Raw genomic sequence first — 55,386 nt, 5'->3', positions numbered from 1 at the left:
TGGCACCGCGTCACCGTCTTTGCCCCCGCCATCATCGCCCGTATCGAGACGATGGTCTAAAAGGGCACCCGGGTTCGCCTCCTCGGTCGCATCCGCCCCAGCTCCTACGACGACGATCAAGGCCGCACCCGCTACGTCATCGAGTTCGTGCTTGGCCCCTTCAGCGAACTTGAAGTCCTCGCCCGCGGCAAAGCAAAAGCCGAAGGCTCTGACACCGAAGCAGACCTGCCGATGGAGACAGCTGCCTAGCGACTTCATCCAACCAAATTAGCCCAAGGGCGGAGCCTAACAGCTCCGCCCTTTTCGCGTGCTCAGGTCTAGGCTGGGCTTCGATTGCTTGTTTTATTGGCCTTCAGAAGCTTTGCGCTTTTGAGATGCCTGTTCGGGTCGGCCTGTTCAGAGTGGGACAGGTGTTTGCGAAAGTGGGACACAGTGAGTTGGATTTAGGGGAGATTTGCCGCGGTAATTGGCGGTGCCTCACTCGGGTTAGTATTGGAGGAATTGGTTGCGATAGAGGGGGTGAAGGTCTCCAATCGTGAGGCGGCAAAAGGAATGCCGCGACAGCGCGGGAGACCGAGAATGGAACATTTTGTTGGACTAGATGTTGCGACCCTCAAAACAGCGGTGTGTGTGGTAGACCGCGAAGGCGAAATTGTTTTTGAAACCGAGGTCGAGACCGACCCCTTAATCATAGCAGAAATCCTCAAACCCTGGGCGCGTACGCTACGCGGCTTGGGCCACGAAGCAGGAGCTCTAGCGCCCTGGCTGCATACTGGCTTACTGGAGGCAGGTCTGCCTACGTCCTGTCTGGAGACCCGCCATGTGCGTGCAAGCCTTGGTGCTCAACGCAACAAGACCGACCGTAATGATGCCCGTGGCATTGCCCAGCTCATGCGAACCGGCTGGTTTAGCGCCATTCATATGAAAAGCCGCGATTGCTACCGGATCCGCTTGATCCTGGTGCACCGACGGACCCTCAAGCGCAAATTTCTCGATATCGAGAACACCATACGTCATTCATTGAAGGTGTTCGGCATCAAGCTGGGGCTTGTCTCACGGGGAAAGCTAGGAGATGCGGTCATGGCCGCCGTGGCCGGAGACACTTTGCTGGAAGGCTTGTGCGGGGCGATGCTCGCCGCACGCGAGGCTTTATGGGCCCAAGTCGAGCGATTGGACCGCTTGGTTGGGGAGCTGGCCGGCGGAGATGAAGTCTGTCGCCGCTTCATGGGGATACCTGGTGTTGGCCCCATCACAGCACTAACCTTCAAAACCGCAATCGAGACCCCGGGGCGGTTCACCAAAAGCCGCGATGTCGGTGCCTATCTGGGTCTCACTCCCCGCCGCTGGCAATCAGGCGATAGCGATGGTCACAACGGCGCGATCTCGCGGCGGGGTGATGGGGAAGTACGAACCCTCCTCTATGAGGCAGCCCAATCCATGCTGACGCGCTCTGGCACATGGTCAACACTCAAAGCTTGGGGCATGGCACAGGCCAAGCGCAGCGGTCACAAGAAAGCTGTCACCGCAATGGCGCGCCGACTTGCCAGCATCATGCATGCCATGTGGCGCGATGGCACCGTCTTCGAGTTCGCTCCAGGAAAATGGGCACCAGACTGGGAACCCAGTCCATCAAATCCGGGTAAACCCAAACGCGATCGCTCCAAGCCGCAAAAAAATGATGACCTATCCGCTGATGAGAAGCCTCCCAAGGCTCCAAGACAAAGACCGCCGCAAGGCGTGACACCTCAGATCATCGCCCTAGTGCAAAGCTCCAAGCGCACCTTGCCAGCGCGCCAACTCGGGAAAATCAAGGCAGCACTTGCTGCTCTTGATCCCAAGCTTCGCGACGAAGCCATCGCGGCGGCCAGCAAACCCATGACGCTTAAGCGACGTGGTAAGCCGCCAAAAGCTGGCCCCGCAATAACCGCCCCGACCGCCTAGAGCCTTGCTCTATCACCAGGCTGGCGCACAACTTCGATCCATGTGGATCGAAACGCGCTCCGTGCCATCAACCCTTACCTTCAAGCCGGATCCCGATCGATCCGATCCCTCTTGAAGCCACCAGTTCCCAAAAGGCCAAAGCCTAAGGGAGTTCCGCGAGGAAGACAGCGACGATGACCAAGGATAGTGGGTGAGCACGATATCTTGTCTGCGAAGGAAGACCGCCAAAGGACAAACTACCGTCCCCAAAGCACTGCCGAACGCGCGTATGTGCCTGTGTAGCTTCATGCCCCCACAAATCCCAGCCGACCCGCATCTGTGCCGAACCGACCGCCTGACGCCCACGATCCATCCAAGATCCTGCGCATAGGTCGATAAGAGCCCGAAAACGTGCATGACGCGCCGCTATCACCCCTCTCGAAACAACCCATACAGCCCACCCTTCAAGAACACCGCTCCAAATAATCCCAAATAACCAAATCCCACGCTTGTCCCAATCTAAATCATATGCAAATACAAAATCACCAAGGAGATGATTATGAAAGAAAAAATGCGCGTAGTTGGAGAAATGCCAATTAAACGTGCAAGATATAAGAGGGCGACTTGCCGCGGCTTCCATTGTCATGTTTTGATTGATGTTTTTGCAAGTCATGTTTGTGGGGCCATGACTTGCAGTGTGTCGTGGCATGTAAGTCGGCATAAGTCTTGCGGTTTTGGGTGTCTGGAGGCACCAAATGGCGGGTTCGCATAAGACTTCTGGACACGGATCTGACGCAGGCAGTTCAGGCGGCGTAACGGATTTAATTGCCACGCGCCTTGTTGCGCCACGTGAACGCGTTTCCCCCGAGATGCCCAAAAGTGGAGGCAATGACCCCGGCTCAGTCAAAGCTAGTCTGGCAAAACGGCTATCGGGTTCGCGTCTATTTGGGCGAGGGGCGCAGGCTGGCGGTGGTGGCGGTCCGGCCAAATCCGGTGGCGTCACTCTTTATGTTCCAGCTGGTCAGCGCGCCATGGTGAAGGTGTTTATTGGACGTCACTCAGGACCCCGTGGTGTTGCCAATCCGGGTAAAGCGCTTGCCCAACATGTCAGTTATCTGGCCCGCGAAGGGGCAGGACAGGACGGCGTGGATGCTGGCTTTTATGATCTGGATGGTTCGCGCAATGCCGAAGAAGTCGGAGCCCAATGTGCAGGTTGGGAGCAGGATCGACATCACTTTCGGCTAATCATCAGTGCCGAACATGGCGACAAGATTGATGACATGGATGCCTATGTGAGAGGCGTCATGGAGAGGGTCAGCCTCGATCTCAAAGAGCCGAATTTGGAGTGGGTGGCCGTCAACCACTACGACACCGATCAGCCTCATTCTCACGTCATGATGCGGGGCAAAAGGGCCAATGGCAAAGACCTTGTGATCCCTCGGTCGTATGTCAGTCATGGCCTACGAGAACGCGCCCAGGAGCAGGCTCAAGCTATACTGGGGGACAGTAGCCGCAGCGATGCCGAGCGGGGCCTATTCACCCGCAGCACGGCCAATCGCTGGACCGATATCGATATTCGGTTGTCGGCGCTTGCTAGGAGCCATGACGGGCTTCTGCCTAAGGCAGAGCTTTCCCGTCGCGACACTGTGGGCGCGCTCGTGCGGGCGCGTGTAGGGCATTTGGAAAGCCTTGGGCTGGCAACTAAGTCCAAGCAGGGGGTTGCCTTTGCAGCTGATCTGAAAGCTCGCTTAGACGCCCTGCAGAAGTCGCAAGATATCATGCGCTCGCATTGGGAAGAGAAGCGCATTGGCGGGCACTTAGAAAAGGCACGGTCAACAGAAGTCTCGATCGGTGGTCGGCCGGGCAGATCCGATGCTACGCGCGACGATATGACTGCCCATCGCCTTTTGCCGCTGGATGTGGAGTTGGCGCGTTTGGGCCAATCGGATGGTGGAAGGCAAGGCGATGGAGGCCAACGCGATCCTAGCCTTGATGCACGCGCTGAATTCCTCGTTAGCAAGGGTTATGGTGTCCGGCAGGCCGAGGGCTTAGGCTTCAAGCCGGAGGCTTGGGCAAAGCTTCGCGACGCTGATGCCGCTTATGCGCTCGAGAAGGAGCTTGGCATTTCGGGTCGAGCAGTCTCGCATGGTTTGAGCGAAGGTGTTGTGATTGGCAGCATTACGACGTCCTTGGGCAAGCAAACTGTCATTGATCGCGGGGTCGGAATTGCGATTGCACCTGCCAGCAGCGGCCAGGAGCTGTCTATAGGCCATGTGATAGGGGCAGGGCTTGAGCGCTAAATCAAAACAAAAAGCAGTAAAACTGCATATCAAAGAGGCGCAAAACTGTTGCCAACTGATGCCCGCGAATTGCGTTTAGTTGGTATCGATACGGTATCGGCAACTTTTTTCTGGGGCGCTTCGATCTGCTAACCCCTTGTTTTAATGGTGGAGCCAAGGGGAGTCGAACCCCTGACCTCTTGAATGCCATTCAAGCGCTCTACCAACTGAGCTATGGCCCCATCTGATTTGGTCATGACGGACCAAATGGATCGAGTTGTGGGCTCCACCGAACCCACAAGAGCGCCGCGTATAGACGTCTCAGACGAGGGGATCAAGACGGGCGTCGCAGCATTGCTGCAGCGCACTGCTCTGGTCGGGCAGCCAGACAGGCATTTCCCGCAAACGCTGGGCCTGAAACGCAAAAGGCCTGCGCTGACCCTATGAAACGGTCAGCGCAGGCCTCTTACAATCACGACGCGCCGACAGGCAGCGCGGACTTTAATCCTTAGCGTGGGTCGACGTCATCATCGTCTGGACCGGGGATATCGCCCAGATCGTCATCGATAAGGTCTTCGTCATCTTCTAAGAAGGGCACTTCATCGTCACCAGCAGTTGGGTCATCATCGTCCAATTCCTGCTCAGAGAAGCCTTCGGGCACATCTGCGCCGCCGGTGCCTTGGTTGATGGGGTCGGATTCTTCATCATCATCGAGTTCGAGTGGCGCTTGGTCCACGGCGGCTGCATCGAGCTCTGCCGTGACTTCTTCATGCTCCATTTCGTCCTCGTCCATATCCGGGTCGATGACTTTTGCAGGCGCGTCTTCGTCATCCTCTTCGGCGGCCGCAGCCAGCTTAGGATCAAAGGCGGTCAGACGTGCTTTGGCGCGACGGGCTTTGACGGCCTCATCATCGGGGTCAAACACATTGCCACATTTGGGGCATTCTGCAGGCCGCTTGTGTAGGTCATAGAATTTTGCGCCGCAGGCGGGGCACAATTGTTTTTCGCCAAGGTCAATTTTAGGCACTGTTGGGGCTCCACTGGCCGATCGCCACATTGGGAAGGTAATCTAAGGGCGCAGCGCTTGCCACGTAAGTGTGACGCTGTCAAAACCTATGCTGCAGTCCAATGCAATTAGGTGCAATTACGCCGCCGATCGACTGCGCAACTGGCCCAAAACGTCGAAGAAGGTCGGGAAGGTTTTCGATGTGCAGGCTGGGTCCTCTATCGTCACCCCGTCATTGGCTAAGCCCGCAATAGCAAGCGACATCGCCATGCGGTGGTCGTCATAGGTCGCGACTTGAGCGGGCCTCAATTTGGCCGGGCGGATCAGAAGACCGTCTTGACGTTCATCTAAGTCGGCCCCCATGGCCCGCAATTGGGTGGCCATGGCGTTTACCCGGTCGGTCTCTTTCCAGCGCATATGCTCTACCCCGGTAATCAGGACGGGGCTTGAGGCATTGGACGCGATGGCGGCAAGGGTCGGCGCAGTATCGGAAATCGCATTCATATTGATTTCAAGACCATGGAGCTGGGCTGGGCCCGTCACGGTGAGGCCATCGGCACTTTCTTCCACACGGGCACCCATGCCGGCCAGGGCATCCACGAAGAGGGCATCGCCTTGCAAGGCTTTACGTGAGAGGCCGGGAATGGTCACACGTCCGCCGGTCACGGCTGCGGCAGCAAAGAAATATGATGCGCTCGAGGCATCCGGTTCTACGTGATAGGGTGCTTTGGCTTGATAATGTTGACCGGTCGCTACGCGCAAAACGTGTGGTTCTGGCCGCTTTACCCGCACGCCCCAATCGGCCATCATATCAATCGTCATGGCGATATAGGGTTCCGAGACAATCGGCCCCGTCAAAAGAAGCTCGGTATCGGCCTTGGCAAAGGGAGCAACCATGAGGGCCGCGCTAACTTGTTGGCTAGAGCGCTGTGGATCCAGCTCTAAGCGGCCACCGGGGAGGCCAGAGCCCGTGAGCACCAGAGGGAAATGACCCGGCGCGCTTTCGAAGCTGACTTGTGCGCCTTGCGCGGCAAGAACCTCGAGAAGATCGCCCATCGGCCGCTTACGCATGGCAGCGACGCCATCAAAGCGCACGGGGGCAAGGCCAAGCGCGCTTAAGGCCAAGAGGAAACGGGCGGCTGTGCCTGCATTGCCGACAAACAAGTCTGCGGTGCCGCCTGTGGGCGCTGGCAATTGGCCTCCACATCCCGCCACTTTAAACACAGAGGCGGCAGGGTCGTGGGCAACCTCAAAGCCTAAGGCGTTCAAGCAACTCGCGAAGATGCGGGTGTCGTCGCTGTCGAGTGCCCCAGTCAGGACAGATTGGCCCTCTGCCAAAGCGGCTAGCAATAAAGCCCGATTATTGATGCTCTTAGAGCCTGGCACCGTCACGGTGCCACGGGCGGGGGCTTTGAAACGAGGGATGAATAGGGTTTCCATAAGCGCTCCTTAAAGTCGTGGGCACACAAAATAAAGTCGCAATGTGGCATGTGTGCTTTGCTAAAGCGGGCTTTTGGAGGGCTGGTTGTAATTGCTGTTTGGCAGCGGCGGGCAAGCTTGGTAGGACCTCGCCCGAACGCACACGTCGCAAATCCTAGCCAATGGGCACCCAATTCATGATTATCGCTGTCGATGGCCCCCTCGCTGCTGGAAAGGGCACGATTTCGAAAGCCTTGGCTGAGTTCTATGGTCTGCCCCATATGGACACGGGCAAGCTATACCGGGGTGTGGCCTATCGGCTTCTGTCGACCGGACTTTCACCCCAAGATGCAGAGACAGCAGCCAAGGTAGCGCGAAGCTTGTCGATGGATGGGATTGAGGATGCCGACTTGCGTACGGCTCAAGTCGGCGCGGCGGCATCTGTGGTGGCGGCCAACCAAGCCGTGCGGCAAGCCTTGTTCGACCTGCAACGTAACTTTGCCCTGCAAGCAGGGGGCGCGGTTCTCGATGGCCGGGATATTGGGACAGTGGTTTGCCCTGAGGCCGATGTGAAGCTGTATGTTTCGGCTAGTCCGGAAGAGCGGGCCCGTCGCCGCCAGACGGAACTGGAAGCTTTGGGCGAGGTCATTTCTTTTGAGGCGATGCTGGCACAAACACTGGAGCGAGATGCCCGAGATTCCGGGCGCGCAGACGCCCCTTTAAGGCCTGCTGAAGACTCCCACTTGCTCGATACCACTGGGCTGAGTATAGAGGCCGCTGTGGATAAAGCCCGATTGATCGTGGAACAGGTGCGTTTGGCCAAAAGCTAAGCCGGCTTTCTTCGAAATTCCAACAATCGTTTCATTCACTCACATGCAAAAATGATGCGTTGTAAGACGTGAGGCCCGAAGGCCGCAGGACCTTTCGGGCAAGACCGCCGGAGCCAACCGGCAGGCCTGCTTTCATCTATTCGGAGACTGATACACACATGAGCGACACGCTCCTTAACCCGAGCCGGGACGATTTCTCGGCATTGCTAGAAGAATCCTTTGGTGCCCGTGGTGGCTTGACCGAAGGCAAAGTCATTTCCGCAACCGTTGTTTCGATCGAGAACGATTTCGTTCTGGTTGACATTGGTTTGAAGACCGAAGGCCGCATTCCATTGCGCGAGTTTGGTCTTGAAGGTTCTTCCTTGAAGGTCAATGACACCGTAGAAGTTTACCTCGACCGGATTGAGAACGCGCTCGGTGAAGCCGTTGTCAGCCGCGAGAAGGCCCGCCGCGAAGAGGCTTGGGGCCGCCTTGAGAAGCTGTTCGCAACCGGTGAGTCGGTTGATGGTGCGATTGTTGGCCGCGTGAAGGGCGGCTTCACCGTTGACCTCGGCGGCGCAAACGCCTTCTTGCCAGGTTCGCAAGTTGACATTCGCCCCGTGCGCGACGTCGGCCCATTGATGAACATCGTCCAGCCATTCTGCATCCTGAAAATGGATCGCCCACGTGGCAATATCGTGGTTTCGCGTCGCTCGATCCTCGAACTCGACCGCGCAGAAGCCCGTACCGAAATCGTTGCAGGTCTGGCCGAAGGCGAAATTCGCGATGGCGTTGTCAAGAACATTACCGATTATGGTGCGTTCGTGGACTTGGGCGGCGTCGATGGTCTGTTGCATGTCACCGACATGAGTTGGAAGCGTATCAGCCACCCAAGCCAAGTGCTGAACGTCGGCGACACGGTTCAGGTTCAGATCGTCAAGATCAACCCAGACACCCAGCGTATCTCCTTGGGCATGAAGCAATTGCTGTCGGATCCTTGGGATGGGGCAGAAGCCAAATATCCAGTTGGCGCACGTTATTCGGGCGTCATCACCAACATCACCGATTATGGTGCGTTCGTAGAGCTGGAATCGGGCGTTGAAGGTCTGGTTCACGTGTCCGAAATGTCTTGGACCAAGAAGACCTTGCATCCTTCGAAAATCGTCAACCCTGGCGATCCCGTCGATGTGATCGTGATCGATGTGGATGGCGACAAGCGCCGCATCTCGCTGGGCATGAAGCAAGCTCAACCCAATCCTTGGGACGCGTTTGTCACTGAATTCCCCGTTGGCTCCACCATCAATGGCGAAATCAAGAACATCACCGAATTTGGTCTGTTCGTTGGCGTCAATGACGAGCTGGACGGCATGGTCCACATGTCGGACATCGATTGGAACCAGCCTGGCGAAGAAGCCATCAAGAATTACAAGCGCGGCGACATGGTCGAAGCCAAGGTTCTTGATGTCGACGTTGAAAAAGAGCGTATTTCGCTCGGTATCAAGCAAGTCTCGTCTGACCCATTCGCAACCGAGACCTTGAAGCGCGGCCAAACCGTGACCTGCACCGTGACCGAAATTGCTTCGGGCGGTATCGAAGTCTCGATCGGTCCAGACAACATCATGAAGGCTTTTGTTCGCAAGTCGGACATCTCGCGCGATCGTGCAGAGCAGCGCCCAGAGCGCTATGCCGTTGGTGACCGCGTAGATGCCGTCGTTACCGCGATAGACAAGGCAACGCGTAAAGTCTCGGTTTCGATCAAGGCGCTTGAAATGGCTGAAGAAAAAGAAGCCATTAGCCAGTTTGGATCGTCCGATTCCGGCGCATCCTTGGGCGACATCCTTGGTGCAGCCCTGCGTCAAAAGGAACAAAACGACTAAGTTTGGTGGAGGTGATCCAAGATCACCCCAAGAAACCAAATCTTTGCAGAAAGGCCAGAGCGTTGCTCTGGCCTTTTTATTTTTCGGTCAAAGACAAATTTCCTTGCGAAGGCTTGCGCATAAGTGGTTTTTTGCTGTTATATGTGCGTGATAAAGTTTAACTGGGGGACAGACCCATATGTTGCGATCTGAACTTGTTGCTAAATTAGCTACCGAGAATCCGCATCTATTTCATGGGGATGTCGAACGCGTTGTCGATACCGTACTGGAAGAGATCACCAAGGCATTGGAAAGAGGCGACCGCGTTGAATTGCGCGGGTTTGGAGCATTTTCGGTGCGCTCGCGCGGGGCTCGTCAGGGGCGCAACCCACGTACGGGGGAAGGGGTGGCAGTAGAAGCCAAGCACGCCCCCTTCTTCAAAGCTGGCAAGGAATTGCGCGCCCGCCTGAATGGTGGCGTCGATCCTGGCGAATAAGCCTGTGGCGCACCCTCAGCGGCGCATCTTCTCTTTTTTCATCCCCATTTTTCCAAGCGCGCGATGGACCCTGAAAACGGGTGCGCCGCGTTGTGCTAATCGTGCGTAGAAGGATAGCAGCATGAGCCTCGCTGATGAGTTCAAAGCCTTTATCTCGGGCGGCAATGTCGTCGACCTTGCCGTCGGTGTGGTCATCGGCGCCGCATTCGGCAAAATTGTATCGGCTTTTGTTGACAAGGTGATTATGCCGGTCGTGGGCCTTTTGACCGGCGGTGTTGATCTGGCGGGCATGAAGATCGTGTTGCAAGCCGCAGACGAAGCCGCCAAAAAGGCAGAAGTAGCCATAGGTTATGGCGATGTTCTGGCGGCGGGCTTGAATTTTATCATTGTCGGGTTTGTGCTGTTCTTAGTGGTTAAGTCCTATAATCGCGTGCGCGCGCCTGCGCCTGCCCCCGCGGCCTCGGCAGGTCCAACCCAAGAAGAGCTTTTGGCCGAGATTCGTGATCTGCTTAAAAAGCAAAGCTGAGGTCGAACGCCCATTTGCCGCAGTGCGCGCTTTTGCTTTGGGGCTGAACGCTCTACATGAGCAAGCATGCGCCTTGCCGAAGCCAAAATCTGTGGATTGTCTGACCGCCAAACGGTGGCCGAAGCTTTGGCTCATGGCGCTGCTTTCATCGGCTTTGTGACCTTTCCGAAAAGCCCGCGCCATATCCTGCCAGCTGAGGCTAAACCTCTGGCGAAAATGGCGGCCGGTATGGCGCGTACGGTATCGGTTGTTGTGGACCCTGATGATGCCTTGGTAAATCAGATACTGGCAGAGCTTGGCCCAGATTTTCTGCAAGTGCAGGGCAAAGAGAGCCCAGAGCGTTGTGCGGCCATTAAGGCGCGTGGCGTTGGCATCATTCGGGCGTTTGGCATTTCTGAGCGCCAGGACCTAGAGCAGATTAAGCCCTATCTTGGTGTCGTCGATTATGTCCTGTTTGACGCCAAGGCCCCGAAAGGTTCCGATCGCCCCGGGGGCCTAGGCCATGTCTTTGACTGGAGGATTTTACAGGGCTTCCAATGTCCTGTGCCTTGGTTTTTGTCGGGCGGCTTAAATCCAGAGAATGTCGCAGCGGCGGTACGGCAAACCGGTGCACCTTTGGTGGATGTCTCCTCTGGTGTTGAGGCCGCACCCGGCCTAAAGGATATCACGCGGATCGCGAGCTTTATGCAAGCTTTGAACGACTGAGAATGGATCACTAAACAAGATGGACGCACGTAATTCCTGGGGTTCTTATCCCGACGCGCAAGGCCGCTTTGGCCAATTTGGCGGTCGCTTTGTCGCTGAAACCCTGATGCCCAACATCTTGGCGCTACAGCAGGCCTATGAAGAGGCCAAAGCCGATCCAAGCTTTCAGGAAACCTTAGACATTTTCTTGCGCGACTATGTCGGCCGACCAAGCCCACTTTATTTCGCTGAGCGTTTGACCGAGCATTTCGGTGGCGCAAAAATCTATTTCAAGCGCGATGAGCTGAATCATACTGGTGCCCACAAGATCAATAATTGTATGGGCCAGATTTTCTTGGCCATGCGTATGGGTAAGACGCGTATCATTGCCGAAACCGGTGCGGGCCAACATGGCGTAGCCACAGCGACGGTTTGCGCCCGCTTTGGTCTGCCTTGTATCGTCTATATGGGCGCGACGGACGTTGAGCGGCAAAGCCCCAATGTGTTCCGAATGAAGCTGTTGGGGGCAGAAGTCCGCCCCGTGGATGCTGGAACGGCGACGCTTAAGGACGCCATGAACGAAGCCCTGCGCGATTGGGTCACCAATGTGAAGGATACCTTCTACATCATCGGCACGGTCGCAGGCCCACATCCCTATCCCCAATTGGTGCGTGACTTCCAATCGGTTATTGGCCGGGAAACCAAGCAGCAAATGCTGGAACGCGAAGGTCGTCTGCCCGATGCTTTGGTGGCTTGCATTGGTGGGGGCTCGAACGCGATTGGTCTATTCCACCCCTTCCTCGAAGACGAAAGTGTGAAGATTTATGGTGTGGAAGCGGCAGGCCATGGCATTGAAACAGGCCTCCATGCGGCCGCTTTGACAGGCGGCCGCCCCGGCGTTTTGCATGGGAATCGTACCTATCTGTTGCAAAATGACGATGGCCAAATCATCGACGCGCACTCCATCTCGGCAGGCCTCGACTATCCAGGTGTTGGGCCCGAGCATGCGTTTTTGAAAGACACGGGCCGGGCGACCTATTTGTCGGCCACGGACGATGAGGCGCTGGAAGCCTTCCAACTCTGCGCCCGCTTGGAGGGCATTCTGCCCGCTTTGGAGCCATCGCATGCTTTGGCCCGGGTGGGTGAGATCGCCAAGGATGTTGGGAAAGGCGGGATTGTCGTGATGAACCTCTGTGGCCGTGGCGACAAAGACATTTTCACCATTGCCAATGCTTTAGGGGCGAAAATCTAATGCCAGTCGGACGTCTTTCGAACGCTTTTGCCCGCGCCAAAGCCGAAAATCGGGCCGCATTGGTTGCCTATGTGATGGCCGGTGATCCCTCGCTAGAAGTTTGTGCTGCCATTCTCGACGCCTTGCCAAAGGCGGGTGTGGATGTGATTGAGCTGGGCTTTCCCTTTACCGACCCGATGGCCGATGGCCCTTCGATCCAGCGTGCTGGGATTCGCGCTTTGAAAAATGGCACCACTTTGCGCAAGACCATGGCCTTGGTTGCCCAATTTCGCCAGAAGCATCCTGAAACGCCTCTGATCGTGATGGGTTATCTCAATCCCGTTGAGACCATGGGCTATGATGCTTTTGCACGCCATGCTGCCGACGTGGGCATTGATGGTGCGATCATCGTCGACGCCCCGCCTGAGGAGGATGCAGAGCTGCGCGCCGCCATGCAGGCTAGCGATCTTGCCTTGATCCGTTTGGCGACACCGACAACCGACGCCAAGCGCTTACCGGCGGTCGTCGCGGGCGTCAGCGGCTTTGTCTATTATGTCTCCGTTGCGGGCATTACGGGTGACAAGGCGATCGAGACTGCTGATATTGCTGAAGCCGTCGCGGAAGTGCGTCAGGCTTCAGGCCTGCCGGTTGCCGTCGGCTTTGGGATCAAGACGCCTGAGGCTGCCGCACGCACCGCCAAAATCGCAGATGGCGTGGTGGTTGGCTCTGCGCTGGTTGACGTGATCGCCAGTGCACACGAAACTGGTGGCGATGCTGCTATGGCTGCAGCTTTGTTTTGTCAGTCCTTGTCGCAAGCCATTGCGCAAGCCCGCTAGGAGCCACATGCATGAATAGCTGGATCGACCGTATCCGTCCGGGCATCAATAAGCTTCTGCAAAAGCGGGAAACGCCCGACAATTTGTGGGTCAAGGACCCCGATAGTGGCGAAATGCTCTATCGGGTTGATCTGGAAAACAGCCAATGGGTGACGCCTTCGGGCCGTCACATGCGGATTGGGCCCGAGCTCCGCTTCCGTTATTTGTTTGACGGCGAAAGCTGGCTGGCAGTCGACACGCCCAAAGTGGTGGAAGACCCGCTGAAATTCAAAGACGACAAGCGCTATGTCGATCGCCTGAAAGACGCACGCGCCAAGACAGGCCGCGATGATGCCATGGCCATAGGCTATGGCAAGGTTGGTGGCAATTACACCGTGGCCTTGGTGCAAGACTTCAACTTCATGGGGGGCTCGCTGGGGATGGCCGCGGGCGAAGCCTTTATCAAAGCTGCTCAAGAAGCACTCGACCGCAAATGCCCGTTGATCTGCTTTACCGCAGCAGGGGGTGCCCGCATGCAAGAGGGGATTTTGTCCCTGATGCAGATGCCGCGCACCACTCTGGCCATCGACCAATTGCGCCGGGCTGGCCTGCCTTACATCGTGGTTTTGACCGACCCCACCACTGGGGGCGTGACCGCCAGCTATGCGATGTTGGGCGATATTCATATCGCAGAGCCCGGAGCCTTGATCGGCTTTGCCGGACAACGCGTTATCGAACAAACCATCCGCCAGAAATTGCCACCGGGCTTCCAGCGCTCTGAATATCTGCTTGAGCATGGCATGGTCGACATCGTCGTGGATCGGCGCGAGCTGAAATCGACTTTGGCGCGCATCTTGGGCCTCTTGCGGGCTTAATTCGCTTGCGAACGCATCCAATTAATTGATATAGAAATATATCATTTGAACGGATCGGCACTGAAGTGGACTTAGCCCTTTTCACGCTCTTGCATCTTCTCGTCTTCGTCTATTGGCTCGGCGGCGACTTGGGCGTGTTTTATAGTTCCACCATTCTAACCAATCCCAAGCAATCGGCAGCAGCACGCATCGCGGCGGCACAAGTTTTGGCGCAGGTCGATATGGCCCCGCGCACGGCGATGATCTTGACCCTGCCAACAGGGCTGACCTTGGCCTCGCTCAAGGGTTGGTTGATCTTGGGGCCGCTCAGCCTTGCTTTGATTTGGACCTTTGGCCTGATCTGGCTCGTTCTCGCATGGGTGCTGCACGTGCGACACCTCGGGCCAACGTCGCTCGCGCGCCAAGCCGACCTTGCCATTCGCTGGGCTGTGATCGTCGTCTTAGCCATTCTCGCTTTGAACCTCTGGCCACAAGCACCAGCCTTACCACTTTTTCTGAAGGCCAAATGCGCCATCCTTGCTGCCACCATCCTGTGCGGCTTGTTGATCCGTCGGGCATTGGTTCGCTTTGGTCCCGCCTTTGGACGTCTTGTGCAAGAAGGCGCGAGCCCTGAGGTCGATCAAGAGATTGCGCGCGCTTTGGATGAAAGTCGCCCGCTGGTCGTCACCATTTGGCTTCTATTGCTCGGTGCGGCGTTTTTGGGCTTAGCTAAACCGCTTTAAAGGATCTTGATCATGGTTGAACCAGCTCCAACAATCTTGGCTCTTGCCAACCGTCTGGCTCAGCTGATTGGGGCAGAACATGTCTCATGCGACGAGGATACCCGCCGCGCGATGAGTGAGGATGTTTTCAGCCAAGGTGGTGTCGCAGGCATGGTTGTCGCGCCTGCCACCACCGAGGAATTGTCGCAAGTTTTGGAAGCTGCCCATCAAGCCGGGGCCATCATCGTGCCGCGTGGCGGCGGCATGAGCTATACCTCTGGCTATGTCACCGATCAGGCCGGAGCCGTCGTCATCGATATGCGGCGCATGGATCAGGTCATCTCGGTCAGTCCTGAAGACATGTTGGTGACAGTGCAGGCAGGGGCAACTTGGGCATCCGTGCAAGCCGCCCTAGCCCCACACGGGCTGCGCACCCCGTTTTGGGGGCCACTGTCGGGCATCAGTTCAACGATTGGTGGCGGCCTGTCGCAATTGAACGCCTTTTTTGGGGCGGGCATTTGGGGCACAACTTCAGAAAGCGTTACCTGTCTGACCGTGGTCTTGGCCGATGGCAGCATCTTGCGGACCGGCAGTGCAGGGACGACTGGTGGCAGCCCGTTCTTCAAACATTATGGGCCGGACTTAACCGGCCTGTTCTGCGGCGATTGCGGTGCGCTAGGCATTAAGGCCGAAGTCACCTTACGGCTGATCCCTTCGCCTGCCCACGAAGCGCACTTAAGCTTTGCAATGCCGGATTTAGCTGCAACAGCACGCGCCACAGCTGCAGTTGCGCGCACCAATTTAGCCAGCGAAGTCTGTGCCTTTGACCCCAATCTCGCGAAAATCCGTATGCGTCGCGCCAGTTTATTGCAGGACGTAAAAACCCTTGCCGCAGTCATTGGCGCGCAGAAAAATATGTTTGAAGGGGTCAAGCAAGGCGCGCGAATGGCCCTCGCAGGCCGTGGCTTTATGGATGATGCGGGCTTTACCTTGCATCTGATCACCGAAGGCGCATCGGCTGCCCAAGTCGAGGATGCAGCCCGCGCTTTGCGCGAGCTCGTGAAAAACCATGGCGGGCGGGAAATCGAAAACACCATCCCCAAAGCGATGCGCGCTGCACCCTTTACCCCGCTCAATAATGTTCTGGGTCCAGACGGCGAACGCTGGGTGCCGATCCATGGCATTGTGCCGCTGTCACAGGGTGAGCCTTGCTGGCAGGCTTTGGATGATTTGTTTGCTTCTTACGGCAAGGATTTTGAAGCACGCGGCATGACAAGTGGCTATTTGGTGACGACCATTAGCACCAATGGCTTTTTGATTGAGCCCGTCTTCTTCTGGCCAGATGCGCGCTATGGCATTCATGAGACGACGCTCGAACCGTCCTACTTGGCCAAAGTGCCCAAGCTGCCCGCCAATGCCACTAACGCGGCCTTGGTAGATGAAGTGCGGGGCAAAATACTCGATATCTTTGAGCGTTTCGGGGCAGCCCACTTCCAAATCGGGCGCACCTATCGCTATGCCCAAACCCGTGAGCCAGTCGCCTGGGCGCTTCTTAAGGCGATCAAGACCCATCTTGATCCAGATCATCGCATGAATCCCGGGGTATTAGGCCTATGAGCAGACGCGCCCTAGACGTCAAAAATCCACGCACAGGCCAAGTCGACTTTAGGATTGAGGCGGCAGACGTTGCGGCCGTCCAAGCGCTCGCGTCCCGCGCGCGCGGGGCACAGACGGCTTGGCAGGCTTTGGGTCTTGAGGGGCGCGCGCAAGCACTTTTGGCGTTTCAAGCAGCCGTTTCCCGCCATTTTGAGGCCATCCATACGGCGCTTGCCGAGGATACAGGGCGGGGCAAGATTGCGCGGCGCGAGATTGAAGGGGCTTTGGCAAGTCTGGGCGGTTGGGCTGCCCAAGCGCCCCATCTTCTGCCGACAGCTTGGACTGATGGACGCCTTGATCCACGCATGGCTCATGCCCCGCAATGGGTGCCCTATGCGCTGGTGGGCGTGATCAGCCCGTGGAATTTCCCGCTGACCCTGTCCATGATCGACACCATCCCGGCGCTTTTGGCTGGGTGCAGCGTGATCATCAAACCATCGGAAGTCACGCCGCGCTTTGTCTCGCCCTTACGCGCAGCGATTGCCGAAGTGCCCGCCTTAGAAGGCGTTCTGCAACTGATGTTGGGGGATGGGGGAACGGGCATAGCTTTGATCGATGCGGTGGACGCGATTTGCTTTACGGGTTCAGTTGCCACAGGCAAAAAAGTGGCTGTCCAAGCCGCAGGAAGGCTGATCCCCGCCTTCTTAGAACTGGGTGGCAAGGACCCATTAATCATCACAGAAACCGCAGATCTCGACCGAGCCGTTGCGGCCGCCTTACGCGGTTCGGTTTTGTCGACTGGCCAAGCGTGCCAGTCGATTGAGCGGATTTATGTCGCCCGCCCGCTTTATGAGGATTTTGTCGCAGGTTTGGTGACGGCGGCGAAAGCGGCACGCCTCAATCAGCCTGACCGAAATGTGGGCGAGATTGGGCCTATGATTTTTGGCAAGCAAGCACACATCATCGCAGCCCAATTGGCTGATGCAGTTGCCAAGGGCGCGAAAATCCTGACCGGTGGCGTTGTGGAGCATCATTTGGGCGGGGACTGGCTTGCGCCGACCGTCGTGGTCAATGTTGACCACAACATGGCCTTGATGCGCGAAGAAACCTTTGGGCCCGTTATGCCCGTCATGGCGTTTGATACGGTTGAAGAGGCGATCCAACTGGCCAATGATACCGAGTATGGCCTATCGGCGGCCGTGATTGCTGGCACTTTGGACGAGGCCGAAGCCATTGGTCGCCAGATTGAAGCCGGTGCCATCAGCTTGAATGATGCAGCTTTGACCAGCCAATTCTACGAAGCCGAAAAGCAGAGCTTCAAGGCCAGCGGCTTGGGCGGTTCACGTATGGGGCCTGCTGGCTTCCAGCGCTTCTGCCGTCGGAAAGCTTTGATCGCCAATAGGGGTGACGTGACGCCCTTAAGTGCTTATTCTGAAGAGACGTGATTTCGCTCTCGCTTAACTAAGGAAATCTTCATGCAGGACCCCGTCGTCATCGTTGGTTTGGCCCGTACACCCATGGGTGGGCTGTTGGGGGAATTGAGCAGCTTCAGCGCGAATGAATTGGGGGCTGTCGCCGTTAAGGCCGCCATGGCCGAAGCTGGCGTTGCGGGCGAAGATGTGGATTGGATCTTGATGGGCAATGTTCTGCCTGCTGGCCAAGGCCAAGCCCCTGCGCGGCAGGCGGCCCTCAAGGCGGGTCTGCCGATAGGTGTTGAAGCCACTACGCTGAACAAGATGTGCGGCTCGGGCATGCAAGCCACGATCATGGCCGCCAATGCCATAAAGGCGGGCGAAGCCAAAATTGTGATCGCGGGTGGGATGGAGAGCATGTCGAACGCGCCCCATCTGATGAAGACCCACCGCGGCGGCATGAAATATGGCCATGATCGGATCTTTGACCATATGGCACTCGATGGTCTGGAAGATGCCTATGAAGGCAAGCCGATGGGCTTTTATGCCGACCAAGTGGCCGGCGAGTATCAATTCACCCGTGAGGCCCAAGATGCCTATGCATTGGAGACGTTGAAACGGGCGCAAGCCGCGACTGCCTCTGGGGCATTTGCGCGCGAAATCGCCCCCGTCACCATTAGCGGCCGAGGCGGGGAAAGTGTGGTGGATCGCGACGAACTGCCCGCAAAGGCACGCCCAGAGAAAATCCCCAGTCTGAAACCCGCTTTCACCAAGGATGGTACCGTAACCGCGGCCAATGCTTCTGCCATTTCCGATGGTGCCTCCGCCCTTGTTCTGATGGCAAAATCGGAGGCCGAGGCGCGTGGGCTTAAAATCCTGGCCGAAATAGTCTCAAGTGCCGCCCATGCGCACGAGCCTGCTTATTTCACCACCGCCCCCGTCAAAGCCATGCAAAAGGCGCTGACCAAAGCGGGCTGGTCGGTTGAGGATGTTGATCTGGTTGAGATCAATGAGGCTTTCGCCATTGTGCCAATGATTGCCATGAAAGATTTGGGCATCCCGCATGAGAAGGTGAATGTGAATGGTGGGGCCTGTGCCTTGGGCCATCCAATTGGCTCGTCGGGCTCTCGCATCATCGCGACCTTGATCGCTGCAATGGAGGCGCGTGGGGCTAAGCGTGGTCTCGCTAGCCTGTGTATTGGCGGGGGTGAAGCCACTGCCATCTGCCTTCAACGCGCCTAAATCCTCGAAATTCGCGCGCCGTGGCTGGACAGAGCCGCAAATGCGCGCTGATATTTAGCGATGATTACGCCGTTTCGTTATGGGCTTTGCATTGGCTTTGCCCTGCTTCTTTGCCTCGCCCCGCCTTTGGTCTTGCCTGAGTCTGCAAGCGCGCAATCCTATGGCTATCCGATCGCTAATCCGCGCGTCCTTCAAGAAAGGCGCGAGCGTGAGGCGGCGCAAAGGGGTTCGATCTTCGACAATCAACCCCATGGCCCAATTGAGGCGTTACGCCAGGCGCGGGCGATGACCGGCGCGCTCGCGGCGATCAAGCCACAGCGCAAAGGCAATATCGACGTCTATGTGATCGCCGTTGCGATGGATAGTGATGCCGTTTTTGGTCGCGAAGCGGCAGAAGCCGCGCGCGTGCTGGCCAATCGCTATGATGCCGTTGGCCGTACCATCGTTCTCGCCAATGGGACGGGGGCTGCGGGGTCTGCGAAAGACCCTGTCGTGCCGGAAGGGAGCCCTGAACATCTTGCGCAGGCGTTGGGTCATATTGGTGAGGTGATGGATAAAGAGGAGGATGTCCTAGCTCTATTCATCACCACGCATGGGCATTGGAATACAGGTTTGTCGTACCGAGATGGCGACCGCGCGGGAGGTAATATTGCGCCCGAACGCTTAGGGGGTATGTTGAATGAAGTGGGGATTAAGAACCGCCTTGTCATCTTGTCGGCCTGCTTCTCTGGCGTGTTTGCGCCTGTTTTGCAGAACCAGTCGACGATCACCATGTCTGCAGCAACCGCCGAGAAGCCGTCCTTTGGGTGTCGAGCGGAAAATGATTGGACCTTCTTCGGTGACGCTTTCGTCAATCACGCGTTACGCAAGCCCATCGCCCTCAATGAAGCCTTTGCAGAAGCTCGAGGCATGATCACACGATGGGAAGTGGCTTCGCGGCTGGATTCGTCTAGTCCCCAGATCGATATTGGGCCACAAGCTCTTGTTTGGATGGACAAAATTGATGCCAAAATTCCAAAGGTGGCAGGTCAGCCGAAAGGTATGCCAGCGTTTGGCGTCGCGCCCCCGCCGCAGGAACGACCCAAGCCTGCCCCGCTATTGCCTAAGCCCTAGGTGCGCGCGACTGGGCCAATGACCCAGTGATCGCCGTCCACCCGCACTGGCACCGGTGTGAGTCCGCGGCCTTGGCCTGGGCCTCCCAGACAAGCGCCCGTCTTTGGGTCAAAGATTGCCATATGCGCGGCACAGATAAGGCCACCGGTTTCTGTGGTCAAAAACCTGCCATCAAATGTATCCAGTGGCCAACCGGCGTGAGGGCAGCGGTTCTCAAAGGCCGTGACCTCCTCCCCGCGCCGTACCACGAGGATTCGCCTTTGCGTGCACCCTTCAGTCACATCTAAGCCCAGAATTTGGCCATCGGAAAGATCGGATTGTCGCACGGACGCTAACGGCGGATTAAGTGTCTCTGGGCTAAGGGTTTGGTGTGGCATCCCTAGGCCTAATTGGCCCGTGCCAGAGGAAGCGTTATGTTGAACGACATCATGAACTTGCCCTTCGTCCATTCGGCCGTTTGGCTGTTGATCTGCGCCTGTTTGTTCGGCTTCCTGCAAAGTCTCTTCCCTCTCGACCCAACCCCGCGCCCGGTCCGTCGCGATATTTGGATGGATATTGGCTATTGGATGATCGGCCCTGTCGTCTACGGGGCGATCGGCACGTCTCTGATTGCGGGCGGCTATTACGTCCTGTTTGGCGGCAATATGGACGCCGCGGTTGAATGGAGCAAGACGGGCGCTTCATGGTTGGCGGACTGGCCCTTGTGGCTGCAGGCTTTGGGCGTGCTGATCGTCACCGATATCTCGCTCTATTGGACCCACCGCCTCTTTCACAGCCATGCGCTTTGGCGCTTTCACGCCATTCATCATGCGCCAGAAACTTTGGACTGGCTGCACTCGGTTCGCTTCCATCCGATTAATTTGATTTTCCACAGTCTCCTCGCCAATGCGATTGCTCTGTGGATTGGCTTCCCGCCCTTGGCTGTAGCGGTTCTGGCCCCCTTCAATATTCTTTACTCAACTATGGTGCACGCCAATTTGAACTGGACGTTCGGACCCCTGCGCCATGTGTTTGCAAGCCCGGTCTTCCATCGTTGGCATCACACGGGGGCTGATGAAGGTGGCTCGAAAAATTTCGCCGCAACCTTCTCCTTCTTGGACCACCTGTTTGGCACCTTCTATATGCCAAAGGATGAGAAGCCGATGAATTTAGGCCTGACAGAACGGGATATGCCTCCTAACTTGCTAGGGCAGTGGCTCTATCCCTTCATGCCGTCAGAACCACAACAGGCCGAAGCCGCGCCTGCGAAGCCTAAGACCGTCCAATAAGGCGTTGCGCCATCCGGTCGGCGACCACATCGGGTGTCAGACCTTCATCGGCGGCTTCTTCGAAGATTTGTTCCAAGGTCTTTGGGATGCGCTGAATATGCTCAACCACTTTGGTGGCGTCATATTCGCCTGACACCTCGTAGGACACATTGATGATGCCACCCGCATTGACGACATAGTCAGGCCCATAGAGAATTCCGCGCTCGGCCAAAGCTTGGCCATGGCGGGGCTCTGCCAATTGATTATTCGCTGCACCGCACACGATCTTGCTGCGCAATTTCGGGATGGTTACGTCGTTTAAAATGGCCCCTAGTGCGCAGGGTGCCAAAACGTCCACATCGGCACACAGAATGTCATCAACGCTAAGAACTTGTCCACCCGCCGCATCCGCTGCCGCTTGGGCGCGGGCGGAGTCCATATCGGCAATCAAGACTTCTGCGCCGTCTTGACCCAATTGCCGGGCAAGGTCCGCCCCCACCGCACCAGCCCCTTGGACGGCCACCCGTACGCCACGCAGATCATCGCGCCCCATAAAGCGTCGCACGCAGGTCTTGATGGAGAGAAGCACGCCAAGCGCCGTCATAGGCGAGGGCTCACCACCAAAACCTGCCTTAGGATCGCGGCCAAATACATGGTTGGTTTCCAGCGCGATTTCTTCCATGTCGGCCAAAGTCATGCCGACATCTTCTGCCGCCAGATAGCGCCCCGCGAGGCCTTGGATGGCTCGACCCAGAGCCTGCATCAATTGCGGCGTCTTATCGGCTTTCGGATTGCCAATCAAAACCGCCTTGCCGCCGCCGAGTGGAATACCAGCGAGGGCATTCTTGTAACTCATCCCGCGAGACAGCCGCAGCACATCGGTCAGTGCATCGTCCATATTAGCATAATTGGCCATGCGCACCCCACCGGCTGCCGGGCCCAAAAAAGTATTGTGGATACCGATAATCGCCCGCAGCCCTGTTTGATGGTCATGGGCAAAGACAACCTGCTCATGATGGTCGAACTCAACATGGTCAAATACTGCGGACATCACTTCTCGCCTTTTCAAGATGCGCTTACTTCTATCGTGCGCCCCCGGACCTGATTGCCGCCTCAGCGCGCGACACAGATAGAGCAGGGCAAGGGCGTGGCGCTGCGCGCGGCTTTCGACTACATCTGAATCTTGGAAGCAACCTTAGTCTGCACTTCCGGCGGTATTTTTGTGAAGGAAGATCAAGATGATCGCAAATCTGATTTTTGATCGCGATATGCAAATGGCGCTGGATTCGGTTGAGACCGATCGCACTGTCTGGAAAGCCAGACTGGAAGATTGGTGCCACATTAATACGGGCTCTCGCAATCTTGAGGGGCTGCAAGCCTTTCTTTTGAAGCTGGAAGACGCCTTCAGAATTTTGCCCGGCACTTGTGTTCGCAGACCTTTACAGCCCGAAGCAAGTGTCGATGCCCAAGGTCAGGCCGTCGAACTGGCCTTAAGCGATTCTCTGCATATTACGGTCCGACCAGAAGCTCCGATCAAGCTTGTGCTGACAGGCCATTATGACACGGTCTTCCCGGCCCATTCGACCTTTCAGAAAGTGCGCGAGATCGAGCCTGGTGTGGTCAACGGGCCGGGTGTAGCGGATATGAAGGGCGGTCTTTGGGTGATGTTGGAAGCGCTAAAGGTGTTTGAAACCCTGCCGTGCGCGTCCCAAATTGGTTATGAAGTCCTGCTCAGCCCAGATGAAGAAATCGGCTCCCCGGGCTCAGCCGCGCTCTTACAGGAGATAGGATCGCGCAGCGATGTGGGCCTGACTTACGAGCCGGCACTCGCCGATGGTTCCATGTCTGGGGCACGCAAGGGCTCTGGCAATTTCTCGCTGACTATCCATGGCAGAGCAGCTCATGTCGGGCGCGCCCATCATGAGGGACGCTCGGCCATTGCGGCGGCGGCGCGCTTTGTCGCGGGCCTTGAAGCGCTCAATGGCAAAGCGTCGGGTGTTACCTTTAATACGGGCCGGATAGACGGGGGCGGGCCAAACAATGTGGTGCCTGATCTTGCCGTAGTTCGGTTTAACGTCCGGGTGCCCGATGCCGAAGCGGCAGCTTGGGCGCAAGGCGAAGTGGAAGCCTTAATCGGCCAGTACGTGCAGGGCGCAGGCATCCACGCCCATCTCCATGGCGGCTTCAGCAGGCCGCCAAAGCCGCGAACCCCCGCCCAAGAATTGGTTTTCGCCCAAGTTGCGGCGGCGGGAAAAGCGGTCGGTCTAGAGATTGTCTATAAGGATACCGGTGGGGTGTGCGAGGGCAATAATCTTGCCGCCTCCGGTTGCGCCAATGTCGATACCTTGGGCCCACGTGGCGGATTGATTCATTCTGATCAGGAATTTGCCATTCTTGACAGTTTTCCAGAGCGCATCAGGCTGTCTTTGGCGATATTGGTAGGCTATGCCACGGGGCAATTGGATGCCAAAGCCCCTCGTCGCTTGCTGGCACAGGAATTGGGAACAAGTCCATGCTTGTAGTACGCCCCGCGCGGCTTGATGATTTTGATGCCTTTATGGGCTTTGCCCGCCGATCTGGTCCGGGCTTTACCAGCCTGCCCGAAGATGAGGCCCTATTGGCCAAGCGGCTGGAGAAAAGCCTCACCACCTTCTCCACCGAGGCCCCTAAAGCAGATAGCGACGGTGGCATCTATCTCTTGATGATTGAAAGCGCCAAGGGCGGAAAGCCGTTTGGCTGCGCCGCGGTAAAGACCAATATCGGCCGCGATGTTCCTTTCTTCAATTATCGCATCGTCACTTATGGGCAGGCCTCAAAAGCCGCCAATCGCCGCTTTGAGATGCGGGCTTTGACCATGGTCAATGACTATACAGGCTGCACTGAAGTGGGAACCTTGTTCTTAGAACCTGAACGACGCGGCGATGGTGCCGGGAAGCTCTTGAGCCTCTCGCGCTTTATGTTGATGGCCAGTTCCCCCACCCGCTTTCATGGCACGGTGGTGAGTGAGTTGCGCGGAATTGTGCATTTGGATGGCCGTTCGCCTTTCTGGGAAGTTGTGGGCCGCCCCTTCTATCGGATGGATTTTGATGAGGCGGACAAATTGTCGGCAACCAGCGACAATCAATTCATCATTGATCTCTCGCCTAAGCATGCGATTTATGTCGACCTTTTGCCTGATAGTGCGCGTGGGGCTATTGGCGAAACCCATCCCGACGGCGCACCCGCGCGGCGTTTGTTGGAGCGTGAGGGTCTACGCTTTGAAGGGGTGATTGATATTTTTGACGGCGGCCCACTTTTGGCCACACGGATCGAAGATACACGCACCGTGCGCGATTCCCGAATTCTTCCGTTTGTTGCGGGAGATGCCCATGGCGAGGATCGTGCCATGGTCTCGAACAACCGGGTTGAAGGGTTTCGCTGTAGCTTGGTGCCGGCCCGCCTTACGCCTGATGCGGTCATTGTGGCCCCGCAGGTTTTAGAAGCTTTAGAAATGGAAGACGGCCAAATGGGCCGTGTGCGGAGTTTTGATGTCTAACCAGTCTCACGGTGGTCTGTATCTCAACGGAGCTTGGCAGGCCGGGCTCGGCCCTCATTTTACCTCGATCGATCCTGCTAGCGAAGAAGTCGTATTCGCTGCCCACGCCGCGAGGGGTGTCCAGGTAGAACAGGCAGTCGCCGCTGCTCGCGCCGCTTTCCCAGCGTGGTCGAAAACACCACGCGCGGCACGCATCGCCATTTTGGAGGCTTATGGCCGCGCCCTTCAATCTAAAGGCCCCGCGATTGCCGAAGCCATTTCGCGAGACATGGGCAAAGCCTTGTGGGAATCGACGGCCGAAGTTGGGGCCATGGTTGGGAAGATCGCGATTTCAGTGCGTGCCTATGACGAGCGGACAGGCGTCAAGAGCGAAACAGCCGCCTTTGGTCGCACCGCTTTGGACCATCGCCCGTGGGGCGTGATGGCCGTGCTCGGCCCCTTTAACTTCCCTGGCCATTTGCCAAATGGACACATTGTTCCCGCTCTTCTGGCGGGCAATACGGTTGTTTTCAAACCTTCAGAACTGGCACCCTCTGTTGCGGGCTTAATGGTGGCGGCCTTTGAAGAAGCAGGTCTTCCCCCCGGCGTTCTCAATGTCGTCATGGGTGCGCGCGATACAGGGGCTGCGCTTCTCAGCGCTTCGGGCATTGATGGGGTGTTGTTTACCGGCTCTGCCACAACCGGCACAGCCATTCACCGCATGTTTGGTGGCCGCCCTGAAGTCATTCTCGCCCTCGAGATGGGCGGCAATAATCCTCTGATCATTTGGGACCCAGCCGATCGTGAAGCCGCTGCAGACCTGATTGTACATTCTGCATTTATCACGAGCGGTCAGCGTTGTTCGTGTGCGCGGCGCTTAATTCTGCCTGAGGGCCGCTTTGGCGACGAGGTATTGGAAGCCACGATAGCCAGGATCGAGCGTATGGTACTGGCACCCTGGAATGCTGAGACGGCGCCCTTTATGGGGCCAGTTATCCATGCAGGCCAAGCTGCGCGGGTTGGCCATTTTGAAGCCGAACTTATCGCCTTGGGCGGTAAGCCGTTGGTTAAGGCAAAGATTGGCGCTGAAGGTCCTGCCTTTGTGCGCCCGGGCATGATCGACATGACCCACGCCCAAGAGGCCGAGGATGAGGAATTGTTCGCCCCCTTTGCGCAAGTGTTCCGGGTAAAGACGTTTGAACAAGCTATCGAGCGCGCGAATGCGACGCGCTTTGGCCTTTCTTCGGGTCTTGTCAGCGACGATGCGGCATTGTGGGAGCAAGCGACGCTGAACCTGCGGGCGGGTCTGATCAATTGGAATCGACCAACGACAGGTGCCTCTTCGGCTCTGCCTTTTGGCGGGCCGGGACTTTCAGGGGATGGGCGCCCTAGCGCCTATTATGCAGCAGATTATTGCGCCTTCCCTGTGGCGAAGCAGGAAGCCGACCGGGCAGAGCGTCTCAGTGCGCCGGGCCTTTAAGTGAAACGGAATTCTAAGATGACTGCTTTAAGATTACTCGCTGCTTGCGCGCTTTCAGTTTGCGCGCTCGCGGGTTCAGCAAACGCGCAATCAACGGAGGCCGCCCCATCCGGCGCGGCCGTGTCTGTCGTTGAGCGCTATAGTATGGAAGACGTTTCGCAAGAACTCGCTCGCCGTCTATCGGCTTTGCCTGGTGTGCGAGGGGTGGAGCGTATTGACGGCATGGCCAATAATTTGCGCATAGTGACCCATTCTGATGTCACCGTCAGGCTTGATACATTGCACGCCCGCGTCAATCTGGCTGACGCCAATCCTGATGCTGAATATAGCCGGTTTGAAACCAATGTCCGAAAGCTGTTGGAGCAGCAAGACCCTTTTAAACTGGAGCAATTGCGCGTTGTCATCCGCACCACACAGGCCATTGACGCCTTTGAGGAGCAGACAGCAGCCCTCGGCGAACGCAATCTCGTTGTTCGCCGTCCTTTCTTGGAGGGGCTTGAGGAAGTTGTTGTGGGGGATACCCCGACGACCATTGCGCTGATGCCAGTTGGGCGTCTGGTGGATTTACAATTAGGTGCCACACAGGCCTTTGATCGGGCACGAGCGAACACGCTCAAAGAGTTATCTGGTGTCAAATGGACGGTGAATGAAGGGCTTTTAGAAGTCGATCAAACCCAACCCTATGCGACCAGCCTTTTGGCGCTCGATAGCGTGTGGACGACAATTCAGAAGCAATTGGGTGGTCCACTTGCTGTCGCGGCACCAACACGGGACACTCTAGTCGTTGGCCGGGCAGATCGTGCGCGCGACATGACCCGCCTTTCAGCCATTGCTGCGAGCGGTGTCGGCAGTAATGGTCGTTTGTCAGACAAAGTGCTGGTTCGCCAAGGTGCTGCTTGGATCGCACGCTAGCGCTTTTCGCGCGATTGGTGTGAAGTTTGCTTGTTTCCTCAGAGTAGCAAACACCTTCCCACTTTGGGACGGCTTGTACTTCTGTGTGGGGCGTATACGGGCATGGATCACTCCAAAGCTCAATCGGGTGAGCGGTTGCAATGGGAAGTCGGCAATCTGGCTTTAACTTGGCTGCAATTGAACCTGCGTCCCGGCATGCATACCTTAGAGACCGGTTGTGGTCAGTCTACTTTGGCTTGCCTCCAAGCTGGCTGCATTCACGAGGCCATCACGCCATCCGCCGATGAAATCGCCTCGATTCAAAACGTCGCTGAACAACGTGGTTTGGACTTGAGTTTGGTGCGGTTTCACCACGGCTTCAGCCAAGACATTCTCCCCCATTTGAAGGGTCATGAGGATTTGGACGTGGCGATCATCGATGGCGGTCATGGCTTTCCCCTACCCGGTATTGACTGGCTTTATATGGCCCCGCGCCTGAAAATCGGCGGAAAGATGTTGATTGATGATGTTGATCTTTGGACCGGCAAAATTTTGTTAGATGTATTAAAGCGCGAGCCCGGTTGGCGCGTGAACAAAATTCTGCATGGGCGGACGGCGATTGTCACCAAGCTCGCTCCTTTTGTGGCGCGCGACTGGCGGCAGCAACCGACTGTCGTGGCGCGTAGCTGGTTGCCGCAAGCGTGGCGTAAATTCACCGCAAGCGTCCAAATGTTGGTTGATCCGATGGAAGTGACTGCCGCCAATGAACAAGGTTGGTCGAAGCGCTAGACTTTTGTCACCAACATAAGCCCATCGCCAATCGCTACCATGGCGGCGCGCACGCGCGGGTCGGCTTTCGCGAAAGCGGCGAGGTCTCGCAAGGCGACGGTATCGGGGCTGTGGTCATGGGGGTCGGCAACCGCGCCGCTCCACAACATATTGTCAAACAACATAAGCCCACCGGTGCGAAGAAGCACTAGGCCCTTTTCGTAGTAATCGCGGTATCCGGGCTTATCGGCGTCGACAAACATAAAATCAATTTTGCCAGCATAGCCTTCGTTAGCCAAGGCGGTGAGGCTGTCGCCAGCAGGCGCAATGCGCAAGTCAATCGTGCTTTCAACGCCGGCCTGTCGCCAATAGGTTTGCGCCAGATTGGTGAATTCCTCGGAAATGTCAAAAGCAAATAGTTTGCCGCCGGGGCCCGCATTTTGGCGTAAGGCGAGCGCACTGACCAAAGCCGAATAGCCTGTAAAAACGCCAACTTCGACGGCTAGGCGTGCGTCGATCTGGCGGATTAAAAATCCCATAAAGGCGCCTTGTTCGGCGCTGATCTGCATCATGGCTTTGGGGTGACTGGCCGTTTCGGTGCGACAGGCTTTTAGGGCGGTGTGCTCGGCTGGATTGACCTCGGCAAGATAGTCGATGATCGGAGCGCTTAAGGTGAAGGAAGATGACATAATTGCCCTTATTGCTTTTCTTTGTTGGCTTGCAAAGCCCAGCGAACGCCCATTAAGGCCAAAATGACGAGGAGGACCGCGGTGAAGACGGGCGAGCCATAGGAATCCGGGCCAGTTCCAGCCAAAAAGCTTCCATCCTTCTGAAAGGTCATCGCATCGCCAATCCAGCTGGTTTCCAGCCAGGTCCAACCCGCATGGCCTCCGACAGCCGCCAAAATACCGCCACGACTAAGGGCAAGAAACCCCAAGGCTGCGCCAAAAAGGGCGGAATTGGCGATGTGCCACATCGATTGATAGCCTTGGAGCGTTTGCAAGACACAAAAGGCGAGCGCGGCCCCACCAATCCCTAGCCAAGGGCCAAATGCTGCGGTTCCAGCCCGCTGGGCAATGCCACGAATGATAACTTCTTCTGACAGTGCGTGGATCAGAATGAAGGGTACGGGAATTATCAGGGCAGCAACCGAAAAATCGCGTGCCTCAAAGCGGCCGGCTTGGAGCAACATAAGGCCCAACAAGGCGAAACCGGGTAAGGCACATCCGACCACCCATCCCCAGCCCAATCCCATAGCGGGCGAACCCCAGAGTGGCGGGGATTTTGATGTTTGGCTAAGGCCCTGCCAGATCAGAAAGCCAAGGAGGGCCAACCCCAAATTGATTGGCTCGCGAAAAAAATCAGGGGCGCCCGCTTCGCTCAATGAAAACGACAGAAGATGCGAAAGCTCTCCCGCCCCATAAGCAAGCGTCACGGTGGCAAAGATTGCCAAACCGACGGCCATTGCCCGCCTTGACCGGGTTTGGTGTTGACTGGGTGAAGGGTCGGTCATGCCAACTCTCTAGGATGTGCCTTAGCCTCGAGGCAAGAAGATGCTGTACCGCGAGCGCAGGTCACCAAGGGTTCCAATAGTTGCTTGCTTAACCAAGCGACAACTGGGACGGCTACACCATCGCCCGCAATTTTTAATCCAGCCAAGCTTGCTTTAGGCAAGACATAGGTGTCTGCCACGCCCATCAGGCGCATCGCTTCGCGTGGATTGATTGGCCGTATCTTAAGGTTCCCATGCTCGACCACCAGCCAGAATTGGCGGGAAGAGCCGCCTGCGGGTGTGCGCAAGCAGCCAACTTTTCCATCAAACCGGATTTCGGCGCGTTGCTGTTTTGCCCCATTCTCAAGGCGAATGCGACGATACATCGTGCCAATATGTCGGCCTGGGGTGGTTAAGAGTGCCTCGAGGCGCGCGCGATGGCTTTCGCTCAATTGGTTTTGAAATTTAGCCAACTTAGTGGCATTCCACCAACTTCTATCTGTGGGGTCCAGAACATCGCCTAGGTCTCGTGACGCGCCCGGCGGTGGTGGCAAATACCAGTCAATGGCGGGGGTGTTCAGGGCCGCATGCGCTTTCTGAACGGCCGGGGTTAGGAAGACACAGGGCCGATCCCGATGGGACAAAAGCGCGGTTGGGATCTCAAGGCTCTGCCGGACGGCAATGATGAAGATACGCGGTCGCGATTGGGGCACGAACCCAGCAGCGTCCATTTCCAGGCAACCCGCGCTATAGCCGAGTTCATTCAAAGCAAGGAAAATCGCCGCTAAATCTTGCCCCCCGCGTGAGCTCAAGAGGCCTTTGACATTTTCGAGGACAACAACTTCCGGCGGGTCGCCACGATCACACAAGGCGGCTAGTCCCGCTAGAAAGGCAAAGAGGGTGCTGGACCGGCCTCCCTTCAATCCCGCCCGATCTCCGGCCAGTGACAGGTCCTGACAAGGAAAACTAGCCCAAGCTAATGCCGGGTTAGGGGGTAAGTCTTCGATTTGAACAGCAGCGATGTCGCCTTCCACCAATCCCGTAGCGCCGAAGTTATCGCGCCAAGCCCGGCACTTCATTGCGTCTATATCATTCGCCCAAGCCACGTCGAATTGGGCACTTAGGCCGAGCCGTGCGAGGCCACCGCCGGCAAAGAATTCAAGTGCAATGGGCTTGGCGTGAAGGGACAAAATGGCTCTTTCCATGAAGACTTTGGTTGATCTCAGCATGATTTGATCGTGATTTCTGCTTCCTGCCCCAGCGTCACTGCGAAATTAGGGCTTTCCATCCCTGAGACAGGCGTTAAGAGACCTAAGAAAGCCGGATGAACCGGCGTCATAGGAAGTAAAGGGAGCCGCCACCATGCGTGAAGCCGTAATCGTATCCACCGCCCGTACGGGCCTTGCCAAGTCTTTACGTGGCGGGTTCAACATGACCCATGGTGCTGCCATGACCGGTCACGCCATTAAGCACGCGATTGCACGCGCAGGCATTGAGCCTGGCTTGGTGGAAGATGTCTATATTGGGGCAGGCCAACCCGAAGGCGCGACCGGTGCCAACGTCGCCCGCAACGCCGCAATCTGGGCAGGTTGCCCTGTGACGACTTCGGGCACCACGGTAAACCGCTTCTGCTCGTCAGGTCTGCAGACCATTGCGATGGCGGCCAATTACATCACCCAAAGCGGCGCAGATTGCGCCATCGGCGGCGGCGTAGAGTCGATTTCGTTGGTTCAAATGGGTGGCTCGATGAATTTGTCGCATTATCAGGAAGAGCACTTACTCAATATCAAGCCAGCCTTGTGGATGCCGATGATTGAGACCGCCGACATCGTGGCAGAGCGTTACAATGTGAGCCGCGAATATCAGGACGAATATGCGCTTCGCAGCCAGCAGCGCATCGCGGCAGCCCAAGCAGCAGGCCTGTTCAAGGACGAAATCGTTCCCATGACCACCAAGATGAAAGTCGTGGACAAAGCAACTGGCGAGACCACGATCAAGGAAGTCACGGTCGACCGGGATGAGTGCAACCGCGCCGACACGACTTTAGAAGGCCTTGCCTCTTTGAAGCCTGTTCGCGGGCCAGATAAATACATCACCGCTGGCAATGCTTCGCAATTGTCGGACGGGGCTGCAGCGGTTGTCCTTATGGAAGCAAAAGCGGCTCAAGCGCGCGGCGTGGAAGCCCTTGGCCGCTTTGCGGGCTTTGCGGTTGCTGGCTGTGAGCCAGATGAAATGGGCATTGGTCCTGTTTTCGCTGTGCCACGCTTGCTGGAACGTCACGGCCTGAAAATCGACGACATTGATCTGTGGGAACTGAACGAAGCCTTCGCCAGCCAGTGCCTCTATTCGCGTGATCGTCTGGGCATCGACCCAGAAAAATACAATGTGAACGGCGGCTCCATCGCCATTGGTCACCCATTCGGCATGACGGGCACGCGCTGCGCCGGCCACATTTTGTTGGAAGGCCGTCGCCGCAAGGCCGCGGGCCAGAATGTGAAATGGGGCGTTGTCACCATGTGTATCGGTGGCGGCATGGGTGCGGCTGGCCTGTTCGAAATCTACTAAGCGTAGCCCCGTTGGGGCGGGCGATGTCGGGCGGCGGCATGGTTTGGACCATGCCGCCGTTTTCATGTCTATTTAAACATAGGCCGCTACACCTGCGCGGATGAAAAGGTATTTTCGTAGATGGATCGGCGCACATTTGTTCTTTCAACGGTCGGCACCCTAACCCTGGCGGGCTGCCGACAGGATCCGGCAAGCGCCCTTCATGGGCAGCATGTGGCATCCGTCCCCGCCAGCTTAGTAGATGGAACTGGGATCAATCTCGCCAGTCTGGGTCGTCCGTCCGTCCTTCGGTTCTGGGGCCTTTGGTGTGGGCCGTGCCGAATGGATGAACCGCATTGGGATGAAGCGGTTCGGGCTTTGAGACCTCTGCAGGGACAACAGCCCCGTTTCGAGCTTATGAGCGTTCATACTGGATTGCCACCTCGCGATGGTCCCAGCCTCGCCGAGTGGTCGGCCAAACGTCCGACGGATGTGGCGATCCCGATTGTTGATGACCGCACCCAGCGCTTAACCCAATCCATTGGTGTTCCAGGTACACCACTCACCCTCTTGGTCGACGCAACCGGCCAAATCATGGATCACGCATGGGCCTTCAAATCTGCGCGCGGCGCTGCAAGATTTGTAGGCAAAGTGCGCAAACTTGTCGGAAGCGCCTAGATATGAGCCTTGGCAAAGAGGCTCGGATCGACCAAATGAGGGGCATGACCCAGATGACACGCAGAGACACCCTAACAGGCCTTGCCGCTGGCACCCTTGCCACCACAGTCGCGCTGGAGGCTGAAGCCCAAACGGCACCAGCTACCCCCAGTGATCGTCGGCCACGTAGCTATGATCTGATCGGCCAAGCCGCCCCCGCGACCGACCTAGCCCGCTTTGGCGGTGGCCGTCTGACCCAAGCAGATTTTTTGGGTAAGACCACCATTGTTCAATTCTGGGGGATCTGGTGCCCAGATTGCTTAGCCGATGTGGATGATGTGGCAGAGCTTAATCGCCTCATTGCCCGGGACCGTAACCTCCAATTCATTGGCATTCATACACGCGGGCGATATGGCCGGTGGGGCGGTTTAGCGCCTTTCTTTGCCGAAAAGGGCTATCGCTTCCCCGTGGCGATTGATGACGACAGTGCGGCCTACAAGGCGTGGGCCATTAAGTGGGTGCCGAGTTTTGTGATTGTTGGTAAAGACGGGATCATTCGCGACTTTACTACGGATTTGAAAGCTGGCTCTGGGATCGGTGTTCAAGGCCTGCTTGCCAAAGCTAAAGCCGTGTCAAAAATCAAAGGACGTTCTTAACTACGATTGCTAACGCAAACGTGAAGCCTTAACTCTATAATCCGGACGTATGTCCGAGAGTTTGTACAGGCCTAGCCCTTGTTCTGCCCAAATTGCGCCCGACATAGCGGGTCAACCGTCACGCGGGCTGCCTATTGGATTGAAGAACGTGCGAGCTGCGCTGCCGCCCAAGACCTCTGAACTTCTCAAGGAATTGCATGATGCGTTTCCGGGCGAAGAACAAATCGCAGTGCGCGATGTTTTGGCCCGTCTGGATGGGCGCGCATTTGGCTTGCTTCTCTTGATTTTGGCTTTGCCAAATTGCATCCCCAATGTACCTGGTATTTCAACGGTTTTTGGAATCCTGCTCGTCGCACCAGCCCTCCAAATGATTTTTGGTGCCGGTACCCCTTGGATTCCTAAGCGGATTGGCGACTTAAAGATTGAACCGGCAACCTTCCGCAAATGCATCGACGTTTCGATGCCGACCCTGTTGAAGATTGAGAAACTTGTACAGCCACGCTTCCAGTTTTTAACTCAAAAGCCCGTCACCATTTGGTTTGGTATTCAGACGCTGATTTTGGCGGGAATCCTGACCTTGCCGATTCCGTTCGGCAACTGGCCGCCGGGCATGAGTATCGCGGCCCTTGCCATTGCCATGTTGCAACGCGATGGCTTGATGGCGCTTATTTCGTTTGGCTTCTTCTTGCTGAGCTTAGCGGTAGCCCCTTTGGGCATTGGTATGGCGATTGCGGGTTTAGATTGGTTGGTTGGCGTTGTGTCCAATACGATTCATGGGATTCATTTCTGAGGCTTGGTAAGCACGGCCAACACGATCCCGACGCCAATAACGGCTAATCCAAACAATGCACCGATTTTAACATAATTCAAAGAAGACCACAGCATCAGTGCACTGCTGGCCGCAAACGCCAGTGGTAGGACGGGATAGAGCGGCACCTTAAAAGGCCGTGGTTGGTTCGGCATTTTCTGCCGCAGCACAATGACGGCCAACCCACTGGCTGTCAGGAACGCCCAATAGACAGGGGCGGTATAATCCACCAAGGTCGAAAACCCTTCATACAGAGCGCCTAAAACCACCAGTCCAACCGAGACAATTCCTTGGGCGATGATGGCATTGGAGGGAATCCCGCGCTTTCCATCCCACGAGCCGATCCAGCCAAGGCCGGTGCGGTCGCGCGCGGCGGCATAAGTCGTGCGCGCACCCACGATGACGGTTCCGTTGATCGAGGTAATAGCGGCCGCAGCGACAGCGATGGCAAGAACGATCCCTGCTTGTGGACCGAAGGCGCGCGCCATCAAGTCTGCTGCTGGGGCCTTGGATTGCGCCAAACCCTCAATTCCTAGGCCGCGCAACAAGGCCCAATTGGCCATCAGGTATAATAGGGTGATGATGACGACGGATCCAAGCAGTGCGTGCACCATGCCGCGTTCACGATTTTTGATCTCGGCTGATAGAGTCGACATCTCACTCCAACCGCCAAATGCCAGCAGTACAAAGACAAGAGCATAGCCGAGACCCGCTGGATGCGGTGTGTGGCCTGCTCCGCTCGTCGCAGGCGGGATGGCTTGGATAACCAACCAAGCCGCAGCCGTTGCCAGTGCAAGAAGCCCGATCACTTCAAGGCTGGTTATCGCATAATCTGCACCCTTGCCCCCATTTGTGCCGCGTAAGTTGAAGAGGGTCATGATCACTACACTGGCCAGCGCAAACAGGGCGGGGCCATGTGGGCCTAAATTCCATACCAGATTGAGATAGTCGCCGATCACAAACCCTAACAAGGCGATCGAGCCCGTATTGATGATGGAGAAGCGGGCCCATGCAAAGGAAAATCCGAAACTCGGCCCATAGGCTTTGGTCAGGAAGTGATAATCGCCACCGGGGCTCGGATAGGCGGTGGAAAGTTCGCCATAGCATAGGGCACCCATAAGCGAGATCAGGCCGCCAATCACCCACACGCCATAGACTGCCCACACATTGCCGGCATTCTCGGCTACCAATGCAGGGGACTTAAAGATCCCCGCACCGACCACCATGCCGACCGCGATGAAAATCACGTAAGCGACCGACAAATGGCGCGTGGGTGCGGCCTGATCCGTCATTGGGCTGCCCCCAGAAGGGTCGGATCAGCCCTCATTTGCCGTGTGAGGCGCGGCCAAAGCCGGTATGATAGGCACCCAGATAGCCCCCGACGCTTTGTGTCATTAACACGCCGACCTCTCCGGTTTGCGGATTGGCCCAGAATTGCGTCCCTGCTGCCCCGCCCCACAGCATCGTCCCGACCGGTGCGCGGGTCATATAGAGGTTGGAGTCCAGCACGACGCCAAAGCCCAGACCATAGCTAAAGCCTTGCTTGGTCAGAACAGTGCTCGCCTTGGCGTCCAATTGGTCGCGGCCCATTTCCGCAATCGAGGCCTCTGATAACAGGCGCACACCATCGACTTGGCCTTTGCCCGCAACCATGCGGGCAAAGCGCACATAATCTTCCAGCGTGCTGACCAGACCAGCACCACCGAGTTCAAGAAGTGGTGGGCTCAGAAACGGGCTTTTGGCCGGGGGATCGGCTGGCCGCAGCGCATCATGCTTGGGCACTTCTTTCAGGTCCACAAGATGGCTGGTCATGGTTGGTGGCTTGCTCGACACCGAGGCGTAATAGGCATTGGCCAAATTGGCCTCATCACCGGGCTGAACCTGGAAGCCCGTATGGGTCATGCCCAGAGGTGTGAAGATGCGGTTCTTGAAGAAAGTGCCCAAGCTTTGGCCCGAGGCAACTTCCACAATGCGGCCCAGCACATCAATGGCAACCCCATAAGTCCAGGCTTCGCCGGGTTGGTTGGTCAAGGGCGTTGCAGCCACCCGGTCCGCCCATTCTTGTAGATTGGCCGCGCGCGGGCCGGTATAGCCGGGGACAAGCTCGGCGGGTGCCCGTTCGATCCCATTAAGCGCATAGAGTTTCTCAACCGGGGTTTTGTTCCCCCACCAGGCAATCCCAGCCGATTGACGCATCAGGTCGCGGACGGTGAGGGGGCGATTGACCGGAACCGTCTTCAACGTCTCCAAGCTGTCACCACTTTCATAGACCTTCGCACCGGCAAAAGAGGGAATATAGGTTGATACCGGGGCATCCAAATTCACCTTGCCTTCCTCAACCAGCATCATGATGGCCACGGCGGTGATTGGCTTGGTCATGGAATAGATGCGGAAGACCGTATCCTTGGTGATGGGCTTACCAGTTTCAATATCGGCCAGACCAACAAAGGTGGTTTCCATACGGCCTTGGGAATCCACCAAGGCGGCGGAGAAACCTGAGGCGACTTGTTTGTCCACGCCATCCTGCAGCACAGTGCGGATGGCCGCGATCCGCTCTGGCAAAACAGAGGGTGTGGGGCTGGTGGCAGTTGCCTTGGCTGTCTCTTTGGCAGCAATCAAGCCAGGAGACATCAAGGCCGTTGAGACGATCAGTGCCGCGAAAATATGCTTTATTTTGACCATGAACCAACAACTCCCAAAATCGTGTCTGTTTTGCCTGATGGCAGGCCTTGTTTTGTTTTGCCAATCATCGGTTTAATCTGACCCAAAGGTCAAGGGCAAGCGGATCACTTGCGGGGATATTCAGCATACGATTCAAGGTCAGGAAAAGTGCCCTTTTTGCGTAGGAAGTTTCACATGAATCGTCGCAAGGTTCTACAATCTGTCACGGCAGGTGCCGCATCTCTCTTACTTCCTGGCTGCGCGGGAAGTGTGGCATTACGCCAACGCTATCCCAGTCGTCCGCGTGTTCGGCTTGGCATTGATCAATTGGTGGCATCAGATTTTGCGGTTCTGGCAAATAAGCGGGTGGGCTTTATCACCAACCAAACCAGTGTCGACCAATCTGGGACGATGTCACGTGTTGTTCTGCAGCGTGGTTTAGGCAACCGGCTCACGGCCTTGTTTGGGCCCGAGCATGGACTGGATACGCGCGCGAAGGCCGGAGACCATGTCGCCAATGCCGTGGACCCGATTACGGGCCTAAAGGCCTATTCCCTCTATGGCGAACATCGCAAGCCGACCTCTGCGATGTTAGAGAATGTCGATGTGATGGTGTTTGACATTCAAGACATCGGCATCCGCAGCTACACGTATATTTCAACCATGATCTTGGCGATGGAGGCTTGTGGCGAAGCGGGGAAAGCTTTTGTTGTGCTCGACCGACCCAATCCATTGGGTGGCTTACGGATGCAGGGTCCGCCCCTATTGCCAGGCTTTGAATCCTTTGTGAGCCAAGTGCCTGTGCCGTATCTCCATGGTTTAACGATTGGCGAATTGGCAAGAATGGCCATCGCCAAAGGCTGGGTCGCCAAAGCCCCAGAATTGACCGTCGTCCAAATGGCGGGCTGGGCGCGGCGGATGAATTGGGCGGACACTGGCCTGAACTGGGTTGCCACCAGCCCCAACATCCCAAACTGGGAGTCGCCCTTCTATTGCGCCGCTACCGGCATTTTGGGAGAGCTGAAGCAAGTCGACATTGGTATAGGCACGGCCAAACCGTTTCACTATGCCGCAGGTCCCGGCATTGACGGCGTGGCCTTAGCCAAGCGTTTGAGCGAGCAAGGATTCCGCGACATTGCGTTCAAGCCCTACCAAAGCCAAGTAAAGCCGGGTTTTGGCGGTGTTGAGCTCATCATTAATCCAAAAGGACAGACCGATCTGATGGCTGTCGCCATGGCCCTGTGCGCAGAGGTCGTGGCCCGTTCGGGCAAAGCGCCTCTGAGCGGCAGCAATCCTGCGACCCGTAGCTTGTTTAATAAAGTCTATGGCAGTGAGGCGCTGTGGACCGCGTTGGAGACGGGTGGCCCATGGCAGGCGCTGGTAGCCGATTGGCAAGGGCCCCTAAAGCAATTCGCAGCCGATCGGACGGCGCATCTGCTTTATCGATGAGGTCCTCTGCTAGCGCGAAAGTCCTGATGGGTCCCAAGAGGACCCATCAGGCCAGTAGGTGGGAAAGTTAGGCGGCCTTGCCAGACTTGGCTTCGCCTTCAATCAGCGGGGCATCATTGGCGCTTGCACTGGCCGAGCCAACATTGATGGCGATTTTTCGCGGTTTCAGTGCCTCAGGCACTTCACGCACCAAGAGCAAGCTCAACATGCCATGCTCTAGATTGGCCCCGGTCACACGGACATGGTCGGCCAATTGGAACCGGCGTTCAAAACCACGTTCAGCGATACCGCGATGCAAGAAGTTGCGCCCTTCTTCGGTCGCAGCCTTTTTGCCGGTTACGGTCAAAAGGCCCTCTTTCAACTCAATCGACAAATCCTCTGGGCCAAAGCCTGCAACCGCCAATTCAATGCGATAGGCGTCTTCGCCCGTCTGCTCGATATTGTAAGGGGGCCAGCCAGTTGCCGTGTCCAAACGGGCACCGGTTTCGATTAAATGCGCCATGCGGTCAAAGCCAACAATGGTGCGGTAGAGGGGGGTTAGATCAATCGTACGCATTTTGTCCTCCTAGAAGCGACAGGTTCAACACGCGGAAAAAGGGCCGCGCACCCGGTAAATTTCCACTGTCTCACGTAATCCTCCTTTGCCCTGAAAGGCGCATCCGGAGGGCCACGTCTGAAAGCCCAGTGGCGATTTATGCGACCCGTTTTTCGGCGCCGCACCCAGTAGTTGGGAACGCCTTTTTCGCTGTGCAAGAGGTGGCTGTCCAATTTCTGACAGGATTTTCATGTCCTTGAGGCTTGAGCCTGAAACAGAAACTGGGATAGGTTAAACATCGAGAGTTTCGCTTTGGCTCACTTCAAAGCTTGCTGCCGGTAGTCAAAGGGAGAAAGAGGCGCATGACATTTCGCGCTTGGGCACTCGCCGGAACCGCCAGCTTGATGGCTCTCAGCGGCGTTGTTTCGGTTCACGCGCAAGTTGCCGATCCGCAGATGTCCGAAAGCCAGCCAACGGCAGCCCCCACTTCTGTTTTTATGCCACCCATACCTGCTGTTCCGCCGTTGGATGAGCGCGCGCGTGAAGCGTTAAGTCGGGCGGTCAAGGGGGAGCAACGTATTGATGCCCAACGCGATCGTTGGCGTAATCCAGAGGCAACCCTACAGTTTTTTGGTGTCCGTCCCAGCGATACAGTTGTCGAGATTTGGCCAGGGCAGGGCTGGTACACCTCCATTCTGGGCCCCTATTTAAAGCAGGGCGACGGGAGGCTGATTGTCGGTCACTTTGATGCGGCGTCCTCCAACTCACAAGTGGTCCGCCAAATCGTAGACGCTTATCGCGCCCGCTTTGCGACAGATACTGCCGTTTATGGCAATGTGAATGTGGTGGCGTTTGGTCCACGTTCGATGCCGATGGCACCGCCCAATAGCGTCGACAAGGTCTTGACCTTCCGCAATATCCACAATTGGATGGCGCAGGGCTGGGCAGAAAAAGCCTTTGCAGACTTTTATACCGTCCTGAAGCCCGGCGGCATTTTGGGCATTGAAGAACATCGCGGTCGCACCGATGAGCCGCAAGATCCCTTGGCGCGCGATGGTTATGTGCGCGAGGATTATGTGATCCAAATGGCGCGCGAAGCTGGATTTGAGTTTATTGGCGGGGCAGAGATCAATGCCAATCCAGCGGATACCAAGGATCATCCCTTTGGCGTATGGACCTTGCCGCCTGTTTCGCGAACGTCCCCCATTGGCCAGATGGACGATCCGGGTTTCGACCGAAGCCGGTATGACGAGATTGGCGAGAGTGATCGGATGACGCTGCGCTTCCGTAAGCCGTTGGATGCAACAGGGGTGGGCTTGGCTTCGTCGCGGCCGACGGCGGATCAAATTCCCGTCACCATTATTCCTGGGCCGCCGCCGCCGCCGCCAGCGCCGCGTCGGGGCCGTCGCGGCGCACCGCCCCCGCCTCCGCCAGCCCCCGTGCCCACCCCCGCACCCGGAGTGGCAGCTACAGAGTCACGACCCGCTGTTGTGGGTGCTGCGCCCGTTGTGGACGCAAAAGAAGGCGGTACGACGGCGTCGGCCTCTGGACTGCGTCCCGCAACCGGTGAGCCGCAAGCCAAAGCGCCTCCGGCTCCGCCACCACCTGCACCTGCAGCGACAGGTCGTCGCGGGGGTGCCACCAAAGCCCGCGCCCCAGCCACCGCTACTGCGCCTGCGGCCGCGCCTGTGGCGGGTGAGCCAGCGAGGCCAGTTGCTGATGCGACGTCGCAACCCTCACCTGCGCCCGACCCCAAACCAAAAGCAGAGCCTCCCGCCGCCGGAACGGCGACAACACCCCTTCGTCCCCGTCAACGCGGAACAAGTGCTGCGGCTCCAAAGGCTGGGGAGCCCGCAGAAGCTGCGTCAAAGACCAAAGCACCCGCGGCTTCTGGACGCGCGGGTTTGCGCGAGACTGAGCCTGCCGCAGCCGCTGGTGCAGCCACCAAGTCACGGTCTCGTCCCGCTAGTGCCTCTGCCGCTGGCGAGGAGCCAAAGACCAAGTCTGGAGCAGCGGCGTCACGTAGCCGGACGCCAGAGGAGCCCGCCGCTCCATCGCGCCGTAACGGGCGTCGGCCCGCCGCTGAAACCGACGCCCCGGCCAGCAAGTCGAAGTCTAAAGCCAAGGCTCCTGAGACGGAGACCGCCCGTCCAGCTTCAAGCCGTAATCGAAATCGCCAAGAGCCCAAAGCAGAGCCTAAGAAAAAGGCGGAAAGCAAAAATGCCACTTCCAGCAGTAAGGCAAAGGCGAGCCCCAAGGCAGCACCAAAGGCCAGTTCTAGCAAGAAATCGCCACCCCCAGCCAAGGCCAATCCAAACAAGCCTGACTGGGTTGTGCCGCCGAAGAAGAAAAAGGAATAGGCGCTGCCTCTCACAAGGATGTGAATCCTTTCATGCGGCCTCGACATTTCGCGCTGCTTAGGCGACATGGCTGCCTTACGATAAGCCCGACTCATGATGGGGCGCAGGTCCCTGCGTCTGTAGTCGGTCGAAGGAGATAGATTATGCGTAATGCACGAAATTCCTTGCTTGCGGTCGGCGCGATCGTCCTTGGCGCTCTCGGTGCCACAACCGGTTTCGTCGGTCCTGCAACGGCCAAATCCAAGGCTGAAGCCCCAGCTAAAGGTCTAACGCCTCAAGCGGTCGTGGATGGGGCGTGGCGCTCGCCAGAGGATCGGGCCCGCGACAGCGTTCGTCATCCCGTCGCCTCTTTCGAGTTCTGGGGCATCAAACCAAACATGACCGTGGCCGAAATTCGTCCAGGCGCTGGTTATTGGACCGATCTGTTGGCGCCCTATTTGGCCGCAGGCGGCGGTAAACTTATCGTCACCTCTGGCGACCCAGACAAAATGACAGACGCTCAAAAAGCCAACCGCGATCGCTTCTTGAAGCGCTATCAAGACAATCCCGCGCTCTATGGCACTCTAGAAGTGGGTGTATTTGCTGCTAATTCCGATAAGCCATTGGCGGCACCTGGAACCGTCGATCTGATCATCAGTTCACGGAACTTCCATGGCTTTGTCCTCCAAAACATCAAGGATTACGCTCTCAAGTCGATGTATGATGCTTTGAAGCCAGGTGGTTTGGTGGCAATCGAGCAACATCGCGGTGACGCCCGTCGTCCCCAAAACGCCGCAACGGGATATATACGTCAGGATTGGGTGATTGCGCAGATGCGTCAGGCTGGCTTTGAGTTTGTTGCCGCCTCTGAGCTGAATGCAAACCCAAAGGATACGAAGGATCATCCCTTCGGCGTATGGACCTTGCCACCCACCTTGCAGACTGCACCGAGCGGCCAGCCTGCCAATCCGAATTTCGATAATTCGAAGTATAAGGCCATAGGTGAAAGCGATCGGATGACGCTCTTGTTCCGCAAACCAGCGAGATAGGCAACAAGTCGTTGCGGAGAAGGGCCCCAGTCTTAGGATGGGGCCCTTTTTCTTTTCGTGCGACTTTTTTGTGCCAATCTGCAAGAAGATGGGGCCTTACCGAAATTTAAGGTGACAGAATCCTTGAGGCTGCGCAGGCTCGTGTGATGATGACGCCACGTGCCACAGCCCTTCTCGCTACAGCGCTCGCCGCACTTTGCTCCGTTCCCACCGCACACGCCCAAACAGCGTCGAATGGCGGCGTACGCCAGATTCCGGTCAAAAAGCTCTTCCCCTATTACGACCTTTACCTCAGTCTGCCAGCTCAAGATCGTGATGGCTTCTCGCTGGAGTATTTGCTTAAGTCAGAAGGGACCAATGTTCACCCGCGTCTGGTCTATGCCTTGGGGTCTGTTCGCACCCCAATACAGCTCGATTCTAGGGGCAAGATCCTGACGATGCCAGACATGACCATGCTGCGTCAGGGCAAGGTGGAAGTGCCCATTGCATCCCCGCCGGGTGGAATTGTTCTGAATTTGGAACCCGTTGTTCCGCTAGCGCGCACGATTCCGGCTAGTGCGGTCGCAAACCCCGTAGTCGATTATTCGAAAGCCATTGGACGGGCAGGGCCATTATCGCTCGCAATCCCAAAACTAACTGGCATTGCCTTTAAGGGTGTTTCTTCGGGACAGGCTGTCTTTGCTGACGGCCGAAAGATCGCTTTGCCTGTGGAAAGCGGTACCCCGGTATTTCGTCCCAATCAAACCGCCATGCGCGGCGCGATCAGCCTAGAGTTTCCCTCGGTTCCAAGTCAGGCCGAATTTGCCCGCTGATCGGCGTGGCGAAGCAATCTAAATTGAACTACGGCAGAATTTGCAAAAAATAGGTATTTTTCAGGTATTGGTAACATCGATTTAACTATCTTGGGCCAGAACTCGGTCAGTTTTTACCGTGGGTGGATATCCGGAACCCGATTGAATGCCAGGCCTAAACTCTCTCCACGTGCTGGTAGTCGATGACAATCCCCATATGAGGTCGATTGTTGTTGCCATTCTGCGTGGTGTCGGCATCGGTACCGTGAAAGAGGCCAGCGATGGTGCCGACGCCATGGAAGTGATGCGAGCCGGGGTACCGGACATCGTCATTGTCGACCTCAACATGTTCCCAATCGACGGTCTCGAATTCACCCAGATGATCCGGACAGCTGTCGATAGCCCGTTTCCCTTTGTGCCCATCATTATGATGACGGGCCATACAGAGCGCACGAAGGTGACTGCCGCTCGCGACTCGGGGGTGAACGAGCTGGTTGCAAAGCCGATTTCGGCAAAGACGCTGCTGGATCGGATTGTCGCCGTCATCGACCGGCCCCGCGCCTTTGTGAAGACAGCTACTTATACAGGCCCATGTCGCCGCCGAGGCGGCAACGCCAAGGATTATGTCGGCAAATTGCGTCGCAAGTCTGATAACCAAGCTAAAAGCGACCAACCTAATGAACCGAAGGAAGAAACGGCATGAGCGCTGAGAACCCCGTCGAGCTGATCGCGCCTAGTTTCCGCTTGCAGCGAAAAATGGGTGGTCCAGCCTCGCGCATGCTGACGCCAGAGGCCTATCGCAAGGGAAATGCAGCCCTTGAAGAAGTCATCCCACCAATCGATGATGAAGTGCGCCGTTTGCTGCAGGAATTGCAAGATGCCCTGCAGGCCAAAACACCCGGTGGACGCGATATCATGTGGAATAACGCCCATGAGATTCGTGGTTTAGCTGGAACGGTGCGCAAGGTAACCCTAGGCCAAGCCGCCAATTTGATCTGCCACTATTTGAACGATACGGCTTCGGACTTTGAACCGGATCAGGGTGTCATGCAAACCATCGTGGTTGTAGCGCACCAAGCTTTACGCGATGAAGCAGACACCGATCCGATGATCAAAGTGCTGGTGCAAGATGGCGCGCGCGCGGTCCTTGCGCAGCGCCACCGCGAAGGTCGCGATTGAGGTCTTGTGCCTTGAGTGATTAGCGCAAAGCCGCGTTAAGAGCGGCCTCTACATCCCTTACCAAATCGCCGCTATCTTCGATGCCGACCGAAAGGCGGATGAGGCCTGCCGTCACGCCCAATTCGGCCTGAACTTCTGGCGCAAACGAATAGTGTGTCGTTGTTGCTGGATGGGTCGCAAGGCTCTTTGAGTCGCCCAGATTATTGGAAATATCCACGATCTGAAGGGCATCGAGAAATGCAAAAGCTGCTTGTTTCCCCCCTTTGAGGTCAAACGCCAAAAGCGTGCCCCCCGTCTTCATTTGTCGGCTTGCGAGCGCATATTGGGGGTGATCGGCCCGATGCGGGTAGCGCACATAATTGGTGGCCGGATGGGCCGCGATAACATCGGCAAGTCGCGCTGCACTGGCACTCGCCCGCTCTACCCGCATGGATAGTGTTTCAAGACCTTTGAGCACGTTCCACGCCACAAAAGGGGACATGGCTGGACCCGTATGGCGCAGGTAAGGGTCGATATGCTCTTCCATAAAGGCGACTGATCCCAAGATCGCGCCGCCTAAAGTCCGACCAGAACCGTCCATGTGCTTTGTAGTCGAATAGACTACCACATCCGCACCCAATTCAAATGGACGCTGCAAGATGGGCGATGCGAAGATATTGTCGACAATCAGCCTTGCTCCGCAGCCTTTGGCTAAATTGGCGACGGCGGCAATGTCGCTGACATCCAAAGTCGGGTTACTGGGGCTTTCCAAGAAGAAGGTTTTCGTATTGGGGCGAATGGCTGCCCGCCACGCCTCCACATCGGTTGAGTCAACCAAAGTAAACTCAATGCCATAGCGGGGCATAAAGGTCTCAATAACCCAGCGACACGATGAAAACAGGGCTTTGCCTGCAACGACATGATCGCCCGCTCGCAAAGGTGCCAACAGGGCGGCGGTCACGGCCGCCATGCCGCTGGCCGCAAGCCTGCACGTCTCAGCGCCATCAATAGCGGCCAAGCGCTCTTCCAGCATGCGGTTCGTTGGGTTGGCATAGCGACCATAAAGATAGCCCGGAGCTTCACCCTTAAAGCGCGCCTCTGCTTCACTTGCCGAGTCATAGACAAAGCCCGAAGTCAAAAAGATGGCTTCGCTGGTCTCTTTATGTTGCGAGCGTGTCAGTCCGCCTCGAACCAGGATTGTGTCCGAACTAAGTGGCAGGGCAGCGGAGGGGTCGTGTGTGTCGTCGGTCATCTTACAAAGTCCTCAGCCCAACAAGGGCATGGGCAAATGCATCAGCGGAAAAGGGTTGTAGATCGTCGGCCTGTTCGCCCACGCCCACAAATCGGATCGGCAATTTGTGTTTTTCTGTTACGGCAACCAAGACGCCGCCTTTGGCCGTGCCGTCCAACTTGGTCATGACAAGGCCTGTGATGCCCGCTGCGTGGCGGAAAGCTTCGGTCTGGGAGATGGCGTTTTGTCCGACCGTCGCATCCAGCACCAGCCAAGTTTCATGGGGTGCATCGGGGTCGACTTTGCCAATTACCCGCACAACTTTGGCGAGCTCATTCATCAACTCTGTTTTGTTTTGCAAGCGGCCAGCCGTGTCGATCAAAAGCACGTCGACCCCCTCGGCCTTGGCGCGTGTGAGTGCGTCGAACGCGAGGCCCGCGGCATCTGCGCCGGTTTCACGGGCGACCACAGGCACATTGGCGCGTTCACCCCAGACTTTGAGTTGCTCAACTGCGGCGGCCCGGAACGTATCGCCAGCGGCCAACATGACCTTGTGACCGGCTTGGGTAAGATTGTGGGCGATTTTGCCGATTGTCGTAGTTTTGCCTGAGCCATTGACCCCGACGAACAAGATCACACGCGGTCCTGAAGCCCCTGCCGGTTGCACGAAGGGCGAGCTATCGGTTTCAAAGGGGCGCAGAATTTCAGCGATCTCATCTGCGAGTGCTTGTTTGATTTCTTCGGGGCTAATGTCCCTGCCAAATCGGTCTTTTGAGATGCCGGCGCGAATGCGGGCTGATGCGCTGGCCCCAAGGTCTGCTGTGATCAACAGTTCTTCCAGTTCATCCAGCGTATCTTGGTCCAGCTTCGCCTTAGTAAAGACCGCGGAGACTCCATCGGCTAAACGGGCGGAGGAGCGTTGCAGCCCATCCACCAATTTGTCGATGACGTCAGCTGGCATGGGCTCTGGCTCGGCTGCCGGAACGGCAATCGCATAGGTCTGGCGGGCAAGGCCATCGGCACCCACTTCTTCAATGGCCAAGCTTGCTAAGCCATCGAGTTTCGCTGCCAGTGGCAACCCGCCTGCGCGCGCCGTCATGAACACCAATTCCCGATCGGCTTTGGGCTCAGCCAGCAGCGTAACGCGGACCGCTGTCGCATCATAATCAATGGAAATGTTGACCACACCTGTGATGCGGGCGCCGGCTTCTTCGACAATGGGGCCGATTTCGCTTTGGAGCTTGTCAGGGTCCAGCGCCGTTGCCACAAAGCGCGCGGCTGGGACGCCCGCAATGCCAGCTTGAGGTTCAAGCTTAGGAGCCGTTTCGGCCTCAAGCGCCTGATTTTTCTTCTTACCCCAGCCAAACATGGCGCTAAATCCCTCTGTGGCCAAGCAGCAAAACCCAGACTGCAGCCGTGACTTAGACTTAGCGGAGCTAAGGGGCAGACGGAAGACGTGAAGTGCTTTTGATCGGCTTCACAGCGCGCATCAGACATTCTATGACATCGACGCGCGTGGCCCACTTTCACCTAGGTCTCGCGCGGAAGCTGCAAGCCAAGAGTTGGATTTTCAATCATGCCAAGCCGGATTGTCATTGTAGGTGCAGGTCAAGCCGCGACCCAGGCCGCCACAAGCTTGCGGGCAGGTGGCTATGACGGCCATTTGGTTTTGTTGGGCAACGAAGGCCTGCTACCGTATCAGCGCCCTCCGTTGTCGAAGGCCTATTTGTCGGGGGCAATGGGGTTAGACCGGGTCGTCCTAAAGCCGATGGAGGCTTGGATCGAGGATAAGGTTGACGTGCATCTCGATGCCGAAGTAACGGCGCTGGATCGTCAGGCCAAGTCGGTCACAACAAGAGACGGTCAAACCATTGGCTATGATGCGCTGATTTTGGCGACGGGCTCACGTGTGCGTGCCTTAGCTTGCCCCGGTGCTGACCTTCGGGGTGTCCATTATCTGCGCAGCATTGCCGATGCGGATGGCCTCGGCCAAGACATGCAACCCGGCAAGCGCTTGGTTGTGATTGGCGGCGGCTATATTGGTCTTGAGGTTGCCGCTGTGGCTCGAAAAGCAGGCCTTGAGGTCGTAATTTTAGAGGCTGCGCCGCGCGTCCTGGCCCGCGTTGCCCCACCAGTCATTTCAGATTTCTTCCAAACCCTACATCACGACGCGGGGGTCACCATCCTGACGGATGTGAAGGTGACAGCGATTGAGGGCGCTGACTGTGTGGCCGGCGTCGCGCTGGCCGATAGCCGCACAATCCCGGCTGATCTTGTTCTGGTTGGTATTGGCATCATCCCAAACGCCGAATTAGCGCGGGCAGCGGGTCTGAAGGCTGAAGATGGGATCGAGACCGATGTGGATGCGCGAACCAGCGACCCCGCCATTTTTGCTATTGGTGACTGCGCCAGTCGGCCTTTGGTACATTACGGCCAGCGTCGCGGCCGACTGGAAAGCGTTCATAACGCCCTAGAGCAAGCCAAATTGGCGGCAGCTGCGATCATGGGTCTGCCGCGACCTGTCGAAGAAACGCCTTGGTTCTGGTCGGATCAATATGACATCAAGCTGCAGATCGCAGGCCTGTCGACCGGTGCGGCTCATTCAGTTGTGCGCGGCGATCCGTCGCAGAAGCGTTTTGCCGTTTTTCATTTAGATGCGGATAATCGCCTGCTCGCGGTCGATGCAATCAACGCACCGCCTGAGTTTATCGTCGGCAAGCAGGTGATTGCACGGCATGGACAGCTTGCACCAGCGCGTTTGGCTGATATGTCTGTATCGATGAAAGAGATTGGGGCCGGTGTCTGAGCGCCAACCCCAACCAGAAGCTCAAAGGGAACACAAAGCGTCATGGCGAAAGTCACATATATCGAACATTCCGGCACCGAGCATGTTATTGAAGTGCCAGTTGGCACCACCATCATGGAAGGTGCTGTCAAGAATCGTGTGCCGGGGATTGATGCCGATTGCGGCGGTGCCTGTGCCTGCGCCACCTGCCATGTTTTTGTCGATGCCGCTTGGATTGAGAAGACAGGCAAACCCGGCAGCATGGAAGAGAGCATGCTGGATTTTGCCGAAGGCGTGACCCCATTGTCGCGTTTGTCCTGCCAGATCTCCATGACGGCAGAGTTGGACGGTATCGTGGTTCGCTTGCCAGCCGCCCAGCACTAATTGGGGGGCCTGCGCCATGCGCAGCCGCCTATGAAATTGCGCATGCCAAATATGCGCATATACGTGTTGGACAGGAGGGGAATGGCCTCGCCAAACCCCGCTGTGCCTCTATAGTTTCCATCATTGGGGCGAGGCAGCGAGTTCGTGGTGCCTCGACCAGCTAGCAGGATAGGGTCTGTATGATCGGTGTTGTTGTGGTCAGTCACGGGTTTTTGGCGCGAGAGCTTATTCTTGCGGCAGAGCATGTGGTTGGGCCTCAAACCAATATGCAGGCCATTTGCATTGGCCCGGACGACGATATGCAGACGCGACGAGACGATATTCTCGATGCCTGTCGGAAAGTCGACGATGGAGCGGGCGTTATCATTCTCACCGACATGTTTGGCGGCACGCCCTCAAACCTCGCGATTTCAATTATGAATCGCGGCGAATATGAAGTGATCGCCGGGGCTAATCTCCCGATGCTGATTAAGCTTGCTGAAGTTCGCGGACGCGAAAGCTTGCCGAGAGCCGTTTTTGCTGCACAAGATGCTGCCCGGAAATATATCGCTGTGGCGTCATCCTTGTTGGCGAGTGGCTAAAATGACTGAACGCGTGTCGCGTACCATCGAGATCGTCAACAAACGCGGACTGCATGCGCGCGCTTCTTCCAAATTCGCACTGTTGGCGGGCGAATATGCCGATAGCCGCGTGATGGTTGGGCGCGAGGACCAAGAAGTCGATGGCGAGAGCATCATGGATTTAATGATGCTGGCCGCCGGTATCGGGTCAGAGATCACAGTTTCTGCCGAGGGTCCCCGCGCTGAAGCCGCTCTCGACGCTTTGTGCGCGTTGGTCGCCAATCGGTTTGGTGAGGGCGAATAAGGTTTTCGACCTCTGTCATTAGCCCAGCCCTTGCTCTTTGCCCCCACCTCGGCTATACGCCCCGCTCTTCCGCGCAATCAAAACGCGCGCTCTGATCCACACGGTCCTGCACGAACTGAGCAATCGGGGGTAAAGCAGATGGGGTGGACAGGGTTTCCCCGTCCGACGTGATCGTCCGGCGGGGCGTTTTGCGTTGCGTGTTCGCTTTTGGAACCACGCATGTTTGACGCGCTAACAGAACGATTGACGGGTGTTTTTGATACGCTCACCGGACGGGGTGCGTTGTCGGACAAGGACGTGGATTCCGCGTTGCGCGAAGTGCGCGTTGCTTTGCTCGAAGCCGATGTCGCACTGCCGGTTGTCAAAGCCTTTATCGCCAAAGTCAAAGAAGAAGCGGTGGGAGAGCGCGTTATTCGCGCCGTAAAGCCCGGCCAACAAGTCGTCAAAATTGTCTATGACGCGCTGGTGGAAACCTTGGGCGGCGCTGGTGGCCCCGTTGATCTGATGCTGAACCAAGGCCCGCCCGCCATCATCATGATGGCAGGTCTACAAGGTTCGGGTAAAACCACCACGACGGCAAAGCTCGCGCTTCGCCTGCGCACCCGTCAGCGCAAGAAGGTTCTTGTCGCCTCGCTTGATGTGCGCCGCCCTGCAGCGATGGAACAATTGGCGGTTCTGGCTCAGCAAGCCGAAGTTGACAGCCTGCCTATCATTGCCGGCCAACTGCCGGGCGAAATCGCGCGCCGGGCGATCACCGCGGGCCGCCTTGGTGGCTATGATGTCGTCTTCCTCGATACTGCCGGTCGGACGTCTATCGACGAAGACATGATGAGCGAAGCCGCTGAAATAGCGCGCATCGCCAGCCCGATTGAAACCTTGCTGGTTGCCGACAGTTTGACCGGCCAAGACGCGGTTGAAACGGCCCGCCGCTTCCATGAACGCTTGCCGCTGACTGGGATTGTTCTAACCCGCGCGGATGGTGATGGTCGCGGTGGTGCGGCGCTGTCTATGCGCGCGGTCACTGGCCTGCCGATCAAGTTTTTGGGCATTGGCGAAAAGATCGACGGCCTTGACGCCTTTGACGCCCAGCGTATCGCCGGCCGTATCCTAGGCCAAGGTGACGTTGTTAGCCTGGTTGAGCGCGCTGTTGAGAACGTCAAGCAGGATGAGGCGGAAAAGCTGGCCGCCAAAATGGCCAAGGGCAAGTTCGACTTGGATGATCTGGCCATGCAATTGCGCCAAATTCAGGCGATGGGTGGTCTAGGCGGCGTGATGGGGATGTTGCCTGGCGCGCAAGCAGCCAAAAAAGCGATGGAATCGGGCGCAGTTTCCGACAAAAGCGTCAAACGCCAAATCGCTGTCATTCAATCTATGACCAAGCAAGAACGGGCCAAGCCCGACCTCTTAAACGCTAGCCGCCGTAAACGCATTGCAGCGGGCGCAGGCGTCGATGTCTCGGAAGTCAACAAAGTTATCAAGATGCATCGCTCAATGTCAGACATGGTCAAGGCCATGGGCAAGGGCGGCATGAAGGGCCTGATGGGCAAGATGGGCGGTATGTTTGGGGGCAAAATGCCGCCGATGGACCCTGCCGCTCTGCAGCGTCTCGGCCAACAAGCGGCTTCATCAGGCGGGGGGTTACCCGGTCTGCCCGGGCAGTCGCCCCCACAAGGTTTGCCCGGTCTGGGCAATACGCAAAATCCCGGTGGCTTTACGGGCCTACCAGGTCTCCCATTCGGGAAAAAGTAACGCAAAAACGACCCATACACTCTGAAAGGTAAGTCTCATGTCCTTGAAAATTCGTTTGGCCCGCGGTGGCTCAAAAAAGAAGCCAGTTTACCGCATCGTGGTGGCTGAAGCCCGTTCACCACGCGATGGCCGCTTCCTCGAAAAGATCGGTAGCTACAACCCAACTTTGCCAGACGACAATGCAGGTCGCTTGGTCATCGACGCTGCGAAGGCAGCTGAATGGATGAAGAAGGGTGCCCAACCGACCGACCGTGTCGCCCGTTTTCTGGCCGCTCAAGGCGTTGGCACCTATGTCAATGGCAACAACCCAAACAAGGGCAAGCCAGGTCAAAAAGCAACCGAACGCGCCGCCGAAAAGGCCCAAGCCTTGATCGACGCACAAGAAGCTGCAGAGCGCGCGAAGGCTGAAGCCGCCGAAGCCGCTGCCCAAGCTAAAGCAGACGCTGCTGCCGCCGCTGCAGCACCAGCTGAAGAAGTCGCCGCAGAGCCTGCAGCCGAATAAGCCGACATGAAGCGCCTTGCTGAAACGCTTGGTGCTGTGGTCGCCCGCCGGGATGCCCCCGGCGGTGCGGCCATTTTGTTTTCTGGCACAGAGATTTTGTGGTCGGGGGTGGAAGGCGTCCGCGATGCGTCTTCGGCAAGCCCGCTTCTCCTAGGCAGCAAAGCGCGTGTTGCTTCCATCTCAAAAGTCGCCACAGCACTCACCGTCCTCAAACTGGTTGAAGCGGGCCGGATCGATCTGGATCGCGATATCTCCGATGTCCTGGGTTTTAAACTTCGTCATCCAAAATTCCCCGACTCTCCCATCACGCCGCGTATGATTTTGTGCCATACGGCGGGAATTCGCGACGGCGAAAATTATCGGGGGGTCGTAGGCGAGACGCTCGAAGGCTTTTTTGTTCCCGCAGGCAAAAACTGGAACGACGGTAAACATTGGGCAGACCTGCCCCAACCCTTTGGTTATTTTACCTATTCCAACCTAGCGATGGGATTGTTGGCGCAAGCATGTGAGAATGCAGGTGGCGACCGCTTTGACCGCCTCGCTCAGAAGCTGGTTTTTTCACCGCTTGGGATCGATTGTGGGTTTAATTGGTCTGGCATTTCCGATCAGGCAGCCGCCGAGGCTGCGACCTTGTACCGCCGCAAAACCCAGGGCGATTGGGAGGTTCAAGTTGATGGCAGCCCAGCTACCTTACCCAGACCGAATATCGCGACTGACCTAGGTCTAAGCCTTACTGACTATGGAGTGGGCCGTAATGGCTTGTTATTCTCGCCCCAAGGTGGGTTGCGCGCCAGCGTGACAGACCTTGCCCGTATCGGGATGGCGTTGAGTGGTGTTGAACCCTTGCTTGAGCCTGCAACGCAGGCCTTGGTCTTGACCCCACACTGGACCTATCGGGCCAGCCCGCCTAATGGGGACACTTCGGGCGGTGCATTTCAAGGCTTTGGATTGGGTGTGCACCGGCTCATCCCGGGTGACCAATGCCCCGTAGCCGGCTTGCGAGCCGAAATGATAGGCCATTATGGAGAAGCCTATGGTCTGTTGGCGGGTCTCTGGGTTGACCCGATTTCGGCGCGCGGGTTTGCTTGGTTCATCACTGGAAGCCTATATGGGCCTCCCGCCGGCTTGCGCTCTGGCGTGTACCGGGTCGAGGAAGAAATGATGCAGGCAGCGGCGGAAGACTTGGGCCTTGTCGATCTGTAGTTCTGCGATAGTATCTCCCTGATAAATGGGGCAATGACTATGGCATTGGGCGCGGGCTTTAAGGTCATCAATTTCATCCAGACCCGCGACAGATCCACTGCACTTGCCTTTTATCGGGACGTGCTGGGTCTAACATTTGTTATGGATGATCCGTTTGCGAGTGTCCTCGATCAAAATGGTACCGGTTTGCGCCTAACTCAGATCGAGGGCTTTACCCCCAGTCCCCACCCGGCGCTGGGATGGCAGGTAAGCGATATTCAAGCCAGCATCCGCGACCTGACCGCGCGCGGGGTTACCATGAAGATTTATGACGGCTTTGGCCAAGATGAGTTAGGCATTTGGCATGCGCCCGGTGGAACAGCTCAAATTGCTTGGTTTGAAGATCCGGACGGCAACTTATTGAGCCTCACACAGGTTTGAGGCCAGCATCTCAGGCTTACCTTTGCGTCTATGTACGCTTCACGCTAAATACGCCAGTATGATTTCAAGTCCGCCCCGCCCGACGACGCTTGCTGACCTTGATGCCCGCGCCCGCGAAATCTTTCGCGATATCGTGGAGACTTATCTCGAGACTGGTGAGCCGGTTGGCTCCCGCACTCTTTCCAAGCGCGGTATCGGCCTTTCCCCTGCCTCGATCCGCAACACGATGGCTGATTTGGCCAGCTTAGGTCTGCTAGATGCCCCGCATTTAAGTGCTGGGCGTACTCCAACCCATGTGGGCCTGCGGCTCTTTGTGGACGGGCTGTTGGAGATTGGCGATTTAGGCCGTGAAGAAAAGGCAGAGATTGACGCGCGTCTGGCTGCTGCTGGTTCTGATCTTTCGAGCGCTTTGTCAGAGGCCTCGCTACTCCTGTCGGGTCTTGCGGGCGGTGCAGGACTGGTCACAACACCCACTCGGGAAAGCCCCGTCAAGCATGTCGAGTTTGTGCTGATAGGGCCCGGCCAGATTCTGGTGGTTTTGGTATTCGATGACGGACAGGTTGAAAATCGTCTGGTTCAAATGCCGGTCGGGCTTACGCCATCGCAGCTTCAAGAAAGCACGAATTTCTTGAACCTCCGTCTGAAAGGGAAAACCCTATCCGAAGCCGTGGCGCAGGCGGTGGAGGATGCCCGCCATGCCGAGGCGACCTTGGACAAAGTCGCTGCTAGCTTGATCGAAGCGGGATTCGCTGAATGGTCGGGCGATGATCCCATGGCAGGGCGGAAACTAATTGTACGTGGGCGCGCCAATCTTTTGGCGAACAGCCAAGCTGCGGGCGATCTTGAGCGGGTCCGTATTTTGTTCGATGACCTTGAGCGCAAGCGCGATCTTATCCATGTGTTAGACGCAGCGCGTGAAGCTTCTGCGGTAAAATTGTTCATTGGTGCAGAAAACCCCTTGTTCTCCATGTCAGGTTCGGCTCTTGTCGCGGCCCCTTATATGGACAGCCAACGCCGGGTGCTTGGCGCACTGGGCGTAATCGGGCCTACCCGCTTGAATTATGCCCGTGTCATCCCAATGGTAGACTACACAGCGAAAGTCGTCGGCCGCCTGATTGAGCGCCGCGGTTTAAATTTAACGGAATGAGAAAGACGAAATGACCACAGAAACGGGTACCACACAGAATGGCGATGAGTTGGAGACCAACGCTGCCAATGCCGCTGACGCACCTGCTGAAGGGGCGGACACTCAAGCTTCTGCACCGGACCCATTGGACTTGGCTCGTTCGCTTTTGGGCGAGGATGCAGCACCCGAAGATATGGGCGCGCTCTTGGTGGCAAAGCTTCAAGCTGCCTTGGCAGAGATTGAGACCCTGAAGGACGCAAGTTTGCGTGCTTTAGCCGAGTCTGAGAATATTCGCCGTCGCGCCGAGCGGGAAAAAACAGAGGCCCGGATCTATGCGATCGATAAGTTTGCCCGCGACCTCTTGCCGGTAGCGGATAATTTGGGGCGCGCCATCAGCACAGCCCCTGAGGCTTTGAAGGGTGATCCAGCCTTTGATGGCTTCGTGACTGGGGTCGACATGACCCAGCGCGAGCTCTTGAATGCCTTTGAACGTCATGGCCTCACCCGGGTTGGCGCAAAAGGCGACAAGTTCGACCCCTCAATTCACCAAGCAGTCGCGCAGATTCCGTCTGACATGGCAGCCGGTGATGTCGCAGAAGTTTTCCAACCGGGCTATGTGTTGGCCGGACGTACGCTGCGGGCTGCGATGGTGGCAGTATCGGCGGGCCAACCTGCTGCAGAAGCTGCGCCAAGCGATCCCGCAGCCTCGTAACCTAAAGCTCTGATTAGCGTCGAACGCGTGGGGTGGCTGGCACTGTCAGTCGCCCCCGTAAGGCGGCTTCATCTAGCGCATTGAGTTTCCATCCCGACGGATAGCGCCCAAAATGTACCCATTCGCCGAGGGCCACATACCGGTGAGGTATGAACTGGGCTAGTTACTGTGCGTATGGAGACGTTACAGACGATAGCANGGTAGTCGCGACTGGCGACCAAGGGGGTTTATGTGAACCCTCGCCAGCACCGGTAAGTGCCCCACTTGTCATTGTGTTGTCAGGAGCTCGGCGAGTTGAGGTTCACCCGGGCTTTGATGCGGCCACGCTGTCAGCAGTGGTCACCACGCTGGAGGATCTACGATGATCCCAGTTCCGTCTGGTGTGCGGGTA

The 55,386-nt window shown here is 57.0% G+C and carries 54 protein-coding genes and 1 tRNA gene; 41 read left to right on the top strand and 14 right to left on the bottom strand.

Annotated features, from left to right (window positions below; all coding sequences use genetic code 11):
- Positions 1-258, bottom strand: a 258-nt coding sequence (locus B7364_RS08240; RefSeq protein WP_157893591.1) for a hypothetical protein, incomplete at its 3' end; no start/stop codon positions are given.
- A 321-nt stretch (positions 259-579) separates the two neighbouring features.
- On the opposite strand from B7364_RS08240, the gene B7364_RS08235 reads away from it, so the two are divergent.
- Both B7364_RS08235 and B7364_RS08230 read left to right on the top strand, forming a co-directional pair.
- Complete coding sequence (locus tag B7364_RS08235) at positions 580-1,941, top strand: IS110 family RNA-guided transposase (protein WP_157893590.1); 1,362 nt, start codon at positions 580-582, stop codon at positions 1,939-1,941.
- Between the two features lie 734 nt (positions 1,942-2,675).
- Positions 2,676-4,220 (top strand): relaxase/mobilization nuclease domain-containing protein, encoded by a 1,545-nt coding sequence (locus B7364_RS08230; RefSeq protein WP_085339527.1) that lies wholly within the window; start codon positions 2,676-2,678, stop codon positions 4,218-4,220.
- A gap of 145 nt (positions 4,221-4,365) precedes the next feature.
- Here B7364_RS08230 and B7364_RS08225 read toward each other — a convergent pair.
- The 3 genes from B7364_RS08225 to aroA all read right to left on the bottom strand — a co-directional run bounded on the left by B7364_RS08225 (position 4,366) and on the right by aroA (position 6,645).
- A tRNA-Ala gene (locus B7364_RS08225) sits at positions 4,366-4,441 on the bottom strand.
- Positions 4,442-4,707: 266 nt separating this feature from the next.
- Positions 4,708-5,226, bottom strand: a complete 519-nt coding sequence (locus B7364_RS08215) for a TIGR02300 family protein (protein WP_157893589.1) — start codon at positions 5,224-5,226, stop codon at positions 4,708-4,710.
- A gap of 117 nt (positions 5,227-5,343) precedes the next feature.
- A complete protein-coding gene (gene aroA, locus B7364_RS08210; protein ID WP_085339524.1) occupies positions 5,344-6,645 on the bottom strand; it encodes a 3-phosphoshikimate 1-carboxyvinyltransferase in 1,302 nt (433 codons plus the stop codon).
- Between the two features lie 176 nt (positions 6,646-6,821).
- Between aroA and cmk the strand changes: the two genes are divergently transcribed.
- The 13 genes from cmk to B7364_RS08145 all read left to right on the top strand — a co-directional run bounded on the left by cmk (position 6,822) and on the right by B7364_RS08145 (position 19,980).
- Complete coding sequence (gene cmk, locus B7364_RS08205) at positions 6,822-7,454, top strand: (d)CMP kinase (RefSeq protein ID WP_085339531.1); 633 nt, start codon at positions 6,822-6,824, stop codon at positions 7,452-7,454.
- 158 nt (positions 7,455-7,612) lie between these two features.
- Positions 7,613-9,310: a 30S ribosomal protein S1 gene (gene rpsA, locus B7364_RS08200; RefSeq protein WP_085339523.1), complete on the top strand. Its 1,698-nt coding sequence runs from the start codon at positions 7,613-7,615 to the stop codon at positions 9,308-9,310.
- 178 nt (positions 9,311-9,488) lie between these two features.
- Positions 9,489-9,785 (top strand): integration host factor subunit beta, encoded by a 297-nt coding sequence (gene ihfB, locus B7364_RS08195; protein ID WP_085339522.1) that lies wholly within the window; start codon positions 9,489-9,491, stop codon positions 9,783-9,785.
- Between the two features lie 121 nt (positions 9,786-9,906).
- Complete coding sequence (mscL, locus tag B7364_RS08190; protein ID WP_085339521.1) at positions 9,907-10,311, top strand: large-conductance mechanosensitive channel protein MscL; 405 nt, start codon at positions 9,907-9,909, stop codon at positions 10,309-10,311.
- A gap of 66 nt (positions 10,312-10,377) precedes the next feature.
- On the top strand, positions 10,378-11,016 hold the full coding sequence (locus B7364_RS08185) for a phosphoribosylanthranilate isomerase (protein ID WP_085339520.1): 639 nt from the start codon (positions 10,378-10,380) through the stop codon (positions 11,014-11,016).
- A gap of 19 nt (positions 11,017-11,035) precedes the next feature.
- On the top strand, positions 11,036-12,247 hold the full coding sequence (gene trpB, locus B7364_RS08180; protein ID WP_085339519.1) for a tryptophan synthase subunit beta: 1,212 nt from the start codon (positions 11,036-11,038) through the stop codon (positions 12,245-12,247).
- On the top strand, positions 12,247-13,062 hold the full coding sequence (trpA, locus tag B7364_RS08175) for a tryptophan synthase subunit alpha (RefSeq protein WP_085339518.1): 816 nt from the start codon (positions 12,247-12,249) through the stop codon (positions 13,060-13,062). Before trpB ends, trpA begins: the two co-directional genes overlap by 1 nt.
- Positions 13,063-13,073: 11 nt before the next feature.
- On the top strand, positions 13,074-13,916 hold the full coding sequence (gene accD / locus B7364_RS08170) for an acetyl-CoA carboxylase, carboxyltransferase subunit beta (RefSeq protein WP_085339517.1): 843 nt from the start codon (positions 13,074-13,076) through the stop codon (positions 13,914-13,916).
- Between the two features lie 65 nt (positions 13,917-13,981).
- Positions 13,982-14,638: a hypothetical protein gene (locus tag B7364_RS08165; RefSeq protein WP_085339516.1), complete on the top strand. Its 657-nt coding sequence runs from the start codon at positions 13,982-13,984 to the stop codon at positions 14,636-14,638.
- A 12-nt stretch (positions 14,639-14,650) separates the two neighbouring features.
- Positions 14,651-16,234, top strand: a complete 1,584-nt coding sequence (locus B7364_RS08160; protein ID WP_085339515.1) for an FAD-binding oxidoreductase — start codon at positions 14,651-14,653, stop codon at positions 16,232-16,234.
- The gene (locus B7364_RS08155) at positions 16,231-17,658 is read left to right on the top strand and encodes an aldehyde dehydrogenase family protein (RefSeq protein ID WP_085339514.1); all 1,428 of its coding nucleotides are present in this window, start codon (positions 16,231-16,233) and stop codon (positions 17,656-17,658) included. The genes B7364_RS08160 and B7364_RS08155 overlap by 4 nt, the downstream gene beginning before the upstream one ends.
- A 30-nt stretch (positions 17,659-17,688) precedes the next feature.
- Positions 17,689-18,867 carry a thiolase family protein gene (locus B7364_RS08150; protein ID WP_085339513.1) on the top strand — a complete coding sequence of 393 codons (1,179 nt, stop codon included), beginning with the start codon at positions 17,689-17,691 and terminating at the stop codon, positions 18,865-18,867.
- A gap of 60 nt (positions 18,868-18,927) precedes the next feature.
- Positions 18,928-19,980, top strand: coding sequence for a C13 family peptidase (locus B7364_RS08145; protein WP_085339512.1), 1,053 nt, complete (start codon positions 18,928-18,930; stop codon positions 19,978-19,980).
- Here B7364_RS08145 and B7364_RS18395 read toward each other — a convergent pair.
- Positions 19,977-20,357, bottom strand: coding sequence for a Rieske (2Fe-2S) protein (locus tag B7364_RS18395; RefSeq protein WP_157893588.1), 381 nt, complete (start codon positions 20,355-20,357; stop codon positions 19,977-19,979). The two genes, B7364_RS08145 and B7364_RS18395, sit on opposite strands and share 4 nt — an antisense overlap.
- 36 nt (positions 20,358-20,393) lie before the next feature.
- On the opposite strand from B7364_RS18395, the gene B7364_RS08135 reads away from it, so the two are divergent.
- Positions 20,394-21,248, top strand: a complete 855-nt coding sequence (locus tag B7364_RS08135) for a sterol desaturase family protein (RefSeq protein WP_085339511.1) — start codon at positions 20,394-20,396, stop codon at positions 21,246-21,248.
- Here the strand turns inward: B7364_RS08135 and B7364_RS08130 are convergent.
- Positions 21,232-22,278 carry a Leu/Phe/Val dehydrogenase gene (locus B7364_RS08130; protein WP_085339510.1) on the bottom strand — a complete coding sequence of 349 codons (1,047 nt, stop codon included), beginning with the start codon at positions 22,276-22,278 and terminating at the stop codon, positions 21,232-21,234. The genes B7364_RS08135 and B7364_RS08130 overlap by 17 nt on opposite strands.
- Positions 22,279-22,465: 187 nt before the next feature.
- On the opposite strand from B7364_RS08130, the gene B7364_RS08125 reads away from it, so the two are divergent.
- From B7364_RS08125 to B7364_RS08105, 5 genes are all read left to right on the top strand, one after another.
- A complete protein-coding gene (locus B7364_RS08125; RefSeq protein ID WP_085339509.1) occupies positions 22,466-23,749 on the top strand; it encodes a hydrolase in 1,284 nt (427 codons plus the stop codon).
- Positions 23,740-24,762, top strand: a complete 1,023-nt coding sequence (locus B7364_RS08120) for an arginine N-succinyltransferase (RefSeq protein ID WP_085339508.1) — start codon at positions 23,740-23,742, stop codon at positions 24,760-24,762. The genes B7364_RS08125 and B7364_RS08120 overlap by 10 nt, the downstream gene beginning before the upstream one ends.
- Positions 24,755-26,221, top strand: a complete 1,467-nt coding sequence (astD, locus tag B7364_RS08115; RefSeq protein WP_085339507.1) for a succinylglutamate-semialdehyde dehydrogenase — start codon at positions 24,755-24,757, stop codon at positions 26,219-26,221. Before B7364_RS08120 ends, astD begins: the two co-directional genes overlap by 8 nt.
- An 18-nt stretch (positions 26,222-26,239) precedes the next feature.
- Complete coding sequence (locus B7364_RS08110; RefSeq protein ID WP_157893587.1) at positions 26,240-27,133, top strand: hypothetical protein; 894 nt, start codon at positions 26,240-26,242, stop codon at positions 27,131-27,133.
- Between the two features lie 102 nt (positions 27,134-27,235).
- Complete coding sequence (locus B7364_RS08105; RefSeq protein ID WP_085339505.1) at positions 27,236-27,901, top strand: class I SAM-dependent methyltransferase; 666 nt, start codon at positions 27,236-27,238, stop codon at positions 27,899-27,901.
- Here B7364_RS08105 and B7364_RS08100 read toward each other — a convergent pair.
- The 3 genes from B7364_RS08100 to B7364_RS08090 are packed head-to-tail and all read right to left on the bottom strand — an operon-like array spanning position 27,898 to position 30,601.
- Entirely contained in the window at positions 27,898-28,569 is a 672-nt protein-coding gene (locus B7364_RS08100) for a class I SAM-dependent methyltransferase (protein WP_085339504.1), read from the bottom strand. The two genes, B7364_RS08105 and B7364_RS08100, sit on opposite strands and share 4 nt — an antisense overlap.
- Before the next feature lie 8 nt (positions 28,570-28,577).
- On the bottom strand, positions 28,578-29,393 hold the full coding sequence (locus B7364_RS08095) for a CPBP family intramembrane glutamic endopeptidase (protein WP_085339503.1): 816 nt from the start codon (positions 29,391-29,393) through the stop codon (positions 28,578-28,580).
- Positions 29,390-30,601, bottom strand: coding sequence for a DNA cytosine methyltransferase (locus B7364_RS08090; RefSeq protein ID WP_232780845.1), 1,212 nt, complete (start codon positions 30,599-30,601; stop codon positions 29,390-29,392). The genes B7364_RS08095 and B7364_RS08090 overlap by 4 nt, the downstream gene beginning before the upstream one ends.
- A gap of 133 nt (positions 30,602-30,734) precedes the next feature.
- On the opposite strand from B7364_RS08090, the gene B7364_RS08085 reads away from it, so the two are divergent.
- The 4 genes from B7364_RS08085 (at position 30,735) to B7364_RS08070 (ending at position 34,019) form a co-directional block, all read left to right on the top strand.
- On the top strand, positions 30,735-31,937 hold the full coding sequence (locus B7364_RS08085) for an acetyl-CoA C-acyltransferase (RefSeq protein ID WP_085339502.1): 1,203 nt from the start codon (positions 30,735-30,737) through the stop codon (positions 31,935-31,937).
- Positions 31,938-32,057: 120 nt separating this feature from the next.
- Positions 32,058-32,594 (top strand): TlpA family protein disulfide reductase, encoded by a 537-nt coding sequence (locus B7364_RS17880; protein ID WP_157893586.1) that lies wholly within the window; start codon positions 32,058-32,060, stop codon positions 32,592-32,594.
- Positions 32,595-32,647: 53 nt separating this feature from the next.
- Positions 32,648-33,229 (top strand): TlpA family protein disulfide reductase, encoded by a 582-nt coding sequence (locus B7364_RS08075; RefSeq protein ID WP_157893585.1) that lies wholly within the window; start codon positions 32,648-32,650, stop codon positions 33,227-33,229.
- A gap of 148 nt (positions 33,230-33,377) precedes the next feature.
- Positions 33,378-34,019 carry an exopolysaccharide biosynthesis protein gene (locus B7364_RS08070; protein ID WP_157893584.1) on the top strand — a complete coding sequence of 214 codons (642 nt, stop codon included), beginning with the start codon at positions 33,378-33,380 and terminating at the stop codon, positions 34,017-34,019.
- On the opposite strand, the gene B7364_RS08065 is transcribed toward B7364_RS08070, so the two are convergent.
- Both B7364_RS08065 and B7364_RS08060 read right to left on the bottom strand, forming a co-directional pair.
- The gene (locus B7364_RS08065; protein ID WP_085339498.1) at positions 34,010-35,329 is read right to left on the bottom strand and encodes an APC family permease; all 1,320 of its coding nucleotides are present in this window, start codon (positions 35,327-35,329) and stop codon (positions 34,010-34,012) included. The two genes, B7364_RS08070 and B7364_RS08065, sit on opposite strands and share 10 nt — an antisense overlap.
- A gap of 31 nt (positions 35,330-35,360) precedes the next feature.
- Positions 35,361-36,719 carry a serine hydrolase domain-containing protein gene (locus B7364_RS08060; protein WP_085339497.1) on the bottom strand — a complete coding sequence of 453 codons (1,359 nt, stop codon included), beginning with the start codon at positions 36,717-36,719 and terminating at the stop codon, positions 35,361-35,363.
- 174 nt (positions 36,720-36,893) lie between these two features.
- Here B7364_RS08060 and B7364_RS08055 point away from each other — a divergent pair, with 174 nt between their 5' ends.
- Positions 36,894-38,147 carry an exo-beta-N-acetylmuramidase NamZ family protein gene (locus tag B7364_RS08055; protein ID WP_085339496.1) on the top strand — a complete coding sequence of 418 codons (1,254 nt, stop codon included), beginning with the start codon at positions 36,894-36,896 and terminating at the stop codon, positions 38,145-38,147.
- A 67-nt stretch (positions 38,148-38,214) separates the two neighbouring features.
- On the opposite strand, the gene B7364_RS08050 is transcribed toward B7364_RS08055, so the two are convergent.
- Positions 38,215-38,703, bottom strand: a complete 489-nt coding sequence (locus B7364_RS08050) for an Hsp20 family protein (protein WP_085339495.1) — start codon at positions 38,701-38,703, stop codon at positions 38,215-38,217.
- Between the two features lie 341 nt (positions 38,704-39,044).
- On the opposite strand from B7364_RS08050, the gene B7364_RS17705 reads away from it, so the two are divergent.
- The 5 genes from B7364_RS17705 to B7364_RS08025 all read left to right on the top strand — a co-directional run bounded on the left by B7364_RS17705 (position 39,045) and on the right by B7364_RS08025 (position 44,040).
- Positions 39,045-41,042: a class I SAM-dependent methyltransferase gene (locus tag B7364_RS17705; RefSeq protein WP_106407586.1), complete on the top strand. Its 1,998-nt coding sequence runs from the start codon at positions 39,045-39,047 to the stop codon at positions 41,040-41,042.
- Positions 41,043-41,185: 143 nt separating this feature from the next.
- Positions 41,186-42,070, top strand: a complete 885-nt coding sequence (locus B7364_RS08040) for a class I SAM-dependent methyltransferase (protein ID WP_085339494.1) — start codon at positions 41,186-41,188, stop codon at positions 42,068-42,070.
- 146 nt (positions 42,071-42,216) lie between these two features.
- Positions 42,217-42,882, top strand: a complete 666-nt coding sequence (locus tag B7364_RS08035; RefSeq protein WP_085339493.1) for a hypothetical protein — start codon at positions 42,217-42,219, stop codon at positions 42,880-42,882.
- 145 nt (positions 42,883-43,027) lie between these two features.
- The gene (locus tag B7364_RS08030; RefSeq protein ID WP_085339492.1) at positions 43,028-43,564 is read left to right on the top strand and encodes a response regulator; all 537 of its coding nucleotides are present in this window, start codon (positions 43,028-43,030) and stop codon (positions 43,562-43,564) included.
- Positions 43,561-44,040 carry a hypothetical protein gene (locus tag B7364_RS08025; RefSeq protein ID WP_157893583.1) on the top strand — a complete coding sequence of 160 codons (480 nt, stop codon included), beginning with the start codon at positions 43,561-43,563 and terminating at the stop codon, positions 44,038-44,040. Before B7364_RS08030 ends, B7364_RS08025 begins: the two co-directional genes overlap by 4 nt.
- 19 nt (positions 44,041-44,059) lie before the next feature.
- On the opposite strand, the gene metZ is transcribed toward B7364_RS08025, so the two are convergent.
- Positions 44,060-45,271 carry an O-succinylhomoserine sulfhydrylase gene (gene metZ, locus B7364_RS08020; protein ID WP_085339490.1) on the bottom strand — a complete coding sequence of 404 codons (1,212 nt, stop codon included), beginning with the start codon at positions 45,269-45,271 and terminating at the stop codon, positions 44,060-44,062.
- 1 nt (position 45,272) lies between these two features.
- Positions 45,273-46,211 (bottom strand): signal recognition particle-docking protein FtsY, encoded by a 939-nt coding sequence (ftsY, locus tag B7364_RS08015; protein WP_232780846.1) that lies wholly within the window; start codon positions 46,209-46,211, stop codon positions 45,273-45,275.
- A gap of 615 nt (positions 46,212-46,826) precedes the next feature.
- On the opposite strand from ftsY, the gene B7364_RS08010 reads away from it, so the two are divergent.
- The 10 genes from B7364_RS08010 (at position 46,827) to B7364_RS07965 (ending at position 54,995) form a co-directional block, all read left to right on the top strand.
- Positions 46,827-48,056, top strand: a complete 1,230-nt coding sequence (locus B7364_RS08010; protein ID WP_085339488.1) for an NAD(P)/FAD-dependent oxidoreductase — start codon at positions 46,827-46,829, stop codon at positions 48,054-48,056.
- Between the two features lie 42 nt (positions 48,057-48,098).
- Positions 48,099-48,419: a 2Fe-2S iron-sulfur cluster-binding protein gene (locus B7364_RS08005; RefSeq protein ID WP_085339487.1), complete on the top strand. Its 321-nt coding sequence runs from the start codon at positions 48,099-48,101 to the stop codon at positions 48,417-48,419.
- Positions 48,420-48,598: 179 nt separating this feature from the next.
- A complete protein-coding gene (locus B7364_RS08000) occupies positions 48,599-49,000 on the top strand; it encodes a PTS sugar transporter subunit IIA (protein ID WP_085339486.1) in 402 nt (133 codons plus the stop codon).
- Position 49,001: 1 nt separating this feature from the next.
- Positions 49,002-49,283, top strand: coding sequence for an HPr family phosphocarrier protein (locus tag B7364_RS07995; RefSeq protein ID WP_085339485.1), 282 nt, complete (start codon positions 49,002-49,004; stop codon positions 49,281-49,283).
- A 219-nt stretch (positions 49,284-49,502) separates the two neighbouring features.
- Entirely contained in the window at positions 49,503-51,032 is a 1,530-nt protein-coding gene (gene ffh, locus B7364_RS07990) for a signal recognition particle protein (protein WP_085339484.1), read from the top strand.
- 37 nt (positions 51,033-51,069) lie between these two features.
- Positions 51,070-51,534 (top strand): 30S ribosomal protein S16, encoded by a 465-nt coding sequence (gene rpsP, locus B7364_RS07985; RefSeq protein WP_085339483.1) that lies wholly within the window; start codon positions 51,070-51,072, stop codon positions 51,532-51,534.
- 6 nt (positions 51,535-51,540) lie between these two features.
- Entirely contained in the window at positions 51,541-52,737 is a 1,197-nt protein-coding gene (locus B7364_RS07980; protein WP_085339482.1) for a serine hydrolase domain-containing protein, read from the top strand.
- Positions 52,738-52,770: 33 nt separating this feature from the next.
- Positions 52,771-53,157: a VOC family protein gene (locus B7364_RS07975; protein WP_198534105.1), complete on the top strand. Its 387-nt coding sequence runs from the start codon at positions 52,771-52,773 to the stop codon at positions 53,155-53,157.
- A gap of 58 nt (positions 53,158-53,215) precedes the next feature.
- The gene (hrcA, locus tag B7364_RS07970) at positions 53,216-54,304 is read left to right on the top strand and encodes a heat-inducible transcriptional repressor HrcA (RefSeq protein WP_085339480.1); all 1,089 of its coding nucleotides are present in this window, start codon (positions 53,216-53,218) and stop codon (positions 54,302-54,304) included.
- Positions 54,305-54,314: 10 nt separating this feature from the next.
- Positions 54,315-54,995 (top strand): nucleotide exchange factor GrpE, encoded by a 681-nt coding sequence (locus tag B7364_RS07965; protein ID WP_106407585.1) that lies wholly within the window; start codon positions 54,315-54,317, stop codon positions 54,993-54,995.
- Positions 54,996-55,386 lie beyond the last annotated feature (391 nt).

It is taken from the genome of Aquidulcibacter paucihalophilus (assembly GCF_002105465.1).
Taxonomy (GTDB): domain Bacteria; phylum Pseudomonadota; class Alphaproteobacteria; order Caulobacterales; family Aquidulcibacteraceae; genus Aquidulcibacter; species Aquidulcibacter paucihalophilus.
Note: the sequence above shows the minus strand (reverse complement) of the source record. Positions and strands in the feature narration are given on the sequence as shown.

What these genes read in the sequence shown, in the direction of transcription:
- B7364_RS08235 (WP_157893590.1), top strand. Translation starts at nt 580, where the DNA reads ATGGAACATTTTGTTGGACTAGATGTTGCGACCCTCAAAACAGCGGTG.
- B7364_RS08230 (WP_085339527.1), top strand. Translation starts at nt 2,676, where the DNA reads ATGGCGGGTTCGCATAAGACTTCTGGACACGGATCTGACGCAGGCAGT.
- aroA (WP_085339524.1), bottom strand. Translation starts at nt 6,645, where the DNA reads ATGGAAACCCTATTCATCCCTCGTTTCAAAGCCCCCGCCCGTGGCACC.
- cmk (WP_085339531.1), top strand. Translation starts at nt 6,822, where the DNA reads ATGATTATCGCTGTCGATGGCCCCCTCGCTGCTGGAAAGGGCACGATT.
- rpsA (WP_085339523.1), top strand. Translation starts at nt 7,613, where the DNA reads ATGAGCGACACGCTCCTTAACCCGAGCCGGGACGATTTCTCGGCATTG.
- ihfB (WP_085339522.1), top strand. Translation starts at nt 9,489, where the DNA reads ATGTTGCGATCTGAACTTGTTGCTAAATTAGCTACCGAGAATCCGCAT.
- mscL (WP_085339521.1), top strand. Translation starts at nt 9,907, where the DNA reads ATGAGCCTCGCTGATGAGTTCAAAGCCTTTATCTCGGGCGGCAATGTC.
- B7364_RS08185 (WP_085339520.1), top strand. Translation starts at nt 10,378, where the DNA reads ATGCGCCTTGCCGAAGCCAAAATCTGTGGATTGTCTGACCGCCAAACG.
- trpB (WP_085339519.1), top strand. Translation starts at nt 11,036, where the DNA reads ATGGACGCACGTAATTCCTGGGGTTCTTATCCCGACGCGCAAGGCCGC.
- trpA (WP_085339518.1), top strand. Translation starts at nt 12,247, where the DNA reads ATGCCAGTCGGACGTCTTTCGAACGCTTTTGCCCGCGCCAAAGCCGAA.
- accD (WP_085339517.1), top strand. Translation starts at nt 13,074, where the DNA reads ATGAATAGCTGGATCGACCGTATCCGTCCGGGCATCAATAAGCTTCTG.
- B7364_RS08160 (WP_085339515.1), top strand. Translation starts at nt 14,651, where the DNA reads ATGGTTGAACCAGCTCCAACAATCTTGGCTCTTGCCAACCGTCTGGCT.
- B7364_RS08155 (WP_085339514.1), top strand. Translation starts at nt 16,231, where the DNA reads ATGAGCAGACGCGCCCTAGACGTCAAAAATCCACGCACAGGCCAAGTC.
- B7364_RS08150 (WP_085339513.1), top strand. Translation starts at nt 17,689, where the DNA reads ATGCAGGACCCCGTCGTCATCGTTGGTTTGGCCCGTACACCCATGGGT.
- B7364_RS08145 (WP_085339512.1), top strand. Translation starts at nt 18,928, where the DNA reads ATGATTACGCCGTTTCGTTATGGGCTTTGCATTGGCTTTGCCCTGCTT.
- B7364_RS18395 (WP_157893588.1), bottom strand. Translation starts at nt 20,357, where the DNA reads ATGCCACACCAAACCCTTAGCCCAGAGACACTTAATCCGCCGTTAGCG.
- B7364_RS08135 (WP_085339511.1), top strand. Translation starts at nt 20,394, where the DNA reads ATGTTGAACGACATCATGAACTTGCCCTTCGTCCATTCGGCCGTTTGG.
- B7364_RS08130 (WP_085339510.1), bottom strand. Translation starts at nt 22,278, where the DNA reads ATGTCCGCAGTATTTGACCATGTTGAGTTCGACCATCATGAGCAGGTT.
- B7364_RS08125 (WP_085339509.1), top strand. Translation starts at nt 22,466, where the DNA reads ATGATCGCAAATCTGATTTTTGATCGCGATATGCAAATGGCGCTGGAT.
- B7364_RS08120 (WP_085339508.1), top strand. Translation starts at nt 23,740, where the DNA reads ATGCTTGTAGTACGCCCCGCGCGGCTTGATGATTTTGATGCCTTTATG.
- astD (WP_085339507.1), top strand. Translation starts at nt 24,755, where the DNA reads ATGTCTAACCAGTCTCACGGTGGTCTGTATCTCAACGGAGCTTGGCAG.
- B7364_RS08110 (WP_157893587.1), top strand. Translation starts at nt 26,240, where the DNA reads ATGACTGCTTTAAGATTACTCGCTGCTTGCGCGCTTTCAGTTTGCGCG.
- B7364_RS08105 (WP_085339505.1), top strand. Translation starts at nt 27,236, where the DNA reads ATGGATCACTCCAAAGCTCAATCGGGTGAGCGGTTGCAATGGGAAGTC.
- B7364_RS08100 (WP_085339504.1), bottom strand. Translation starts at nt 28,569, where the DNA reads ATGTCATCTTCCTTCACCTTAAGCGCTCCGATCATCGACTATCTTGCC.
- B7364_RS08095 (WP_085339503.1), bottom strand. Translation starts at nt 29,393, where the DNA reads ATGACCGACCCTTCACCCAGTCAACACCAAACCCGGTCAAGGCGGGCA.
- B7364_RS08090 (WP_232780845.1), bottom strand. Translation starts at nt 30,601, where the DNA reads ATGCTGAGATCAACCAAAGTCTTCATGGAAAGAGCCATTTTGTCCCTT.
- B7364_RS08085 (WP_085339502.1), top strand. Translation starts at nt 30,735, where the DNA reads ATGCGTGAAGCCGTAATCGTATCCACCGCCCGTACGGGCCTTGCCAAG.
- B7364_RS17880 (WP_157893586.1), top strand. Translation starts at nt 32,058, where the DNA reads ATGGATCGGCGCACATTTGTTCTTTCAACGGTCGGCACCCTAACCCTG.
- B7364_RS08075 (WP_157893585.1), top strand. Translation starts at nt 32,648, where the DNA reads ATGACACGCAGAGACACCCTAACAGGCCTTGCCGCTGGCACCCTTGCC.
- B7364_RS08065 (WP_085339498.1), bottom strand. Translation starts at nt 35,329, where the DNA reads ATGACGGATCAGGCCGCACCCACGCGCCATTTGTCGGTCGCTTACGTG.
- B7364_RS08060 (WP_085339497.1), bottom strand. Translation starts at nt 36,719, where the DNA reads ATGGTCAAAATAAAGCATATTTTCGCGGCACTGATCGTCTCAACGGCC.
- B7364_RS08055 (WP_085339496.1), top strand. Translation starts at nt 36,894, where the DNA reads ATGAATCGTCGCAAGGTTCTACAATCTGTCACGGCAGGTGCCGCATCT.
- B7364_RS08050 (WP_085339495.1), bottom strand. Translation starts at nt 38,703, where the DNA reads ATGCGTACGATTGATCTAACCCCCCTCTACCGCACCATTGTTGGCTTT.
- B7364_RS17705 (WP_106407586.1), top strand. Translation starts at nt 39,045, where the DNA reads ATGACATTTCGCGCTTGGGCACTCGCCGGAACCGCCAGCTTGATGGCT.
- B7364_RS08040 (WP_085339494.1), top strand. Translation starts at nt 41,186, where the DNA reads ATGCGTAATGCACGAAATTCCTTGCTTGCGGTCGGCGCGATCGTCCTT.
- B7364_RS08035 (WP_085339493.1), top strand. Translation starts at nt 42,217, where the DNA reads ATGATGACGCCACGTGCCACAGCCCTTCTCGCTACAGCGCTCGCCGCA.
- B7364_RS08030 (WP_085339492.1), top strand. Translation starts at nt 43,028, where the DNA reads ATGCCAGGCCTAAACTCTCTCCACGTGCTGGTAGTCGATGACAATCCC.
- B7364_RS08025 (WP_157893583.1), top strand. Translation starts at nt 43,561, where the DNA reads ATGAGCGCTGAGAACCCCGTCGAGCTGATCGCGCCTAGTTTCCGCTTG.
- metZ (WP_085339490.1), bottom strand. Translation starts at nt 45,271, where the DNA reads ATGACCGACGACACACACGACCCCTCCGCTGCCCTGCCACTTAGTTCG.
- ftsY (WP_232780846.1), bottom strand. Translation starts at nt 46,211, where the DNA reads ATGCCAGCTGACGTCATCGACAAATTGGTGGATGGGCTGCAACGCTCC.
- B7364_RS08010 (WP_085339488.1), top strand. Translation starts at nt 46,827, where the DNA reads ATGCCAAGCCGGATTGTCATTGTAGGTGCAGGTCAAGCCGCGACCCAG.
- B7364_RS08005 (WP_085339487.1), top strand. Translation starts at nt 48,099, where the DNA reads ATGGCGAAAGTCACATATATCGAACATTCCGGCACCGAGCATGTTATT.
- B7364_RS08000 (WP_085339486.1), top strand. Translation starts at nt 48,599, where the DNA reads ATGATCGGTGTTGTTGTGGTCAGTCACGGGTTTTTGGCGCGAGAGCTT.
- B7364_RS07995 (WP_085339485.1), top strand. Translation starts at nt 49,002, where the DNA reads ATGACTGAACGCGTGTCGCGTACCATCGAGATCGTCAACAAACGCGGA.
- ffh (WP_085339484.1), top strand. Translation starts at nt 49,503, where the DNA reads ATGTTTGACGCGCTAACAGAACGATTGACGGGTGTTTTTGATACGCTC.
- rpsP (WP_085339483.1), top strand. Translation starts at nt 51,070, where the DNA reads ATGTCCTTGAAAATTCGTTTGGCCCGCGGTGGCTCAAAAAAGAAGCCA.
- B7364_RS07980 (WP_085339482.1), top strand. Translation starts at nt 51,541, where the DNA reads ATGAAGCGCCTTGCTGAAACGCTTGGTGCTGTGGTCGCCCGCCGGGAT.
- B7364_RS07975 (WP_198534105.1), top strand. Translation starts at nt 52,771, where the DNA reads ATGACTATGGCATTGGGCGCGGGCTTTAAGGTCATCAATTTCATCCAG.
- hrcA (WP_085339480.1), top strand. Translation starts at nt 53,216, where the DNA reads ATGATTTCAAGTCCGCCCCGCCCGACGACGCTTGCTGACCTTGATGCC.
- B7364_RS07965 (WP_106407585.1), top strand. Translation starts at nt 54,315, where the DNA reads ATGACCACAGAAACGGGTACCACACAGAATGGCGATGAGTTGGAGACC.